Source organism: Enterobacter nematophilus (genome assembly GCF_026344075.1).
Classification (GTDB): Bacteria; Pseudomonadota; Gammaproteobacteria; order Enterobacterales; family Enterobacteriaceae; genus Enterobacter; species Enterobacter nematophilus.
Map to the genome: position 1 here is coordinate 1 of NZ_JAPKNE010000013.1, position 57671 is coordinate 57671.

Here is a 57671-nt window from a genome sequence, read left to right on the forward strand (position 1 = left end):
ACGTTAAGCCTGCCAGTAATGGCAGGCTTAATGGCAAAAAACTTTAGGGGCGTAGCTCAGTTGGTAGAGCACCGGTCTCCAAAACCGGGTGTCGCGAGTTCGAGTCTCTCCGCCCCTGCCATATAGAATCCTTTGCTTCGGCAAAGGATTTTTTTTGCCTGAAACCTGGTGAAACTTCACCATTCTTAAATGCAGCCAGCATCCCTGCTGGCCTCAGCATCAATCCATTATATTGATTTTTAATAGATCTTTTATCTGCGATTGCTTGTCGCTATTTTGCAGCCAAATTGCATACAGCGGCCGCGAAAGGGTGGCGGAATCCACCACGGTATGCAGTCCAGGCCTGGTGTCTGCCCAACGGACTGGTAACCAGGTGCAACCCTTCAACAGGGGAAGTTGCTGACAGGCAATCTCGGCAGAACTGGTTGTTAACTGTGGAACATCATCAGGTGCAATCAATCCCGTCTCATGCTGCTGAAAATCAGGTCCCCATTCCAGCCGCAAATAGTTCAGGTCTGCCTTCATCATTGAGGGTTCAGAAGCATAAAGAGCCAGACCGAACTGCCCTACAATCTGGCTGCTAAATTCGTCCATCTTGGGGGCTTCTGTTGTAATAAGCAGATCCAGCTGACGCTCATGGAGTTGCTTAACCAGCGACTGACGTTGCGCAATTCTGGCTTCAAATTGTAAATGGCCATGGGAGTGATATAGCCGGGTAAGCCACTGACTGAGCATGCATTCCCACAGAGATGCGCTGGCCCCTATCGAGAACTCGTTGTGCCTCGACGTATGCGCAACCTCTTTGCGCGCTGCCTGCCAGGTATTCATCAATGTCTCCGCATACGGAAGCAGTTTTTCACCGGCAGGCGTGAGACGGATGTTGTTGCGATGGCGGGTAAAAAGATTCACACCCAGTTGATTTTCCAGCTGTCGAATACGAAAACTGACTGCTGACTGCGTCAGGTAAAGGGCTTCAGCGGCTCGCCCGAAGTGACGCGTTCTGCTCACTTCAAGGAAAGTTTTTAGCAATTCCGTATCCACATCTTTCTCCGCAAAATAATTTGTCGTTATGATTTAAATGTTTTGTTTTACACTCTGTCAAGCGTAACTAATACTCCGCGCCATAAATAGCTCGGCCAAAGAATTAGGAGCGTGTAGGATGGCGGAAAGCTTTACGACGACTAATCGTTTTTTCGACAATAAACATTATCCGCGCGGGTTCTCTCGTCACGGCGATTTCACCATCAAAGAGGCGCAGCTGCTTGAGCGTCATGGTTATGCCTTTAACGAGCTGGATCTGGGTAAACGTGAGCCTGCAACTGAAGATGAAAAGCAGTTTGTCTCGGTGTGCCGTGGTGAGCGTGAGCCGCAGTCTGAAGCAGAACGTGTATGGATCAAGTACATGGCTCGCATTAAGCGTCCAAAACGTTTCCATACGCTGTCTGGCGGTAAACCGCAGATGGAAGGTGCAGAAGACTACACCGAGTCTGACGACTAATAAAAAAGGGGCTGCGGCCCCTTTTTTATGCCAGTAACTTTTGCAGATGCAAAAGCAAACGATCGATCGCCCGATAGCTCAGCGCCTCCTGCAAGTGTTTCCTCTCAATGTCAGCACAGCCCTCCACGTCCGCAATGGTTCTGGCCACTTTCAATAAACGCTGCCACGCACGTATGGAAAGCCCAAAGCGCGTCAACGTCTCCTCCAGCCACGCCGCATCGTCAACGTCAAGAGAACAAAACTGTCGGATCCCGGCATTATCCAGCCGTGCATTCAGCCTGTTTTGACGGGCATACTGTCGCGCCTGCGCCGCGATAACCCGCTCGCGAACGTGCGCGGAGCTTTCACCCAGTCTATCGGTCTGCCTGAGCAGGCTCGGCGGCGGAAGGGGGATTTCCAGTGATAAATCGAAACGGTCGAGAAACGGGCCAGACAGCTTTCCCAGATAGCGCAGCGTCTGCTCTGGCGTACAGCGGTTATGGTTGCCCTGATAATGCCCCGTCGGGCTGGGATTCATCGCCGCCACGAGCTGAAAACGGGCGGGATAGCTTATTTTGGCTCGCGTGCGTGAGATATGTATCTCACCGGATTCAATGGGCTCCCTCAGTGCATCCAGCACGCGGCGCTCAAATTCAGGCAGCTCATCGAGAAACAGAATGCCATTGTGTGCCAGCGAGATCTCACCCGGCCCCGGAATAGACCCACCGCCGACCATTGCCGTCAGCGAAGCGCTATGATGCGGGGAACGAAAGGGACGTCGACGCCACTGTTTGTGCAATGACGTCGAACCGATCAGGCTGTAGATGGCGGCGCTTTCCAGCGCTTCATGGTTATTAAGCGGCGGGAGCAACCCGCTCAGCCTGCTTGCCAGCATGGTTTTGCCCGTACCCGGCGGGCCAATCAGCAGAAGATTGTGACCACCCGCTGCCGTAATCTCCAGCGCCCGTTTCCCTTGCTCTTGTCCCATGATCTCGCTGAGGTCTTCTGGCGCATCCGCTATAGCCTCGTCACATTCTTCCGGCTCGGACAGTTCATGGCGGCCTTCCAGCCAGGCGCACACTTCCTGAAGATGCCCGGCGATGAGGCATCCTTTTTCTGCAATAAGACTCACTTCTGATGCGTTTTCATTGGCCACAACGATTTTCCGCCCTGCACGTATGGCTTCCAGCGCTCCCGATATCGCACCGGGAACGCCTCTCAGCGCGCCTGTGAGCGCGAGTTCACCCACGAACTCATACGAGCCTAGCCTGGTCGTATTAAGCTGCTCAGAAGCCGCGAGAAGCGCAATTGCGATAGGTAAATCGTATCGACCACCCTCTTTGGGCAGGTCGGCGGGAGCAAGGTTGATGGTGATCTTCTTTGCGGGGAAGGTATAACCGCTGTTTATTATTGCGCTACGAACGCGGTCCCTGGCCTCTTTGACCGTGGTTTCAGGTAACCCGACAAGCGTGAGTCCGGGCAGCCCATTACTCAAATGAACCTCAACGGAAATAAGCGGAGCCTTTACCCCGAGAGCCGCTCGCGTATAAACAACTGACAGTGACATTTGTACTACCTCCTGGTGTGACTATGCCAGTGCCTGTTTTTTCTGTTTAGCGTCTTTTTACGTATTTACGCCGCCTGTTCAGAGATTTTCAGGGCGCAGTGAAACCATTGCATAACCGTGGAAGAATACTCGCAAAATGTAAAAAGGCGCGCTTTCATGGCCAGGTCCGCAATAAAAAAATGAAAAATATTCATCCCCTAATTTCCTCATATAAAACAATGCTTTCAGAAAATATGATTCGCTTGCTAACCAAGCTCGTCATAAATAAATCTTGTGTTTGATTTAAAAACTGTGATAACTCTTTAGGTATTCCTTCGAACAAGATGCAAAAAGAACTGAAAATGACAGCCCTTCTACGAGTGATTAGCCTGGTCGTGATTAGCGTGGTGGTGATTATTATCCCACCGTGCGGGGCTGCACTTGGACGAGGAAAGGCTTAGAAATCAAGCCTTAACGAACTAAGACCCCCGCACCGAAAGGTCCGGGGGTTTTTTTATGACTAAAAAACTTAAACGAGGAGCAGAGCATGACGACTAGCACAAAATTCTGTTTCTTTAGATTTATGACGGGGAACTAACTATGAATGGGGCACAATGGGTAGTACATGCGTTGCGCGCGCAGGGAGTCGAAACCGTATTCGGTTATCCGGGTGGCGCAATTATGCCGATTTACGATGCACTGTATGACGGCGGCGTGGAACACCTCTTGTGCCGACACGAGCAGGGCGCAGCGATGGCAGCCATTGGCTATGCCCGCGCGACAGGTAAAACCGGTGTATGCATGGCGACTTCAGGTCCGGGCGCAACGAACCTGATCACCGGCCTGGCTGACGCGCTGCTCGATTCCGTCCCCATCGTGGCGATCACCGGTCAGGTGGCCTCTCCGTTCATCGGTACTGATGCCTTCCAGGAAGTGGACGTCCTCGGCTTATCGCTGGCCTGCACCAAGCACAGCTTCCTCGTTCAATCTCTCGAAGAGCTGCCGCGCGTCATGGCCGAAGCGTTCGAGGTTGCCAGTTCTGGCCGTCCTGGCCCGGTTCTGGTGGATATCCCGAAAGATATCCAGGTTGCACTTGGCGATCTGGAGCCGCACTTCTCTACCGTTGAAAGCAACGATGCGTTCCCGCATGCAGACGTCGAAGAAGCGCGTCAGATGATGGCGCAGGCGAAGCAGCCGATGCTGTACGTCGGCGGTGGCGTGGGCATGGCGCAGGCCGTTCCTGCCCTGCGCGAATTTATCGCGGTGACGCAGATGCCCGCTACCTGCACGCTGAAAGGTCTGGGCGCAGTCGACGCGGACTACCCGTACTACCTCGGCATGCTGGGAATGCATGGCACTAAGGCGGCAAACCTGGCGGTGCAGGAGTGCGATCTGCTCATCGCCGTGGGGGCTCGTTTTGACGACCGCGTCACCGGCAAGCTGAATACCTTCGCGCCGAATGCCAAAGTGATCCATATGGATATCGACCCGGCGGAGATGAACAAGCTGCGTCAGGCGCACGTTGCGCTGCAGGGCGATCTCAACGCGCTGTTACCGGCACTGCAGCAGCCGCTGGATATCAATGCATGGCGTCAGCACACCGCAGACATGCGCGCCGAGCACGCCTGGCGTTACGACCACCCCGGCGAGGCCATCTACGCGCCGCTGCTGTTGAAGCAGTTGTCCGACCGTAAACCTGCTGACAGCGTGGTGACGACGGATGTGGGTCAGCATCAGATGTGGTCCGCCCAGCATATGACCTACACCCGTCCGGAAAACTTCATCACCTCCAGCGGGTTAGGGACGATGGGCTTCGGTCTGCCGGCAGCCGTTGGCGCGCAGGTTGCCCGTCCGAACGATACCGTTATCTGTATCTCCGGTGACGGCTCCTTCATGATGAACGTCCAGGAGCTCGGCACCGTGAAGCGCAAACAGTTACCGCTGAAGATCGTGTTGCTCGATAACCAGCGTTTAGGGATGGTTCGCCAGTGGCAACAGCTGTTCTTCCAGGAGCGCTACAGCGAAACGACGCTCACCGATAACCCCGATTTCCTTACCCTGGCCAGCGCCTTCGGCATTCCTGGTCAGCACATCACCCGTAAAGACCAGGTTGAAGCGGCACTCGACACCATGCTGTCAAGCGAAGGGCCATACCTGCTTCATGTCTCAATCGACGAGCTTGAGAACGTCTGGCCGTTGGTACCGCCCGGTGCCAGTAACTCACAAATGCTGGAGAAATTATCATGATGCAACATCAGGTCGCCGTGCAGGCTCGCTTCAACCCCGAAACCTTAGAACGCGTTTTGCGCGTGGTCCGTCACCGTGGTTTTCAGATTTGCTCTATGAATATGGAAACGGCCACCGACGCGCAAAACATCAGTATCGAATTAACCGTTGCCAGCCCGCGGCCGGTCGACTTACTGTTTAGTCAGTTATCAAAGCTGGTAGACGTTGCCCATGTTGCCATCTGCCAGAGCACAACCACATCACAACAAATCCGCGCTTGAGCGCGACAGGACGAAAAAATGACGACAAAAAAAGCTGATTACATTTGGTTCAATGGTGAGATGGTTCGCTGGGAGGACGCGAAAGTCCACGTGATGTCCCACGCGCTACACTACGGTACCTCCGTGTTTGAAGGCATCCGTTGCTACGATTCTCACAAAGGGCCAGTGGTGTTCCGCCATCGCGAACACATGCAGCGTCTGCATGACTCAGCCAAAATTTATCGTTTCCCGGTTTCTCAAAGCGTTGATGAGCTGATGGAAGCCTGCCGCGACGTGATCCGTAAGAACAACCTGACCAGCGCCTATATTCGTCCGCTGGTCTTCGTGGGCGATGTCGGCATGGGCGTAAACCCGCCAGCGGGCTATAACACTGATGTGATCATTGCCGCGTTCCCATGGGGTGCCTACCTGGGTGCAGAAGCCCTGGAGCAGGGGATCGACGCAATGGTCTCTTCCTGGAACCGCGTGGCGCCAAACACCATCCCGACCGCTGCGAAAGCGGGCGGTAACTACCTCTCCTCACTGTTGGTCGGTAGCGAAGCGCGCCGCCACGGCTATCAGGAAGGTATCGCGCTCGACGTGAATGGCTACATCTCTGAAGGTGCGGGCGAAAACCTGTTTGAAGTTAAAGACGGCATTCTTTTCACCCCGCCGTTCACCTCGTCGGCGCTGCCGGGCATTACCCGCGACGCGATCATCAAGCTGGCGAAAGATCTGGGTATCGAAGTGCGCGAGCAGGTGCTGTCCCGCGAATCCCTGTATCTGGCCGATGAAGTCTTTATGTCCGGCACGGCGGCTGAAATCACGCCGGTGCGCAGCGTAGACGGGATCCAGGTGGGCGAAGGCCGCTGTGGTCCGGTCACCAAACGCATTCAGCAGGCGTTCTTCGGCCTCTTCACCGGCGAAACAGAAGACAAATACGGCTGGTTGGATCAGGTTAATCACTAAGTATAAATTTGGGACGGCACGCACCGTCCCATTAAATAGTCAGACGGGAGTAAATAAAGCATGCCTAAGTATCGTTCAGCCACCACCACCCACGGCCGTAACATGGCGGGAGCCCGCGCGCTGTGGCGCGCCACCGGAATGACCGACGCCGATTTCGGTAAGCCAATTATCGCCGTGGTGAACTCCTTCACCCAGTTTGTACCGGGCCACGTGCACCTGCGCGATCTCGGTAAGCTGGTTGCCGAGCAAATCGAAGCCTCCGGCGGCGTGGCGAAAGAGTTCAACACCATTGCGGTGGATGACGGTATCGCGATGGGTCACGGGGGCATGCTCTATTCGCTGCCGTCGCGCGAGCTGATCGCCGACTCCGTAGAGTATATGGTTAACGCCCACTGCGCCGATGCGATGGTCTGTATCTCCAACTGCGACAAAATCACCCCGGGGATGCTGATGGCCTCCCTGCGCCTGAACATTCCGGTGATTTTCGTCTCCGGCGGGCCGATGGAAGCGGGAAAAACCAAGCTCTCCGATAAAATCATCAAGCTCGACCTGGTCGATGCGATGATCCAGGGCGCGGATCCAAAAGTCTCGGACGAGCAGAGCGATCAGGTGGAACGCTCCGCGTGTCCGACCTGCGGCTCCTGTTCCGGGATGTTCACCGCCAACTCCATGAACTGCCTGACCGAAGCGCTGGGCCTCTCGCAGCCGGGCAACGGCTCGCTGCTGGCGACCCATGCCGACCGCAAGCAGCTGTTCCTCAATGCTGGTAAACGCATCGTTGAGCTGACCAAACGCTACTACGAGCAGGACGACGCCAGCGCGCTGCCGCGCAGCATCGCCAGCAAAGCCGCGTTCGAGAACGCCATGACGCTGGATATTGCCATGGGCGGTTCCACTAACACCGTTCTGCACCTGCTGGCCGCCGCGCAGGAAGCCGAAATCGACTTCATCATGAGCGATATCGACAAGCTCTCCCGCAAAGTGCCGCAGCTGTGTAAGGTTGCCCCGAGTACCCAGAAGTACCATATGGAGGACGTACACCGCGCGGGTGGCGTCATTGGTATTCTCGGCGAGCTGGATCGTGCCGGGCTGCTGAACCGTGACGTGAAAAACGTGCTCGGCCTGACGCTGCCGGAGTCGCTGGACCAGTACGACGTGATGCTGACCAAAGACGACGCGGTGAAAAAGATGTTCCGCGCCGGCCCTGCCGGTATTCGTACCACCCAGGCGTTCTCGCAGGACTGCCGCTGGGACACCCTGGACGATGACCGCGCCGAAGGCTGCATCCGCTCGCTGGAACACGCCTACAGCAAAGACGGCGGTCTGGCCGTGCTGTACGGTAACTTTGCGGAAAACGGCTGCATCGTGAAAACCGCAGGCGTGGACGACAGCATCCTGAAATTCACCGGTCCGGCGAAAGTGTACGAAAGCCAGGATGAAGCGGTAGACGCCATTCTCGGCGGCAAAGTAGTGGAAGGCGACGTGGTTGTCATTCGCTACGAAGGGCCGAAAGGCGGTCCGGGCATGCAGGAGATGCTCTATCCAACCACCTTCCTGAAATCCATGGGGCTCGGTAAAGCCTGTGCGCTGATCACCGACGGGCGTTTCTCCGGCGGCACCTCCGGCCTCTCTATCGGTCACGTTTCACCGGAAGCGGCAAGCGGCGGCAACATCGCTATCATCGAAGACGGCGACCTGATTGAAATCGATATTCCGAATCGCGGCATTCAGCTCAAGCTGAGCGAGCAGGAGATTGCGGCCCGTCGTGAAGCGCAGGAAGCCCGCGGCGACAAAGCCTGGACCCCGAAAGATCGCCAGCGTGAAGTCTCCTTCGCCCTGCGCGCTTACGCCAGCCTTGCCACCAGTGCAGATAAAGGCGCTGTGCGCGATAAATCTAAACTTGGGGGCTAATGATGGCCGAGTCTCAACCCTTATCCGCCGCCCCCGAGGGGGCGGAATACCTGAGAGCGGTGCTGCGCGCGCCGGTCTATGAAGCCGTGCAGGTTACGCCCCTGCAGAAAATGGAAAAACTCTCTTCGCGCCTCGACAACGTTATTCTGGTGAAGCGCGAAGATCGCCAGCCGGTGCACAGCTTCAAGCTGCGCGGCGCTTACGCGATGATGGCCGGGCTGACCGACGAGCAAAAAGCGCGCGGCGTGATTACTGCGTCGGCGGGCAACCACGCCCAGGGCGTTGCCTTCTCGTCTGCCCGTCTGGGGCTGAAAGCGCTCATCGTGATGCCGGTCGCTACCGCAGACATCAAAGTCGACGCGGTCCGCGGTTTCGGCGGGGAAGTGCTGCTTCACGGTGCCAATTTTGACGAAGCGAAAGCCAAAGCGATCGAGCTGGCGCAGCAGCAGGGCTTCACCTGGGTGCCGCCGTTTGACCACCCGATGGTGATTGCCGGGCAGGGCACGCTGGCGCTTGAGCTGCTGCAGCAGGATGCCCACCTTGACCGCGTCTTCGTTCCGGTGGGAGGTGGCGGGCTAGCGGCGGGCGTGGCGGTGCTTATCAAACAGCTGATGCCGCAGATCAAAGTCATCGCCGTTGAAGCAGAAGACTCTGCCTGCCTGAAGGCGGCGCTGGATACCGGTCATCCGGTAGACCTGCCGCGCGTTGGGCTGTTTGCCGAGGGCGTGGCGGTGAAGCGCATTGGCGACGAAACCTTCCGCCTGTGCCGGGAATATCTCGACGATATCGTCACCGTAGACAGCGATGCGATCTGCGCGGCGATGAAAGATCTCTTCGAAGACGTGCGTGCGGTGGCGGAACCGTCCGGCGCGCTGGCGCTGGCGGGGATGAAAAAATACATCGCCCAGCACAACATTCGCGGCGAGCGTCTGGCGCACGTGCTTTCCGGCGCCAACGTGAATTTCCACGGCCTGCGCTACGTTTCCGAGCGCTGCGAGCTGGGCGAACAGCGTGAAGCGCTGCTGGCGGTGACCATCCCGGAAGAGAAGGGCAGCTTCCTCAAGTTCTGCCAGCTGCTGGGCGGTCGTTCGGTAACGGAGTTCAATTACCGTTTTGCCGATGCCAAAGATGCCTGCATCTTTGTCGGCGTGCGTCTGAGCCGGGGCGTGGAGGAGCGCAAAGAGATCCTCAACCTGCTGCATAACGGCGGCTACAGCGTGGTCGATCTTTCTGACGACGAGATGGCGAAGCTGCACGTGCGTTACATGGTTGGCGGTCGTCCCTCAAAGCCGCTCCAGGAACGTCTGTTCAGCTTCGAGTTCCCGGAATCACCGGGCGCGCTGCTCAAGTTCCTGCACACGCTGGGCACGCACTGGAACATCTCTCTGTTCCACTACCGCAGCCACGGCACCGACTACGGCCGCGTGCTGGCGGCGTTCGAGCTGGGCGAGCACGAGCCGGATTTCGAAACGCGGCTGAACGAGCTGGGCTATGAATGCCATGACGAAACCCAAAACCCGGCGTTCAGGTTCTTTCTGGCGGGCTAGTGGTTCGGCAATATCTGCCAGAACGCATCAATAAGCGGCTCATGCAGCCGCTTTTTTTGTGCGCACACGCCAAGCTCAAACGGCGTCTTCTCGTCGCTGCGCTCCAGAATCATCACGCGATTGCGCACCGGTTCCGGGCTGTTTTCCAGCACCACTTCCGGCAGCAGCGCCACGCCGCAGCCGAGCGCCACCATCGACACCATCGCCTCATGGCCGCTGACGGTAGCGTAAATGGACGGGTTGCTGATTTTCTGACGGCGGAACCACAGCTCGATGCGGCGACGCACCGGCCCCTGATCGGCCATGATAAACGGCACCGTTGACCAGTCCGGTTTTTCCACCGAGACCTGATTACGCACCGGGCAGGGCAGCGCCGGGGCAATCAGTACAACCGCCAGATTCTCCAGCATCGAGAATGCCACCGCGCCCGGCAGGGTTTCGGGCTTTCCGGCAATGGCGAGATCCGCTTCGCCCGTTACGACTTTTTCCATTGCGTCGGCGGCATCGCCGGTGGTGAGCTTAATTTCGACCGACGGATGCGCCGCGCGGAAGCGGTCGAGAATGGGCGGCAGATGGCTATAGGCGGCGGTCACGGAGCAGAAAATATGCAGCTCGCCGGAAAGCGACGGTCCCTGCTGGTCAATGGCGTGCCGCAGCTGCTGGTACTGCAACAAGGTCTGCTGGGCAAAGATGCGCAGCTCTTCTCCCGCTTCCGTGAGGGTGACGGTGCGGTTATCGCGCACGAACAGCGGCTGGCCGAGGTCTTCCTCAAGGCGCTGGATCTGGCGCGAAAGCGTGGAGGGGCTAACGTGCATCGCCCGGGCGCTGCGGCCAAAGTGGCGGCTTTCCGCCAGATGCAGGAACATTTTTAGATCGCGTAAATCCACCGATTCCACTCCCTCATTTTACATTGCAAAAATTGCAATGTGACGTTGTGAATATATCAATTTCCGCAATAAATTTCCTGTTGTAATGTGGGTACATTCTCGCTGAAACGCGAACCGAACAATAAGACACACAACATCACGAGGTATCACCCATGGCTAACTACTTTAATACACTGAACTTGCGCCAGCAGCTGGCGCAGCTGGGCAAATGCCGCTTCATGGCGCGCGATGAATTTGCCGATGGCGCGAGCTACCTTCAGGGTAAAAAAGTGGTCATCGTCGGCTGTGGCGCACAGGGCCTGAACCAGGGCCTGAACATGCGTGACTCCGGGCTGGATATCTCCTACGCCCTGCGTAAAGAAGCGATTGCCGAGAAGCGCGCTTCCTGGCGTAAAGCGACCGAAAACGGCTTCAAAGTGGGTACCTACGAAGAGCTGATCCCGCAGGCGGATCTGGTCGTTAACCTGACGCCAGACAAGCAGCACTCCGACGTAGTGCGTTCCGTACAGCCGCTGATGAAAGACGGCGCCGCGCTGGGTTACTCCCACGGCTTCAACATCGTTGAAGTGGGCGAGCAGATCCGTAAAGACATCACCGTGGTGATGGTGGCGCCGAAGTGCCCGGGTACGGAAGTACGCGAAGAGTACAAGCGTGGTTTCGGCGTGCCGACGCTTATCGCAGTTCACCCGGAAAACGATCCGAAAGGCGAAGGCATGGCGATTGCCAAAGCGTGGGCTGCGGCGACTGGCGGCCACCGCGCGGGCGTTCTGGAATCTTCCTTCGTGGCTGAAGTGAAATCTGATCTGATGGGCGAGCAGACCATTCTGTGTGGCATGCTGCAGGCGGGTTCTCTGCTCTGCTTCGATAAGTTGGTGGAAGAAGGTACTGACCCGGCATACGCAGAAAAACTGATTCAGTTCGGCTGGGAAACCATCACCGAAGCGCTGAAGCAGGGTGGGATTACGCTGATGATGGATCGCCTGTCCAACCCGGCAAAACTGCGTGCTTACGCGCTGTCTGAACAGCTGAAAACCATTATGGCACCGCTGTTCCAGAAACACATGGACGACATCATCTCCGGCGAGTTCTCTTCCGGCATGATGGCGGACTGGGCGAACGACGACAAGAAACTGCTGACCTGGCGTGAAGAGACCGGTAAAACCGCGTTCGAAACCGCGCCGCAGTATGAAGGTAAAATCGGCGAGCAGGAGTACTTCGATAAAGGCGTACTGATGATCGCGATGGTGAAAGCAGGCGTTGAGCTGGCGTTCGAAACCATGGTGGATTCCGGCATCATCGAAGAGTCTGCGTACTACGAATCTCTGCACGAGCTGCCGCTGATCGCGAACACCATCGCCCGTAAGCGTCTGTACGAAATGAACGTGGTTATCTCTGATACCGCTGAGTACGGCAACTACCTGTTCTCTTACGCCTGCGTACCGCTGCTGAAAGAGTTCATGACCACCCTGCAGACGGGCGATCTGGGCAAAGCGATTGCGGAAGGTGCGGTAGACAACGCGCAGCTGCGCGACGTAAACGAAGCGATTCGCAGCCATCAGATCGAGAAAGTGGGCCACAAACTGCGTGGCTACATGACCGATATGAAGCGTATCGCGGTAGCAGGTTAACATCAGGTGCGGGCTGATGCCCTCACCCCGCCCCTCTCCCACCGGGAGAGGGTGCAAACATTAAAGGCCTTCTCTTAGAGAAGGCCTTGCTGTTTATTTCCGATACAAGACCTTGATCACGTGATAACCGAACTGCGTATGCAGTGGGCCAGTCGGCTCCAGCACCGGGCAGGAGAAGACCACTTTATCGAACGCCGGAACCATCTGACCCTGACGAAATTCGCCTAAATCGCCGCCGCGCTTGCCTGACGGACAAATAGAGTGCTTCTTCGCCAGCTTGCCGAAGTCGGCGCCGTTTTTGATCTGCTCCAGAAGATCCAGAGCCAGTTTCTCTTCTTTAACAAGAATATGCAGTGCTGCTGCTGTTTTTGCCATGATCGTGCCTTGAGTGGTATGGATTAGGCTCGCTATACTACCACGCTGTTATTCTCCCCTCCTGACTTTCATTGAGCGATCATTTATGCGTTTAAACCCCGGACAACAACAAGCCGTCGAATTTGTCACCGGACCGTGTCTGGTACTGGCGGGCGCAGGATCCGGTAAAACGCGCGTCATCACCAATAAGATTGCGCACCTGATCCGCGGCTGCGGCTATCAGGCCCGCCACATTGCGGCGGTTACCTTTACCAACAAAGCGGCGCGCGAGATGAAAGAGCGCGTCGGCCAGACGCTGGGGCGCAAAGAGGCGCGCGGGCTGATGATCTCCACCTTCCACACGCTGGGGCTGGATATCATTAAGCGTGAATATGCCGCGCTGGGGATGAAATCCAACTTTTCGCTGTTCGATGACACCGACCAGGTGGCGTTGCTTAAAGAGCTCACCGAGGGGCTGATCGAAGATGATAAGGTGCTGTTGCAGCAGCTGATCTCCACGATCTCGAACTGGAAAAACGATCTGATGACCCCGGCCCAGGCCGCAGCGATCGCCAAAGGCGAACGGGATCGTATCTTCGCCCACTGCTACGGTCTGTACGACGCGCACATGAAAGCGTGCAACGTGCTGGACTTCGACGATCTGATCCTTCTGCCGACGCTGCTTTTACAGCGCAATGAAGAGGTGCGCGAGCGCTGGCAGAACAAAATTCGCTACCTGCTGGTGGATGAATATCAGGATACCAACACCAGCCAGTACGAGCTGGTGAAGCTGCTGGTGGGGCAGCGCGCGCGCTTCACCGTGGTAGGCGACGACGACCAGTCAATTTACTCCTGGCGCGGCGCACGCCCGCAGAACCTGGTGCTTCTGAGCAAAGATTTTCCCGCGCTGCAGGTGATTAAGCTGGAGCAGAACTACCGCTCCTCCGGGCGCATCCTGAAGGCGGCAAACATCCTGATTGCCAATAACCCGCACGTGTTTGAAAAGCGTCTCTTCTCCGAGCTGGGCTACGGTACGGAGCTGAAGGTGCTCAGCGCCAATAATGAAGAGCATGAGGCGGAGCGCGTGACGGGCGAACTGATCGCCCACCACTTCGTCAATAAAACCGAATATAAGGATTACGCGATCCTCTATCGCGGCAATCATCAGTCGCGCGTCTTTGAAAAGATGCTGATGCAGAACCGCATTCCGTACAAAATTTCCGGCGGCACCTCGTTCTTCTCACGTCCAGAAATTAAAGATTTGCTGGCCTATCTGCGCGTGCTCACGAACCCGGATGACGACAGCGCGTTTCTGCGCATTGTGAATACGCCAAAGCGCGAGGTTGGCCCAGCGACGCTGCAAAAGCTGGGGGAATGGGCGATGACCCGCAATAAGAGCCTGTTTACCGCCAGCTTTGATATGGGCCTGAGCCAGACGCTGACGGGGCGCGGGTACGATAATTTAACCCGCTTCACCCACTGGCTGGGTGAGGTGCAGCGCCTGGCTGAGCGCGAGCCCGTGGCGGCGGTACGCGATCTGATCCACGGCATTGACTACGAATCCTGGCTGTACGAAACCTCCGCCAGCCCGAAAGCGGCAGAAATGCGTATGAAGAACGTTAACCAGCTTTTTAGCTGGATGACCGAAATGCTGGAAGGCTCTGAGATAGATGAGCCGATGACGTTAACGCAGGTAGTCACCCGCTTTACCCTGCGCGACATGATGGAGCGCGGCGAGAGCGAAGAAGAGGCCGACCAGGTTCAGCTGATGACGCTGCATGCGTCAAAAGGGCTGGAGTTCCCGTATGTGTATCTTGTCGGTATGGAAGAAGGGTTATTGCCGCACCAGAGCAGCATTGATGAAGATAACGTCGACGAGGAGCGCCGTCTGGCCTACGTGGGGATCACCCGCGCGCAGAAAGAGCTCACGTTCACGCTGTGTAAAGAGCGCCGTCAGTACGGTGAACTGATACGCCCTGAGCCGAGTCGTTTCCTGCTGGAACTGCCGCAGGACGATCTTATCTGGGAACAGGAGCGCAAAGTGATTACCGCGGAAGAGCGGATGCACAAAGGGCAGGCTAACGTGGCGAACATTCGCGCCATGCTGGCAAAAGCCAAAGAGAAAGGATAGCGATGAGCAGGCCGGGTAAGACGAAGCCGCCACCCGGCAGTGTTCAGCGTATTACTTCACCTCAAGTATCCAGTGCACATAGCTCTGCCACTGGCACTCCTGCTCGATCATCTCTGCCCCAAGCGGGTGATTCTCAATCCAGTTTTCCGGCAGCGTCAGCGTCAGCTTCTCGTCTTCGGCTAGCAGATTAATGGCGGGTAACAAATCATCGCGGCGGCGGCTGGCAAACAGAATTGCCAGACGCAGCAGGCGGCACAGATGCTCGGCCACGCGCGGCGGTACGGCATTTTGCTGATGCAAAGAGGAGAGATCGACGGCGTTGGTCTGGTTCAGCAGCAGCGTTGCCAGCAGCTTTTTCTGTGCGGGCGTGTAGCCCGGCAAATCCAGGTTGCGCACCAGATACGCTGCGTGAGCCGGTGCCTGTTTAAAATCAATGCTTAGCCCCACTTCATGCAGCGCGCAGGCGCTCAGCAATAAATCGCGGCTCAGATGATCAAGCTCCCAGGCGTTAGCGACCTGGTCGGCAAAGCGTGATGCCAGCTGCGATACGCGGCCAGCCTGATCGATATCAACCAGAAAACGACGCTGGACGTTGCGCAGAGTGCGGTTGCGGATGTCCTGATCCACCGACAGATGCAGCATCCCGTAGACCAGACCTTCGCGCAGCGCGCCGCCGGCCAGGGTCATACACTGGATATTTAGTTCGGTGAATATGGCGATCAGAATGGCCAGCCCGCTCGGGAAAACCAGGGCACGTTCCAGCGTAAGCCCTTCAATTTCCAGCTCTTCCAGACGTCCGCACTGAATGGCACGCTGTTTAAGCTGCTGAAGTTTGGCAAGCGTGATCCGCTCGTCCATGCCCTGCGCCATCATGATTTCCTGCAGGGCCTGCACGGTACCCGAAGCCCCCACGCAGACTTTCCAGCCGTGATAGCGCAGTTCGTCCATCACCGGGCGTAACACTTCGCGCGCGGCGTTTTCCGCCTCGTCGAAGTTCTCTTTACCCAGATTCCGATCAGTAAAGTAACGCTCAAGCCAGGTTACGCAGCCCATCGACAGGCTGAACAGCGACGTGGCCTGCGCGCCGGTGCCGGTTACCAGTTCGGTACTGGCACCGCCGATATCCACCACCAGACGGCGATCGTCACCCCCGGTGGTGTGGGCAACGCCTTGGTAAATCAGGCGTGCTTCTTCTTCGCCGCTGATAACCTGAACCGGACACCCCAGAATTTCCTGCGCTTTGGCAATAAAATCTACGGCGTTAACCGCCAGTCGGAGCGTCGCTGTGGCGACGACGGTGATTTGGGCATGCGGGATATCCTGCAGACGCTCAGCAAAGAGCCGCAGGCACTGCCAGCCACGTTCCATGGCTTCAGGTGAGAGGTAATTATCGCTGCTCAGGCCCGCCGCGAGGCGGACCTTGCGCTTAATGCGCGTCAGCGTTTGTATGCTTCCCGCCACCTCACGCACAACCAGCATATGAAAACTATTCGAACCGAGATCAATTGCCGCATAGAGCGAGGTGGAGCTGAGCATCATGTTTTAACCTGAACGACGACGGTTACGCGGTGCGCCGCCTGAACGACGCGGACCATTGCCGGAGCGCGGGCGGGTAAGACGCTTAGGCGGCGGCAGTTCGCTTAACAGCGCTTCCGGATTGTATTTACTCTGCGGAATAGAGTGACCGATGTAGGTCTCAATGGCTGGAAGATTCAGCGCATACTCTTCACACGCAAGGCTAATTGAGTGACCGCTTGCGCCCGCACGACCAGTACGACCGATACGGTGCACGTAGTCTTCGCAGTCGTCTGGCAGATCGTAGTTAAAGACGTGCGTCACGGCCGGAATGTGTAAACCACGTGCCGCCACGTCGGTTGCAACCAGAATATCAAGATCGCCACGGGTGAACTCGTCGAGGATACGCAGGCGTTTTTTCTGCGCGACGTCGCCGGTCAACAGGCCAACGCGGTGACCGTCTGCAGCCAGATGGCCCCAGATGTCTTCACAGCGGTGTTTGGTATTCGCGAAGATAATGGCGCGATCGGGCCACTCTTCTTCAATCAGCGTTTGCAGCAGACGCATTTTCTCTTCATTGGAAGGATAGAAGAGCTCTTCTTTAATGCGGTGGCCCGTTTTCTGCTCAGGCTCCACTTCCACATATTCCGCATTGTTCATCTGCTCGAACGCCAGCTCGCGTACGCGATAGGAAAGGGTGGCAGAGAACAGCATGTTCAGACGCTGATTGGCCGGCGGCATGCGGCGGAACAGCCAGCGGATATCTTTAATGAAGCCCAGATCGTACATACGATCAGCTTCATCGAGCACCACAACCTGGATAGCGCCGAGGTTAATGTGATTCTGTTTGGCGTAGTCGATAAGACGGCCAGTGGTACCGATGAGGATATCCACGCCGCTTTCCAGCACTTTCAGCTGCTTATCGTAGCCGTCGCCGCCATAGGCCAGGCCGAGTTTCAGGCCGGTGGCTTGCGCCAGAGGCTCAGCGTCTGCGTGGATCTGTACCGCCAGTTCTCGCGTCGGGGCCATAATTAGCGCGCGCGGCTGGTTAACTTTGCGGTCTGCAATCGCTGGGTGAGAAAGTAAATAATGAAACGTTGACGTTAAAAACGCCATCGTTTTGCCGGTACCGGTTTGCGCCTGCCCTGCAACATCGCGACCGGCCAGCGTCAGCGGCAGGGCGAGAGCCTGAATGGGCGTGCAGTTATGAAACCCTTTTGTTTCAAGGGCTTCGATCACTTTTGGGTGCAGGGCGAAGTCGGAAAACTTCTGTTCTGTTAAATGTGTTTTGCTCATAGTGTGGTAGAATATCAGCTTACTATTGCTTTACGAAAGCGTATCCGGTGAAATAAAGTCAACCTTTAGTTGGTTAATGCGACATCAACACGTCGTTGGTGGAGACAAAACCAACGTACCAGGCTTATTCCTGTGGAGTTATATATGAGCGATAAAATTATTCACCTGACTGACGACAGTTTTGACACGGACGTACTTAAGGCTGACGGGCTGACCCTCGTCGATTTCTGGGCTGAATGGTGTGGTCCTTGCAAAATGATCGCCCCGATTCTGGATGAGATCGCTGACGAATATCAGGGCAAACTGACGGTTGCCAAGCTGAACATCGACCAGAACCCGGGCACCGCACCAAAATACGGTATCCGTGGCATCCCGACCCTTCTGCTGTTCAAAAACGGTGAAGTGGCGGCGACCAAAGTGGGCGCGCTGTCCAAAGGTCAGCTGAAAGAGTTCCTGGACGCTAACCTGGCGTAAGGTTTCTCCGCTGTGCGTCCAGAGCCCCCGGCTAAATGATGTGGAACTCTGGACGCCCGGCTGAAGTCGTGCTAAGTTAGCTATGACTTCGTTTTAAACATATCTGTTGTTTGAATCTTGTTTTACCCGATACTTCCCGTTGTTGACATGAACAATGCGTGAAGTGGCTAAATTCCGGGCTTGTCACTCAATCCGTCTTGTCGTTTCAGTTCTGCGTTCTTTCCCTGTGACCAGACAGCGAACAGACATGAGGTGATGGCCGCTAAACAGGCATGGATGACCCTGCCATACCATTCACAACATTAAGTTCGAGAATCACCCCGAGTTTAAGAACCCACACCATTATGAATCTTACCGAATTAAAGAATACGCCGGTTTCTGAGCTGATCACTCTCGGCGAAAATATGGGGCTGGAAAACCAGGCTCGTATGCGCAAGCAGGACATCATTTTCGCCATCCTGAAGCAGCACGCTAAGAGTGGCGAAGATATCTTTGGCGACGGTGTGCTGGAGATATTGCAAGACGGATTTGGTTTCCTCCGCTCTGCAGACAGCTCCTACCTCGCCGGCCCTGACGACATCTACGTATCCCCCAGCCAAATCCGCCGTTTCAACCTCCGCACTGGTGACACCATTTCAGGTAAGATTCGTCCTCCTAAAGAGGGTGAACGCTACTTTGCGCTGTTGAAAGTTAATGAAGTTAACTTCGATAAACCAGAAAACTCGCGTAACAAGATCCTCTTTGAGAACTTAACGCCGCTGCACGCGAACTCTCGCCTGCGCATGGAGCGTGGTAACGGTTCTACCGAAGACTTAACCGCGCGTGTTCTGGATCTGGCATCGCCAATCGGTCGTGGCCAGCGTGGTCTGATTGTGGCACCGCCGAAAGCGGGTAAAACCATGCTGCTGCAGAACATCGCGCAGAGCATTGCCTACAACCACCCAGACTGCGTGCTGATGGTGCTGCTGATTGACGAACGTCCGGAAGAAGTAACCGAGATGCAGCGTCTGGTTAAAGGTGAAGTGGTTGCTTCTACCTTCGACGAGCCAGCATCTCGCCACGTTCAGGTTGCGGAAATGGTTATCGAGAAGGCGAAACGCCTGGTTGAGCACAAGAAAGACGTGATCATCCTGCTTGACTCCATCACCCGTCTGGCGCGCGCTTACAATACCGTGGTCCCGGCTTCCGGTAAAGTACTGACCGGTGGTGTAGACGCTAACGCCCTGCATCGTCCGAAGCGTTTCTTCGGTGCCGCGCGTAACGTGGAAGAGGGCGGTAGCCTGACCATTATCGCAACGGCGCTGATCGATACCGGTTCTAAAATGGACGAAGTGATTTACGAAGAATTTAAAGGTACAGGTAACATGGAGCTGCACCTTTCTCGTAAGATCGCAGAAAAACGCGTCTTCCCGGCTATCGACTACAACCGTTCCGGTACCCGTAAGGAAGAACTGCTCACCACACAGGAAGAGCTGCAGAAAATGTGGATCCTGCGCAAAATCATCCATCCAATGGGTGAAATTGACGCGATGGAGTTCCTCATTAACAAACTGGCGATGACCAAAACCAACGACGACTTCTTCGACATGATGAAGCGCTCGTAACGCAAATAAAGCCAGCGAACGCCACGTTTTTACGTGGCGTTTTTCTTTTATGGACTATACGCTAGTAGCGCCTACTCCCAATTTTGACCGGTCAGTGCGACAATAAGATAATTCGCACAGTAAAAACATTAATAGCTTGAATAATAAACAAATGGAATTGTAAGAGGTTTGCTTTATAACTTCAGGCGCGGCGCCTTGATGGTTATACTTCCTTGACTAACATTTGTTGAGAACATCCATTGTGAACCTACTTGATACGTTTACTGAACTAACCAGTATTTTCTTGTTTACCACCTGCTTTTTGTTTCTGGCACGTAAGGTGGCGAAATATCTGGGCTTAGTGGATAAACCCAACTTCCGTAAACGTCATCAAGGCATGATCCCTCTGGTCGGTGGCATCTCTGTTTTTGCGGGGATCTGCTTCACTTTTGCCATTGCAGATTACTATATTCCGCATGCCAAGTTGTATCTCTCTTGCGCAGCAGTTCTTGTCGTTATTGGTGCGCTTGACGATAGATACGACATTAGCGTCAAAATCCGCGCTTTCGTTCAGGCTGCTGTCGCTATTGCGATGATGGTGTTTGCTAAGTTGCACTTGAGTAGCCTGGGCTATATTTTCGGGGCCTGGGAGATGGAACTCGGCCCATTCGGTTATTTCCTGACACTTTTTGCCGTGTGGGTGGCGATTAACGCGTTCAACATGGTTGACGGTATTGATGGTTTGCTGGGGGGCCTGTCCTGCGTCTCATTTGCCGCCATTGGTTTCATTTTATGGTTTGATGGGCAATATAGCCTTGCTATGTGGTGTTTCGCCATGATTGCGGCCATCCTGCCTTATATCCTGTTAAATCTCGGCGCATTGGGCCGACGCTATAAAGTCTTCATGGGCGATGCGGGTAGCACGCTTATCGGCTTTACTATCATTTGGATCTTGCTGGAAACTACTCAGGGCGATGTACATCCCATCAGTCCGGTAACAGCTTTATGGATTATCGCCATCCCGTTAATGGATATGGTTGCGATTATGTATCGCCGCCTGCGTAAAGGAATGAGCCCATTCTCTGCTGACCGTCAGCACATTCATCATTTGATCATGCGAGCCGGATTCACTTCCCGGCAGGCATTTGTGCTTATTACGCTTGCGGCTGCTATTCTAGCGGGGATTGGCGTGACGGCGGAATATACGCACTTTGTGCCTGAGTGGGCCATGTTGGTATTGTTCTTGCTAGCATTTTCTCTCTACGGCTACTGCATTAAGCGCGCATGGAAAGTGGCGCGATTCATTAAACGTATTAAGCGCAGGATGCGACGTAACAGTGGCAAAAACACAACATTAACTAAGTAAAACCGGGACTATGATGACTCAACCGTTGGCGGGAGCGAAATCAGTGGTAACAGAGAATGAACTGGACATTCGGGGTTTATTTCGCGTGTTATGGGCAGGCAAACTTTGGATTGCGGGGATCGCGCTGGGGTTTGCACTGTTAGCGCTGGCCTATACGTTCTTTGCAAAACAGGAGTGGAGCGCCACGGCAATCACGGACAGGCCAACGGTTAACATGCTCGGGGGGTACTATTCCCAGCAGCAGTTCCTGCGAAACCTGGATATCAAAGCCAATCTTGCCACACCTGATCAGGCCTCCGTTATGGATGAAGCCTATAAAGAGTTTGTAATGCAGCTGGCCTCGTGGGATACGCGTCGCGACTTCTGGTCCCAGACGGATTACTACAAACAGCGCCGGGTTGATAACACCAAAGCCGACGCCGCGATGCTGGACGATCTGATTAACAATATTCAGTTCATGCCGGGCGATGCGCTGCGTAACGTCAACGACAGTGTCAAGCTGATTGCCGAAACCGCGCCGGATGCAAACAATCTTTTGCGCCAGTACGTTGCGTTTGCCAGCCAGCGTGCCGCAAGCCATCTGAATGAAGAGCTTAAAGGCGCCTGGGCAGCCCGCACTATCCAGATGAAGGCGCAGGTCAAGCGTCAGGAAGAGGTGGCAAACGCCATTTTTGCGCGCCGCGTGCATAATATTCAGCAGGCGCTGAAAATTGCGGAACAGCACAACATTTCCCGCACTGAGACGGATGTCCCGGCTGATGAATTGCCTGATTCTGAAATGTTCCTTCTTGGTCGCCCAATGCTGCAGGCGCGTCTGGAAAACCTGCAGGCCGTTGGGCCTGATTTTGACCTCGACTACGATCAAAACCGCGCGATGCTTAATACGCTTAATGTCGGTCCCTCCCTGGACCCGCGTTTTCAGACCTATCGTTATTTGAGAACGCCTGAAGAACCTGTAAAACGCGACAGTCCACGCCGCGCATTCCTGATGATCATGTGGGGGATTGTGGGCGCACTCGTTGGGGCTGGCGTGGCGTTAACGCGTCGTCGTACAAACTAAGAACGCCGTTTACGATGAAGGCTGAGGCCTTCATCGCCTAATCGAAGAGAATCGATGTGAAAGTACTTACCGTATTTGGCACCAGGCCGGAGGCCATTAAGATGGCGCCTCTGGTTCATGCGCTGGCCAGCGATCCTGATATTGAAGCGAAGGTCTGCGTCACGGCCCAGCACCGTGAGATGCTCGATCAGGTCCTAACCCTCTTTTCCATCGTCCCGGATTATGACCTCAATATTATGAAGCCGGGGCAGGGATTGACGGAAATAACCTGCCGCATTCTGCAGGATCTCAAGCCGATCCTGGAGTCATTCAAGCCCGACGTCGTACTGGTGCACGGCGATACCACAACGACGATGGCAACAAGCCTGGCCGCGTTTTACCAGCGTATTCCCGTCGGCCATGTTGAAGCGGGCCTGCGCACCGGCAATCTTTATTCTCCGTGGCCAGAAGAGGCCAACCGTACGCTTACCGGGCATCTGGCGATGTACCACTTTGCGCCAACCGAGAACTCTCGCCAGAACCTGCTGCGTGAAAATGTCGCCGATAACACCATCTTTGTGACCGGCAATACGGTCATTGATGCGTTGATTTGGGTACGCGATCGCGTGCTGGCAAATAGCGATTTGCAGAAAGAGCTTGCTGCCCGCTATCCGTTCCTGAATAACGGTAAAAAAACCATTCTGGTCACTGGCCACCGTCGCGAAAGCTTTGGACGGGGCTTTGAGCAAATCTGTCACGCGCTGGCTGAAATCGCCGCGCAGAACGACGATGTGCAAATTGTCTATCCGGTACACCTTAACCCTAACGTCAGCGAGCCGGTCAACCGCATCCTGGGCCACGTCGAAAACGTTCTGCTGATTGAACCGCAGGACTACATGCCGTTTGTCTGGCTGATGAACCACGCCTGGCTGATCCTCACCGATTCGGGTGGGATTCAGGAAGAAGCGCCTTCTCTTGGCAAGCCGGTGCTGGTGATGCGTGAAACCACTGAACGTCCGGAAGCGGTTAAAGCCGGAACGGTGCGTCTGGTCGGCACTAACGCACAGCTCATCGTCGAAGAGGTCACGCGCCTTCTGCACGACGATGAAGCGTATCAGGCGATGAGCCGGGCCCATAATCCCTATGGAGACGGGCAGGCTTGTGGCCGTATTTTGCATGCACTTAAACACAATCGGGTATCGCTATGAGTTTTACTACCATCTCTGTCATTGGTCTTGGCTATATTGGCCTGCCCACGGCGGCGGCATTCGCCTCCCGTCAAAAACAGGTTGTCGGTGTGGACATCAACGCACGGGCGGTAGAAACCATTAATCGTGGCGAAATTCATATTGTGGAGCCCGATCTTGACCGCGTGGTGAAAGAGGCGGTTGATGGCGGCTTCCTGCGCGCCAGCACGACGCCAGTGGAAGCGGATGCTTACCTTATCGCCGTCCCAACCCCTTTTAAAGGCGACCACGAGCCTGATATGGCCTACGTCGAGGCCGCGGCAAAATCCATTGCCCCCGTGCTGAAGAAAGGCGCGCTGGTGATCCTGGAGTCAACCTCTCCGGTGGGGGCCACCGAGCAGATGGCGCAGTGGCTTGCAGAAGCGCGTCCTGATTTACGCTTCCCGCAGCAGGCCGGCGAGCAGGCGGATATCAACATCGCCTACTGTCCAGAGCGCGTGCTGCCGGGGCAGGTGATGGTCGAACTGATTAAAAACGACCGCGTCATTGGCGGCATGACGCCGGTCTGTTCTGAACGCGCCAGCGCGCTGTACAAGATTTTCCTGGAAGGCGAATGCGTGGTGACCAACTCCCGCACCGCAGAGATGTGCAAGCTGACGGAAAACAGCTTCCGTGACGTTAACATCGCCTTTGCAAACGAACTGTCGCTTATTTGCGCCGATCAGGGGATTAACGTTTGGGAGTTAATCCGCCTGGCGAATCGCCATCCGCGCGTCAACATTCTCCAGCCTGGCCCGGGCGTGGGCGGCCACTGTATCGCCGTCGACCCGTGGTTTATCGTCGCGCAGAACCCCGCGCAGGCGCGTCTGATTCGCACCGCGCGTGAAGTGAACGACAGCAAACCTCACTGGGTGCTCAACCAGGTTAAAGCGACGGTAGCGGATTGTCTGGCAGAGAGCGGCAAGCGCGCCAGCGAGCTGAAAATTGCCTGCTTCGGTCTGGCATTTAAACCCAACATTGACGATCTGCGCGAAAGCCCGGCGATGGAAATTGCTGAGATGATTGCCGAATGGCACAAGGGCGAAACGCTGGTGGTCGAGCCAAATATTCATGAACTGCCGGCAAAACTTGCGGGGCATTGCACGCTGACGGCGCTCGATGACGCGCTGGCGTCGGCGGACGTGCTGGTGCTGCTGGTGGACCACAAAGAGTTTAAAGCGACGTCCGGCGTTGCAGTGCGTCAGCAGTATGTGGTTGATACGAAAGGCGTCTGGCGTTGAGTGCACTCCACGGCATGCTTGAATCCCTTGAGTGGGAAAGCGCATTTTTTGCCCGCCCCTCGGCGATAGTCCGCTGGCGCGAGAATGCGCCCGCCCTGCAGGAAGCGGACTTCAGCGCCTGGCAGCGCGTGCAGGCTAAGATCCCGGCGGACCGTGCCGACCTGCTTGACGCGCTCCAGCAGCACGGTTTTCAGCTGGTTGAGGGTGAGGTGGACCTTTCCATTGCCCTTACCCGGCACGATGCGTCCGGCGCGGAAATTGCAACGGAACAGGACATTCCTGTGCTGCGCCAGATGGCGGCCCGGGCGTTTGCGCAGAGCCGCTTTCGCACGCCCTGGTATGCACCTGACGACAGCGGACGTTTCTATGCCCAGTGGATAGAGAATGCGGTCAAAGGTACCTTTGACCACGTCTGCCTGATTTTTCGTGCAGCGAACGGTCAGATTCAGGGATTTGTCTCGCTGCGCAAGCTTAACGAGCGCGAGGCGCGTATTGGCTTATTAGCCGGGCGCGGCATGGGTGAGAAACTCATGCAGGCGGCGCTGCACTGGGCGCAGCAGCAGCAGGTTGAGACGCTGCGGGTGGCGACCCAGGTGGGCAACACCGCCGCGCTTAAACGTTATATTGCGAGTGGTGCCAACATCGACGCCACCGCCTACTGGTTATACAGGTGACAAGATGATTCCATTTAACGCACCACCCGTCGTGGGAACCGAACTCGACTATATGCAGTCTGCCATGGGCAGCGGCAAACTCTGCGGTGACGGCGGTTTTACCCGTCGGTGTCAGCAGTGGATGGAGCAGCGTTTTCGCAGCGCTAAAGTGCTGCTGACCCCGTCCTGCACGGCATCGCTGGAAATGGCGGCCCTGTTGCTGGATATCCAGCCCGGTGATGAAGTGATCATGCCGAGCTATACCTTCGTCTCTACCGCGAACGCATTTGTCCTGCGCGGGGCGAAAATCGTCTTTGTGGATATCCGCCCGGATACCATGAACATTGATGAGACGCTGATTGAAGCGGCGATCACCGACAAAACGCGCGCGATTGTGCCGGTTCACTACGCGGGCGTGGCCTGTGAAATGGACACCATCATGGCGATCGCCAAAAAGCACAACCTGTTTGTGGTGGAAGATGCCGCGCAGGGCGTGATGTCCACCTACAAGGGGCGCGCGCTGGGCACCATCGGCCACATCGGCTGCTTCAGCTTCCACGAAACGAAAAACTACACCGCTGGCGGTGAGGGCGGTGCGACGCTGATTAACGATCGTGCCCTGGTTGAGCGTGCGGAGGTGATCCGTGAAAAAGGCACCAACCGCAGTCAGTTCTTCCGCGGTCAGGTTGATAAGTACACCTGGCGCGATATCGGCTCAAGCTATCTGATGGCGGATCTGCAGGCGGCATATCTATGGGCACAGCTGGAAGCGGCAGAGCGGATTAATCTCCAGCGCCTGTCCCTGTGGCAAACCTATTACGATGCGCTTGAGCCGCTGGCAAAAGCTGGGCGTATAGAGCTGCCAACCATTCCGGCCGATTGCGTCCACAATGCCCACATGTTCTACATTAAGCTGCGCGATAACGACGATCGCAGCCAGCTCATCGCCTGGCTAAAAGAAGCCGAAATCATGGCTGTCTTCCACTATATTCCGCTGCACTCCAGCCCGGCGGGCGAAGCGTTTGGCACGTTCGCGGGTGAAGACCGTTACACCACGAAGGAAAGTGAGCGTTTGCTTCGCCTGCCACTGTTCTACAACCTCGCGCCAGTTAACCAGCGTACGGTGATCAATACCCTCCTGAGCTATTTCGGCTGATATGTCTCTGGCAAAAGCATCGGTGTGGACCGCCGCGTCCACGCTTGTAAAAATTGGTGCCGGACTGCTGGTCGTCAAGCTGCTGGCCGTCTCATTCGGTCCTTCAGGCGTTGGGCTGGCGGGCAACTTCCGCCAGCTTGTTACCGTCCTTGGGGTGCTGGCCGGTGCCGGAATCTTCAACGGCGTGACCAAATACGTCGCTCAGTATCATGATGATGCGGCCCAGCTTCGCAGGGTAGTGGGCACCGCGTCGGCGATGGTGACGGGCTTTTCGACCCTGCTGGCGATTGTGTTTCTGCTGGCGGCGGCCCCCATCAGCCAGGGATTGTTCGGGCACAGCCATTATCAGGGACTGGTGCGTCTGGTCGCGCTGGTGCAGATGGGCATTGCCTGGGCTAACCTGCTGCTGGCGCTGATTAAAGGTTTTCGCGATGCTGCCGGGAACGCGCTTGCGCTTATCCTGGGGAGCGTCATCGGCGTAATTGCCTATTACTTCTGCTACCGCCTGGGCGGCTATGAAGGCGCACTGCTGGGGCTGGCGCTGGTCCCGGCGCTGGTTGTTGTGCCTGCGGCGTTCATGCTGATGCGCCGGGGCGTTATCCCTCTGAGCTACCTGAAACCGCAATGGGACAGGGTGCTTGCCAGCCAGCTGGGTAAGTTTACCCTGATGGCGCTCATTACTTCCGTCACGCTGCCGGTGGCTTACGTGATGATGCGAAACCTGCTGGCGGCGCATTACAGCTGGGATGAGGTGGGCATCTGGCAGGGCGTAAGTAGTATTTCCGACGCTTACCTCCAGTTTATAACGGCTTCCTTTAGCGTTTATTTGCTGCCAACCTTATCGCGTCTGACGTCCCGGCAGGATATTACCCGCGAAATTTCCCGCTCCCTGCGTTTCGTATTACCCGCGGTGGCGGCGGCCAGCTTGACCGTCTGGCTATTGCGCGATGTTGCCATCTGGCTGCTTTTCTCGGCAAAGTTTACCGCCATGCGCGATCTCTTTGCCTGGCAACTGGTGGGCGATGTGCTGAAAGTGGGGGCTTACGTTTTCGGCTATCTGGTGATTGCGAAAGCCTCGCTGCGGCTGTATATCCTGGCGGAGGTTAGCCAGTTTGCATTGCTGACAGCATTTTCACACTGGTTGATACCCGCGCACGGTGCGCTGGGGGCGGCTCAGGCCTACATGGCAACCTATATCGTTTATTTCGCTGCCTGCTGCGGCGTATTTTTATTGTGGCGTAAACGCGCATGACTGCACTGATTCACATCCTGGGATCGGATATCCCACACCATAACCAGACCGTTTTGCGGTTCTTCAACGACGAGCTGGCATCGGGCAATCCTGATGCGCGCGAGTTTATGGTTGCAGGTCAGGATAATGGCCTGAGCGCGGGGTTTCCGGCGCTGACAATCACCTTCTGGCCGGATAAAGCTACCCTGGCGAAGGCGGTTATTGCCAAAGCTAAAGCGGATCGTGAGCAACGTTTCTTTTTCCACGGGCAGTTCAATACCGGCCTGTGGCTGGCTTTGCTCAGCGGGGGAATTAAACCCTCCCAGTGCAGCTGGCATATCTGGGGAGCCGATCTCTACGAAGTCTCGCGCGGCTGGAAATTCCGTCTTTTCTATCCGCTGCGTCGCATGGCGCAGGGAAGGGTGGGCCGCGTTTTTGCCACCCGTGGCGATCTGAATTATTTTGCGAAGCAGCACCCGAACGTGCGCGGTGAGCTACTCTATTTCCCAACCCGTATGGATCCGGCGCTGAACACCCTGGCGAATGACGCGGTTCGCGAGGGCAAGCTGACGATCCTGGTGGGGAATTCGGGCGACCGCAGTAACGAACATGTCGCCGCGCTCCGGGCGGTACACCAGCAGTTTGGCGACACGGTGAACGTGGTGGTGCCGATGGGGTATCCGGCCAACAACGACGCCTACATTGATGAGGTTCGCCAGCAGGGGCTTGCGTTATTCAGCGAAGAAAATCTGCACATTCTCAGCGAAAAGCTGGAGTTTGATGACTATCTTGCGCTGCTGCGAAAATGCGATCTGGGCTATTTCATCTTTGCTCGCCAGCAGGGGATTGGTACGCTGTGCCTGCTGATTCAGGCGGGTGTACCGTGCGTGCTTAACCGTGAAAACCCGTTCTGGCAGGACATGGCCGAGCAGCATATTCCGGTGTTGTTCACCTCTGACGCGCTGAATGTCGAAGTGGTACGTGAAGCACAGCGCCAGCTCACGCTGGTGGATAAAAATAGCATCGACTTTTTCAGCCCGAATTACCTCACGCCGTGGCACCGCGCGCTGCGTATCGCTTCAGGAGACAACGCATGAGTCAGTTGCAGTTTAGCGGCTTACTGGTTGTCTGGCTTCTGAGCACGCTATTTATCGCCACGCTCACCTGGTTTGAGTTCCGCCGCGTGCGCTTCAACTTTAACGTATTCTTCTCGTTGCTGTTTCTGCTGACCTTCTTTTTCGGCTTCCCGCTGACCAGCATCCTGGTCTTCCGTTTTGACGTGAGCGTCGCGCCGCCGGAAATTCTGCTTCAGGCGCTGCTGGCGGCGACCTGCTTCTATGCGGTTTACTACGTCACCTATAAAACGCGTCTGTGGCCCGCGCAGGCTGCTGCCCCGCGTCGGGCGCTCTTTACCATGAACCGGGTGGAGACCCATCTGACGTGGGTGATGCTCATGACCATCGCCCTGGTCAGCGTCGGCATCTTCTTCATGCATAACGGCTTCCTGCTGTTTAAGCTCCACTCCTACAGCCAGATTTTTTCGGCTGAAGTCTCAGGCGTGGCGCTTAAGCGATTCTTCTATTTCTTCATCCCGGCGATGCTGGTGATCTTCTTCCTTCGCCAGGACAGCAAGGCGTGGCTGTTCTTCCTGGTCAGTACCGTTGTGTTCGGTATTCTGACCTACATGATCGTGGGCGGTACGCGCGCCAACATTATCATCGCTTTCGCTATTTTCCTGTTCATCGGCATCATCCGCGGCTGGATCTCGCTGTGGATGCTGGTTGCGGCAGGGGTATTTGGCATTGTGGGGATGTTCTGGCTGGCGCTGAAGCGCTACGGGATGAACGTGGCGGGCGACGAGGCGTTTTACACGTTCCTCTACCTGACGCGCGATACCTTCTCGCCCTGGGAAAACCTGGCATTGCTGCTGCAAAACTACGACAAAATTGATTTCCAGGGGCTGGCGCCGATTGTGCGCGATTTCTATGTCTTTATCCCGAGCTGGCTCTGGCCGGACCGCCCTGGCGTAGTACTCAATACCGCGAACTATTTTACCTGGGAAGTGCTGAACAACCATTCGGGCCTGGCGATCTCGCCAACCTTGATTGGTTCCCTGGTGGTGATGGGGGGAGGCTGGTTTATCCTGCCGGGCGCGTTTGTCGTAGGGTTGATTATTAAGTGGTTTGACTGGCTTTACGTGCGCGGTAACGAAGAGACCAACCGCTATAAAGCGGCCATTTTGCACAGTTTCTGCTTTGGTGCCATTTTCAATATGATCGTTCTGGCGCGCGAGGGGCTGGACTCGTTCGTTTCGCGCGTGGTGTTTTTCATGGTCGTTTTTGGCATCTGCCTGTTACTGGCCAAACTGCTGTACTGGCTGTTCGACAGCGCAGGGCTTGTGCACAAGCGCGAGCCACAGGGCAGCACAACGCTGTCGCAAGTCTGAGTAGGGAAAGTAATGACTGATAAAACTTCTGCACCGCGCTATGCGCTTCGTGGTTTGCAGCTGATTGGCTGGCGCGACATGCAGCACGCGCTGGATTTTCTGTTCGCCGACGGGCAGATGAAATCCGGTACGCTGGTCGCTATCAATGCGGAAAAGATGCTGGCGGTGGAAGATAACGCCGAAGTCAAAAGCCTGATCGAGGCGGCCGAATTTAAATACGCGGACGGTATCAGCGTGGTCCGCTCCATTCGTAAAAAGTATCCTGACGCTAATGTTTCCCGCGTGGCGGGTGCCGATCTCTGGGAGCAGCTCATGGCCCGCGCTGGCGCGGAGGGCACGCCGGTGTTCCTGATTGGCGGTAAGCCTGAGGTGCTGGCCGAGACCGAAGAGAAACTGCGTCGTCAATGGAATGTTAATATCGTTGGCAGCCAGAATGGTTACTTCAAGCCTGAAGACCAGCAGGCTTTGTTTGCCCGCGTGCGCGACAGCGGGGCGAAAATCGTCACCGTGGCAATGGGGTCTCCGCGCCAGGAGATCCTGATGCGCGACTGCCGCCTGGTCAGCCCGGATGCGCTTTATATGGGCGTCGGCGGCACCTACGATGTCTTTACCGGCCACGTGAAGCGCGCGCCGAAGATGTGGCAAAATATGGGGCTGGAGTGGCTCTACCGCCTGCTCTCCCAACCCACCCGCATTAAACGACAGATTCGTCTGCTTCGCTACCTCGCCTGGCACTATACCGGTAAGATGTAATCAAAATGTAGCGCGATATGCTGTTCGCGCTGCAACTCGCCTGCAAAACTGCTGATAATTTATGCAATGCATTCATTTTTTTAATGCATCGTTTGCCATTTGGCCGATTTTAAGAAACCATTCGCACCGTATTTTAGTACCCCTAAAAAACAATAACCGGTATTAAGCCGGGAAACAGCAAACACAATCGAGGATCTATGGCAGAGAAACAACCGGAGCTACAGCGTGGGCTGGAAGCTCGTCATATCGAACTGATAGCGCTGGGCGGCACTATCGGCGTGGGCCTGTTTATGGGCTCCGCAAGCACCCTCAAATGGGCAGGGCCTTCCGTATTACTGGCGTATATCATCGCCGGGCTGTTTGTTTTCTTCATCATGCGCTCAATGGGCGAAATGCTCTTTCTGGAGCCGGTGACCGGCTCCTTCGCCGTTTACGCGCACCGTTATATGAGCCCGTTCTTCGGCTACCTGACGGCCTGGTCATACTGGTTTATGTGGATGGCGGTGGGCATCTCTGAAATCACCGCGATAGGGGTTTACGTCCAGTTCTGGTTCCCGGACATGGTCCAGTGGATACCGGCACTGATTGCCGTGGGGCTGGTGGCGCTGGCAAACCTGGCCGCCGTGCGCCTTTACGGTGAAATCGAGTTCTGGTTTGCGATGATCAAAGTGACCACCATCATCGTGATGATTGTCATTGGCCTGGGCGTGATTTTTTATGGCTTTGGCAACGGCGGACACGCCATCGGCTTTGGCAACCTGACTGAACACGGCGGCTTCTTCGCCGGCGGCTGGAAGGGCTTCCTGACGGCGCTGTGTATCGTTGTGGCCTCGTATCAGGGCGTGGAGCTGATCGGGATTACCGCCGGTGAAGCGAAAAACCCGCAGGTTACGCTGCGTAGCGCGGTGGGCAAAGTGCTGTGGCGTATCCTGATTTTCTACGTGGGCGCGATTTTCGTCATCGTCACCATCTTCCCGTGGAACGAAATCGGCACGACGGGGAGTCCGTTCGTATTAACCTTTGCGAAGATTGGGATTACAGCTGCAGCGGGTATCATCAACTTTGTGGTCCTGACGGCAGCGCTGTCGGGCTGTAACAGCGGGATGTACAGCTGTGGCCGTATGCTCTACGCGCTCTCGAAAAATAACCAGCTGCCTGCGGCGATGAGTAAAGTCTCACGTGCTGGCGTGCCGGTAGCGGGCGTGGCGGTCTCCATTGTCATCCTGCTGATTGGCTCCTGCCTGAACTACATCATCCCTAATCCGCAGCGCGTGTTTGTTTACGTCTACAGCGCCAGCGTGCTGCCGGGCATGGTGCCGTGGTTTGTTATCCTCATCAGCCAGCTGCGTTTCCGCCATGCGCATAAAAAAGCGATCGCCAGCCATCCGTTCCGCTCGATTCTGTTCCCGTATGCGAACTATTTGACGATGGCGTTCCTGATTTGCGTATTAATTGGAATGTACTTTAATGAAGATACCCGCATGTCGCTGTTTGTCGGGCTGATCTTCCTGGCGGCTGTGACGGCCGCGTATAAGCTTTTTGGCCTGGGTCGCCGTGCCACCACGCAGAAAGTGGAGGAATAAGCGGCAAAATGTGCAAACCATAACCAAACGCGCATTTTTTTCAAAAAAGCACTAGACAGCGGGGACGGAGGTACGTAATATCCAGCCCCGCAACGGCGCTAAGCGCCCGTAGCTCAGCTGGATAGAGCGCTGCCCTCCGGAGGCAGAGGTCTCAGGTTCGAATCCTGTCGGGCGCGCCATTTTAGTTCCCGGCGCTAGAGCTGCGGTGGTCTGAGAAGTAGTCAGTACCGCGTGAAAGAATACAGTGGTGGCTATAGCTCAGTTGGTAGAGCCCTGGATTGTGATTCCAGTTGTCGTGGGTTCGAATCCCATTAGCCACCCCATTATTGAAAGAGTTGTGAATTGCGAAGGTGGCGGAATTGGTAGACGCGCTAGCTTCAGGTGTTAGTGTCCTTAGGATGTGGGGGTTCGAGTCCCCCCCCTCGCACCACGACTTTTTAGATGAATTGAACTAAAAATTCAAAAAAGCAGTACATCGGCGAGTAGCGCAGCTTGGTAGCGCAACTGGTTTGGGACCAGTGGGTCGGAGGTTCGAATCCTCTCTCGCCGACCAATTTTGAACCCCGCTTCGGCGGGGTTTTTTGTTTTCTGTAAGTTTTTTCCCTGTCGTTATCTCCAGACAGCGCCCTCTATCATTGTCGCGATTCAGAGACATGCAATTTATTGAAAATAAAAGAAATAATTATTTATTGGTTTTACTGTCTCTTCCTGGCGACATATTTCTGCTTTTGCCGAAACGCTGTGAAGCTTCAGATGCTGCTTAACAGCATAATTTCCTTTTATCTTAAAATGTTGCGCCATGTAAAAGTTCTGCGTGTAAATCTGGCACGTTACGTGCAATAATATACGCGTAGATGCTCATTCCATCTCTTATGTTCGCCTTAGTGCCTCATAAACTCAGGAATGACGCAGAGCCATTTACGGTGCTTATCGTCCACTGACAGATGTCGCTTCGGCCTCATCAGACACCATGGACACAACGTTGAGTGAAGCACCAAATATGTTGTCTTACAGACCTGTTTTAACGCCTGCTTTTATAGCAGGCGTTTTTTTATGGGTGTAAAAAAAGGAGGCCGTCTGGCCTCCTGTTGAATTACTGCTGCGTTCCGTTATTTTGCAACGTCAATAACAGCCCATCGCGCCGCATGGCGGCCGCCTCTTCTGGCTTATGCTGTTTGTCCAGCGTATCGGCAAGCCACGCGTAGTCAAACGCGTCCGGACGCTGTTTCAGTGCCGCACGGAAGGCCAGGCTCGCCTCCTGCCATTCGCCGTGCTTCATCAGCGACTGGCCCAGGGTACTCCACAGCAGCGGACGGTCACCGACGGTTTTGATCTGCTGGCGCAGCACTTTTTCGACCTGCTCAGGATTATTGGTTTTCAGGCGCGGAATCACCATCACCAGGCGATCGTCGTACTGGCGCTTCAGGCCGTCGAGAAGGATCTCCTGCGCGGTGTCATGATCGTCACATTCAATAAGATGCTCCGCCATGGCAACCTGTAGCGGGATTTGCTGGCGCGTTTTCCGGCTCTGATTCTTCCACCAGGTTTTCAGGCCATCGCTGCCCAGGTCGGCGCGCGCCTGATCCATCAGGCCAATCCATGCCAGACGCTGAAGCTCATCACGATGCTCATCATCACCCACATCGGCTTTCGCCATGGAAGGAATGATGTCCAGCAGCGAGCCCCACGCGCCGGTACGAATATAGGCCTGCTCCGCAAGGCGCAGGACTTCCGGATGACGCGGTGCGATTTCCAGCAGACGGTCAATGCCGTGGCGCGCCGCGTGGTTCTCATTGCGCGCGAGCTGCAGGCGGACGCGGGTAATTTCCACTGGGATCGGGTCGCCAGAAGCCAGTTCTGACGCGCGTTCCAGATGCTGGTTAGCGCGGGCTTCATCACCGCGCTGCTGCGCCGCTTCGGCGGCCAGAAGATAGTTCACTACCGGCTGTTCCGCGTGATCGGCGTTTTTCGACATCAGCTTTTCAACCTGCTGATAATCGCCTTCGGCCAGCTTTAGCAGTGCCTGTTCCGTTTGCTTACGGGCGCGGCGGCGCTTACGGCCAACGAACCAGCCGCGGGTATGGGCACCGGTGCGGAAAATACGGCGCAGGATCCATTCAACGGCAAGCAGGACCACGACGCCGAGGATCAGAACGATCGCCAGACCCGTTACGCTGGTTTCAATGTTGTAGTTATCGGTCTGGATCAGGACATATCCCTGATGACCCGCAAGCATCGGGCCCAGGACGATCCCGGCGATCAGCAGGATGAAGAGTAAAAGGACTTTTAGCATTATTACTCTCCCTGTGGCGCGCTTTCAGGCGCTGGTGCCGCCGCTGTGCCTGTGCCGGTCTGCTCGGCCGGAACGCCCGGCTGGGCCAGCAGGTTACGCACGCGCGTCTGCATCAGCTTCTCCAGAATCGGCTGGCTGGACAGCTTATCCGGCACGTTCATGGTGATGTTCTGCTGGCTCAGCTTGTCGATATCTTCGAGGAAGGCGGTGGTCGTTGCATCATCGGTGTTGTAGTAGGCGCGTACCCACGTCGAGACGTTATCCAGCGCCTGTTTGTACGTTTCTTCCTGATGGCGCGGCACGGCCTGCGCCGCGACCAGCAGGCGGGAACGGATGTTTTCGCGCAGATAGATATCCTGATTCGGTGCCAGCAGCGGTACGGCGGTTTCATCGCGACGGCGGATGGTAATGAAGCTGTCCATAAAGTTCTGCCAGCTTTTCTGCAGGTTTATGCGCCATTCGCTCAGGGAGCTGGACAGCTCGGTACCGTCAGAGTCCATCGGGGAGTCGTCGTCGTTGTTATCCGCCAGCTGCAGGTTATCTATTTGATTCGAAAGCTGGTTCACCTTGAGGATAATGCCGTCGTAATCCACCTGTGAAACGGCGGAAAGGCTGGCGATATCTTCGGTAATCGCACGGCGCGCGGTAATGAGGCTCGGATCGTTCATGTCGGCCAGGCTCGCATCGGCGCTTTTCAGCAGCGCGGCGGCGGTGGTCACGTCCTGATCGCTCCACAGCTTACGCCCGGCGAGTTTGACGAGGAAATCGGCCTGCGAGAGCAGCCAGGTTTTGGCATCGGTGCCGGAGATCGTGGCGACTTTCTGCTGTACTTCGCCCAGCTGTTTGGTCAGCTCTTCCTGTTTGCTGTTCGCCTCGGCTAGCGCGGCGGCCTGCTGCTTAATCACCGCTTCCAGCTCGGTTTTCTGCGTTTCCTGCGCTTTTTGCAGGGAGGTAAGCTGATTGACCAGCGTGTCGCTGGTGGCCGTCTGGTTAGCACTCTGTTGCTTCACCAGACCATACAGACCGACGCCTGCTGCCAGCGCAATGGCGATGGCAATCGCGCTCAGCGCGAGGCTGGTTTTATTGCTGCCGTTTTTCTTCTCAGCGGTTTTCTCAGTCGTCTCTGGCTGTGGCGTTGTCTCCACAGTCTCCCTGGTCTCTTCAACCACGGCGGAGGATTTTTCGTGTTCCGTCATTATGGCTTCCCATTTGAGAGTTATTGTAATGCGCGCAGCAGCGCATCGTTGTCGGCGTTATCAGCGATCCGAATATCCTGCCAGCCCAGTTCCCGGGCGAGGTTCGCCAGACGCTCACTGACGACCAGAAGCCGACAGCGGAGTAACCAGTTTTCGCGATACCAAAGCGGTATCAGCGACCAAAGCTGTTGTAACATTTCACCGCTGGTGACCACCAGCGTATTAATACCTCGCGCGTGCCAGCGCATCGCCTCTTGTGCGCCATCGTAGTGTTTCGCACAGCGCTGGTAGCACTCAACAAACGTGACGTCAGCCCCGCGTTCGCGCAGCGTTTCGCCCAGCAGTTCGCGGCCACCGTTGCCGCGCAAAATGAGCGCGCGCTTTCCGGCAATAGTCTGTAATTCAGGTAATTGTAGCAAGACTTCGCTGATTTCCCGATCTAACGGATAACGAACATCCGCGCCGCTTACGGTATGCAGCGCCAGTGCCGTTGTGCGGCCAATCGCGAAATAGCGCGGGTCGTCAGGCCAGGCCAGACCCTGCTGTTGCAGCTGCGCGTGGGCAAATTCCACGGCATGCTGCGATAGCGCAAACAGCAGGTCGCCTTCCTGCAGGGTATTCATCTGGTCGGCGAGCGCAGAGAGCTCCCGGCCGGGGGAGAATTCAATCAGCGGAAAACTCCAGGCCACCTGCCCCAGTGCGCGCAGACGGCTCACTAATTGCTCTCCTGCGGGAGAAGGGCGGGTGACAAGAATACTCATGCAGGGGGTTCTCCGTTATAGACCTCGGCCAGAATTTCACGCGCGCCGTTATTCAGCAGCTCTTCCGCCAGCGACACGCCAAGCTGCTCGGCATCCTGCGGCTTGCCGCGACGTTCTCCGCGCACCATCTGTGAACCGTCCGGGGCGCCCACCAGCGCGCGCAGCCACAGTTCACCTTCGGTTAATTCAGCATAGCTGCCAATCGGCACCTGACACCCTCCTTCGAGGCGAGTATTCATCGCCCGCTCGGCTTTTACGCGGGTCGCGGTCTCGTCATGGTTCAGCGGAGCGAGCAGCTCGCGGGTGCGCGCATCGTCCAGACGGCACTCAATGCCGACGGCGCCCTGGCCGACGGCCGGCAGCGACAGCTCTGGCGGCAACGCCACGCGAATGCGTTCCTCCAGCCCCAGGCGTTTCAGGCCCGCAACCGCAAGAATAATGGCATCGTAATCGCCGTTATCCAGCTTGCCCAGACGCGTGCCAACGTTACCGCGCAGCGAGCGGATGATAAGATCAGGACGACGCTCCGCCAGCTGACACTGACGGCGTAAACTGGACGTGCCAACCACGCTACCCGACGGCAGCGCGTCGAGCGAGTCATAGTGATTCGAGACAAACGCGTCACGCGGATCTTCGCGCTCGCAGATGGTCACCAGCCCCAGCCCTTCCGGGAACTCGACGGGCACGTCTTTCATCGAATGTACGGCGATATCGGCGCGGTTCTCAAGCAATGCCAGTTCCAGCTCTTTGACAAACAGGCCCTTGCCGCCCACTTTCGCCAGCGGCGTATCCAGAATCACGTCACCGCGCGTGACCATCGGCACCAGCTCGACGCGCAATCCACTGTGGCAGGCTTCAAGGCGCTGCTTAACATAATGTGCCTGCCAGAGCGCGAGAGGGCTTTGGCGTGTGGCAATTCTCAAAACATTGTCTAACATGCTTGTTACCGTCATTATCAATCACTAACCATCCTAACATTGTTGACTCTGGGATGGCAGTTTTACGGTTGATGAAGCGTGAGAGGGACAAGGCGGCGTATTCGTCAGCAATAGCCGTATTCAGGAATTTACACGTACAGAACGGTGCTACACTTGTATGTAGCGCATCTTTCTTTACGGTCAACCGGCAAGGTGTTAAATTGATCACGTTTTAGACCATTTTTTCGTCGGTACCACCATAATGACAAGGGCGAAAAAAGGGTAACGGTTATCTTTTTGAAATACTGCGGGCTCGCTGTTATTCGTGTTTTGAATAGCTTACGACACCCGGAAACATCAGGCGATACGTCTTGTACCTCTATATTGAGACTCTGAAACAGAGACTGGATGCCATAAATCAACTGCGTGTGGATCGCGCGCTTGCTGCCATGGGTCCTGCTTTCCAGCAGGTATACAGTCTGCTGCCGACATTATTGCACTATCACCACCCGCTAATGCCTGGCTACCTTGATGGTAACGTTCCCCAGGGCATTTGCCTCTTCACGCCTGATGAAACCCAACAGCATTATCTGAACGAGCTGGAACTCTACCGCGGCATGCCGCCGCAGGAATCCCCGAAAGGTGAGCTGCCGATTACCGGCGTTTACTCGATGGGGAGCACCTCATCGGTAGGGCAGAGCTGTTCTTCGGACCTGGATATCTGGGTCTGCCATCAATCCTGGCTCGATAACGAAGAGCGCCAGCTGCTGCAGCGTAAATGCAGCCTGCTGGAAAGCTGGGCGGCCTCGCTCGGCGTGGAAGTGAGCTTCTTCCTGATTGATGAAAACCGTTTCCGCCATAACGAAAGCGGCAGTCTGGGTGGTGAAGACTGTGGCTCGACCCAGCACATCCTGTTGCTGGATGAATTTTACCGTACCGCCGTTCGTCTGGCCGGGAAGCGTATTCTGTGGAATATGGTCCCGTGCGAAGAAGAAGAGCATTACGACGACTACGTCATGTCGCTTTACGCGCAGGGCGTGCTGACGCCAAACGAATGGCTGGATCTGGGCGGCCTCAGCTCCCTGTCCGCCGAAGAGTACTTTGGCGCAAGCCTCTGGCAGCTCTACAAGAGCATTGATTCACCGTACAAAGCGGTGCTGAAAACCCTGCTGCTGGAAGCCTACTCGTGGGAATACCCTACGCCGCGCCTGCTGGCGAAAGATATCAAGCAGCGCCTGCACGATGGCGAGATTGTCTCTTACGGGCTCGACGCCTACTGCATGATGCTGGAGCGGGTTACCGAATACCTAAAAGCCATTGATGATTCCACGCGTCTTGACCTGGTGCGTCGATGTTTCTATCTCAAAGTTTGTGAAAAGCTGAGTCGCGAGCGCGCCTGCGTGGGCTGGCGTCGTGAAGTGGTCAGTCAGCTAGTGAAAGAGTGGGGATGGGACGAAGCGCGTCTGTCCATGCTCGACAACCGCGCCAACTGGAAGATCGATCAGGTGCGTGAAGCGCACAACGAACTGCTCGACGCGATGATGCAAAGCTACCGTAACCTGATCCGCTTTGCGCGCCGCAATAACCTCAGCGTGTCTGCCAGCCCGCAGGATATCGGGGTGTTAACCCGTAAGCTGTACGCCGCGTTTGAAGCGCTGCCGGGCAAAGTGACCCTGGTTAACCCGCAGATTTCGCCTGACCTGTCTGAACCAAACCTGACCTTTATCTACGTGCCGCCGGGCCGCGCAAACCGCACCGGGTGGTATCTTTACAACCGTGCGCCAAGCATGGATTCGATTATCAGCCATCAGCCGCTGGAGTATAACCGCTACCTGAACAAGCTGGTGGCGTGGGCCTGGTTCAACGGCCTGCTGACCTCGCGCACGCGCCTGTTTATCAAGGGCAACGAGGTCGTCGATTTAGCCAAGCTGCAGGAGATGGTGGCGGATGTCTCGCACCACTTCCCGCTGCGTCTGCCTGCGCCGACGCCGAAAGCGCTCTACAGCCCGTGCGAAATCCGTCACCTGGCGATTATCGTCAACCTGGAGTACGACCCGACGGCGGCCTTCCGCAATCAGGTGGTCCATTTTGACTTCCGCAAGCTGGACGTCTTCAGCTTTGGCGAGCAGCAAAACTGCCTGGTGGGCAGCGTAGACCTGCTGTACCGCAACTCGTGGAACGAAGTGCGTACCCTGCACTTCAACGGCGAGCAGGCAATGATCGAAGCGCTGAAAACCATTCTCGGCAAGATGCATCAGGACGCCGCGCCGCCGGACAGCGTCGAAGTGTTCTGCTACAGCCAGCACCTGCGCGGTTTAATTCGTACCCGCGTACAGCAGCTGGTCTCCGAGTGCATCGAACTGCGTCTCTCCAGCACCCGTCAGGAAACCGGGCGCTTTAAAGCGCTGCGCGTCTCCGGGCAGACCTGGGGCCTGTTCTTCGAGCGTTTGAACGTGTCGGTACAAAAGCTGGAAAACGCTATCGAGTTCTACGGCGCGATTTCGCACAACAAGCTGCACGGCCTGTCAGTTCAGGTGGAAACCAACCACGTCAAGCTGCCGCAGGTGGTGGATGGCTTTGCCAGTGAAGGGATTATTCAGTTCTTCTTTGAAGAGTCGGGCGACGATGCCGGGTTCAACATCTACATTCTGGATGAGACCAACCGCGCCGAGGTGTATCACCACTGTGAAGGCAGCAAAGAGGAGCTGGTTCGCGACGTCAGCCGCTTCTACTCTTCCTCGCATGACCGCTTCACCTATGGCTCCAGCTTTATCAACTTCAACCTGCCGCAGTTCTACCAGATTGTGAACGTGGATGGGCGAGCGCAGGTGATCCCGTTCCGTACGCAGGCGATTACCCCTGCGGTGCCTGCGAATCAGGATACCGCACCGCTGTTGCAGCAGTATTTCTCCTGAGCCTTTGTAGGCCCGGTAAGGCGTAGCCGCTACCGGGCACAGAAACTACCTGAAACTCACGTCCTCACCCGCCTGCGCGGTCGCCGCCTGTTCCAGCAGATCCCAGAACGTTTCGCCGCTGCGGTCGCAAACCCACTCGTCACCCTTCAAATCAAAGTGATAGCCGCCCTGTTTGGCCGCCAGCCACACCTGGTGAAGCGGCTCCTGGCGGTTAATAATAATTTTGCTGCCGTTTTCGAAGCTCAGGGTCAGAATGCCGCCGTTGATTTCACAATCGATATCGCTGTCGCCGTCCCAGTCGTCGATACGTTCTTCGATGGTCATCCACAGGGTGTCGGCAAGGCGATGGAATTCACTGTCGTTCATGGTTTTGTTCCTGTTTTTCGTGATGGCGGCAGTATAACGCTAAATAATTCCCGTTGCAGGAAAGCGGCAAACTCTTGCTTTTGTGTCTTCTCCTGCGATGATAGAAACAGATTTGAACTTACGGGCAACTTTATAATGAAAAACGCTTTCCGAACGCTTGCCGTTCTCATCACGCTGTTTAGCCTGACCGGCTGCGGACTGAAGGGACCACTCTACTTCCCGCCTGCGGATAAAACCGCGCCGCCGCCGACAAAACCGGTTAACAGCGGCATTGAGTCTTCCACGCCAAAGACTAACGATCGTGGCGACAACGGCGGTCCGACTCAGGTTAACCTCTGACGACAACGTTCTGTACCCGCGCAATGGAGCAAATGATGCAGTTCTCTAAAATGCATGGCCTTGGCAACGATTTTATGGTCGTCGACGCGGTAACGCAGAATGTGTTTTTCTCCCCGGAACTGATCCGTCGCCTGGCGGATCGGCACGTGGGCGTGGGGTTCGATCAGCTGCTGGTGGTTGAGCCGCCTTACGATCCTGACCTCGATTTCCACTACCGTATTTTTAACGCGGACGGCAGTGAGGTGAACCAGTGCGGCAACGGCGCGCGCTGTTTTGCCCGCTTTGTCCGCCTGAAGGGGCTGACCAACAAGCGCGATATCCGCGTCAGTACCGCTAATGGTCGTATGGTGCTCAGCGTCACTGACGACGAGCTGGTGCGCGTCAATATGGGTGAGCCGAACTTCGAGCCTTCCGCCGTGCCGTTTCGCGCAAACAAAGCGGAAAAGACCTATATTATGCGTGCGGCCGAGCAGACAGTATTGTGCGGTGTCGTCTCGATGGGTAACCCGCACTGCGTGATTCAGGTGGATGACGTGGAAACCGCGGCGGTTGAAACGCTCGGTCCGGTTCTGGAAAGCCACGAGCGGTTCCCGGAGCGCGCGAACATCGGCTTTATGCAGGTGGTGAAGCGTGAACACATCCGCCTGCGGGTTTACGAGCGCGGCGCGGGCGAAACCCAGGCCTGCGGAAGCGGCGCCTGTGCGGCTGTCGCCGTCGGTATCTCTCAGGGGTTACTGGCAGAAGAGGTTCGCGTGGAATTGCCGGGCGGTCGTCTTGATATCGCCTGGAAAGGACCGGGTCATCCACTGTATATGACGGGCCCGGCGACACATGTTTATGACGGGTTTATCCATCTATGAAACAACCAGGGGAAGAACTGCAGGAAACAGTGACGGAACTGGACGACAGCGCTGTTGTTGATTATCTGCTGAACAATCCTGAGTTTTTTATTCGCAATGCACGCGTCGTCGAACAGATGCGCGTGCCGCATCCGGTTCGCGGGACCGTGTCGCTGGTCGAATGGCACATGGCGCGCTCGCGTAACCACATCAACCAGCTTGAAGAGAACATGACGCTGCTGATGGAGCAGGCCAGCACCAACGAAAGCCTGTTCTATCGCCTTCTGCACCTGCAGGCGCGTCTGGCCTCGGCGCACAGCCTCGAAGAGTTTCTCAGCCGCTTCCACCGCTGGGCGCGCGAGCTGGGGCTGGCGGGCGCAACGATTCGTCTGTTCCCTGACCGCTGGCGCATTGGCGCACCGTCAGGGTTTACCCATCTGGCGCTCAGCCGTCAGGCGTTTGAGCCGCTGCGCATTCAGCGCCTGGGCCATGAGCACCACTATCTGGGGCCGCTGAACGGACCTGAGCTGCTGGTGGTGTTACCGGAAGCCAAAGCGATTGGCTCGGTGGCGATGTCGCTGATGGGGCGCGATGGCGACCTGGGAGTCATATTATTTACCAGCCGCGACGTGCACCACTATGAGCAGGGGCAAGCCACGCACCTGCTGCAGGAGATCGCCCTGATGCTGCCCGAGCTGCTGGAGCGCTGGATTGAACGCGTATGACGGACGGACTGCTCGCCACTGACGTCTCGCGCTTTCTGCGCTATCTGGGCGTTGAACGTCAGCTCAGCCCTATCACGCTGCTCAACTATCAGCGTCAGCTTGATGCCATCATCCAGATTGCCGAAGAAATCGGCCTGAAAAGCTGGCAACAATGTGACGCCGCCACGGTACGCGGGTTCGTCGTGCGTAGCCGTAAAAAAAATCTCAGCCCGGCGAGCCTTGCGCTTCGGCTCTCTGCGCTGCGCAGCTTCTTCGACTGGCTGGTCAGCCAGGGCGGCCTGAAAGCCAACCCGGCAAAAGGGATCGCCACGCCGAAAGCCCCGCGCCATCTGCCGAAAAATATCGATGTTGACGACGTAAACCGCCTGCTGGATATCGACCTTAACGATCCGCTGGCCGTGCGCGACCGCGCGATGCTGGAGGTGATGTACGGCGCGGGCCTGCGTCTCTCCGAACTGGTGAACCTCGACTTAAAGCATCTCGATCTGGAATCCGGCGAAGTGTGGGTGATGGGCAAGGGCAGCAAAGAGCGCCGCCTGCCGATTGGCCGCAACGCCGTCTCCTGGATTGAGCACTGGCTGGATCTGCGCGGCCTGTTTGGCGCGGACGAGGATGCGCTGTTTTTATCTAAGCTCGGCAAGCGGATCTCCGCGCGTAACGTGCAGAAGCGCTTTGCGGAGTGGGGCATCAAGCAGGGACTGAACAGCCACGTGCATCCGCACAAGCTGCGCCACTCCTTTGCGACACACATGCTGGAATCGAGCGGCGATCTGCGCGGCGTGCAGGAACTGCTTGGCCATGCGAATCTGTCGACCACTCAAATCTACACCCACTTAGACTTCCAACACCTTGCCTCGGTGTATGACGCGGCGCATCCACGCGCCAAACGGGGGAAATAATGCGTTTTTACCGCCCACTCGGTCAGATCTCAGCCCTGACGTTTGACCTTGATGACACCCTTTATGACAACCGCGAGGTGATCCTGCGTACCGAGCAGGAGTCGCTGGCGTTTGTACAGAACTATCATCCGGCGCTGAAAGCGATGCAGAACAAGGATTTCCAGAAGCTGCGCCAGTCCCTGCGGGAGACCGAGCCGGACATTTACCACGACGTGACCGAATGGCGTCGCCGGGCGGTTGAGCAGGCGATGCTCAACGCTGGCCTGAGCGCGCGGGATGCGGCCATCGGTGCCGAAGCGTCCATGGAAAACTTCGCCAAATGGCGCAGCCGGATCGACGTTCCGCAGGAGACCCACGACACGCTGGCGAAGCTTGCCGAAAAGTGGCCGCTGGTGGCCATCACCAACGGTAACGCCCAGCCGGAGCTGTTTGGCCTGGGCGATTACTTCGAGTTCGTGCTGCGCGCGGGCCCGCACGGGCGCTCGAAGCCGTTCAGTGATATGTATCACCTGGCAGCGGAAAAACTGAATTTGCCGCTCGGTAACATTCTTCACGTGGGCGACGACCTGACCACCGACGTGGCGGGTGCCATCCGCTGCGGCATGCAGGCCTGCTGGATCAAGCCAGAAAATGCGGAGCTGATGACCGCCACAGACAGCCGTCTTCTGCCGCACGTGGAAATTTCACGGTTGGCATCCCTCACGACGCTGATATAATCATCAATTGTTCTGTATAAATTAACAGGGTTTTGGCGAGTGGAAACATTTGCCTGCCCGACATGACGTGACGGTGCCAATGGACGTTTCTTACCTGCTCGACAGCCTCAATGACAAACAGCGTGACGCGGTTGCCGCCTCGCGCACCAACCTGCTGGTTCTGGCTGGGGCGGGCAGTGGTAAGACGCGCGTGCTGGTTCACCGTATCGCCTGGCTGCAGAGCGTGGAAAACTGCTCACCGTACTCCATCATGGCGGTCACGTTTACCAACAAGGCGGCGGCGGAGATGCGCCACCGTATCGCCCAGCTGATGGGCACCAGCCAGGGCGGCATGTGGGTTGGCACCTTCCACGGCCTGGCGCACCGCCTGCTGCGCGCGCACCATATGGACGCCAACCTGCCGCAGGATTTCCAGATCCTCGACAGCGAAGACCAGCTCCGCCTGCTGAAGCGCCTGATCAAGGCGATGAACCTTGACGAGAAGCAGTGGCCGCCGCGTCAGGCGATGTGGTACATCAACGGCCAGAAAGACGAAGGTTTGCGCCCGCACCACATTCAGAGCTTCGGCAACCCGGTCGAGCAGACCTGGCAGAACGTCTATAAGGCCTATCAGGAAGCGTGCGATCGCGCAGGCCTGGTGGATTTCGCCGAGCTGCTGCTGCGCGCCCACGAGCTGTGGCTCAACAAGCCGCACATCCTGCAGCACTACCGCGAACGCTTTACCAACATCCTGGTGGACGAATTCCAGGATACCAACAACATCCAGTACGCTTGGATCCGCCTGCTGGCGGGGGATACCGGCAAGGTGATGATCGTGGGCGATGACGACCAGTCGATCTACGGCTGGCGCGGAGCGCAGGTGGAGAACATCCAGCGCTTCCTCAACGATTTTCCCGGCGCGGAAACCATCCGTCTGGAGCAGAACTACCGCTCAACCAGCAACATCCTGAGCGCGGCCAACGCCCTGATCGAGAACAACAACGGGCGTCTGGGCAAAAAGCTGTGGACCGACGGCGTCGACGGCGAACCGATCTCGATTTACTGCGCCTTCAACGAGCTCGACGAAGCCCGTTTCGTGGTGAACCGCATCAAAACCTGGCAGGACAACGGCGGCGCGCTGGAGCAGTGCGCCATTCTCTACCGCAGCAACGCCCAGTCGCGCGTGCTGGAAGAGGCGCTGCTGCAGGTGAGCATGCCGTACCGCATTTACGGCGGCATGCGATTCTTCGAACGTCAGGAAATCAAAGATGCGCTCTCTTACCTGCGCCTGATCGCCAACCGCAACGACGATGCGGCGTTTGAGCGCGTGGTGAACACGCCGACCCGCGGCATTGGCGACCGTACGCTGGACGTGGTGCGTCAGGCCTCGCGCGATCGCCAGCTGACGCTGTGGCAGGCGTGCCGCGAGCTGCTGCAGGAAAAAGCCCTCGCCGGACGCGCCGCCAGCGCGCTCCAGCGCTTCCTGGAATTAATTGACGCCCTGGCGCAGGAAACCGCCGACATGCCGCTGCACGTGCAGACCGACCGGGTGATTAAAGACTCCGGCCTGCGCACCATGTACGAGCAGGAGAAAGGCGAGAAGGGCCAGACCCGTATTGAGAACTTAGAGGAACTGGTCACGGCAACGCGCCAGTTCAGCTACAACGAAGAAGACGAAGACCTGATGCCGCTGCAGGCGTTCCTCTCCCACGCCGCGCTGGAGGCGGGTGAAGGGCAGGCGGACACCTGGCAGGACGCTGTTCAGCTGATGACCCTGCACTCCGCCAAAGGTCTGGAGTTCCCGCAGGTGTTTATCGTTGGCATGGAAGAGGGCATGTTCCCAAGCCAGATGTCGCTGGATGAAGGCGGACGCCTGGAAGAAGAGCGTCGTCTGGCCTACGTGGGCGTGACGCGAGCGATGCAGAAGCTGACGCTAACCTACGCGGAAACCCGCCGTCTGTACGGCAAAGAGGTCTACCACCGTCCGTCGCGCTTTATCGGCGAACTGCCGGAAGAGTGCGTGGAAGAGGTACGTCTGCGCGCCAGCATCAGCCGTCCGGTTAGCCATCCGCGCATGGGCTCGCCGATCTCTGAAACCGACACCGGCTACAAGCTGGGCCAGCGCGTGCGCCATTCGAAGTTTGGTGAAGGCACCATTGTGAATCTGGAAGGCAGCGGCGAGCACAGCCGCCTGCAGGTCGCGTTCCAGGGGCAGGGGATTAAATGGCTGGTGGCCGCCTATGCCAGGCTGGAAACAGTGTAACTTTCAGAAAAATATCATTATTTTGTAATAATCTGCTAGCCTTATACGTTGAAGGTCAATTAATGCCCTTCAGCGTTCCGTTGCGTGTTGACGTCGCAGTTACTGCTGGCGTAACATGCGCGCACGATTACGCTAAGAGGACATTCGCCTTGGACACACCCAGTAGATACTGGCTCAATTCCCTGTCATTCAGGAACAACTCCTAAGGCTATCTCCTCTTGCTGATGGCCTTAGTGGTTGTCAGCGACTGCATTATTCCCGTCGCGCTGAGTCAGGCTGTTTAATGGTCTGAAACCCAATTTGTTTCTGTGTGCCCACCGAACTGTCCGATATTTTTTGCATTGGGAGTCCCGGTCATGTTGAGCGCATTTCAACTCGAAAATAACCGACTGACTCGGCTTGAAGCCGAAGAGTCACAGCCCCTCATTGATGCCGTATGGGTGGATCTGGTCGAGCCGGACGACGATGAGCGCCTTCGCGTACAATCTGAGCTGGGGCAAAGCCTGGCAACCCGCCCGGAACTGGAAGACATCGAAGCCTCCGCGCGTTTCTTTGAAGACGAAGACGGCCTGCACATTCACTCCTTCTTCTTCTTTGAAGATGCGGAAGATCACGCGGGTAACTCCACCGTGGCGTTTACCATTCGCGACGGTCGTCTGTTCACCCTGCGCGAGCGCGAGCTGCCGGCGTTTCGCCTCTACCGCATGCGCGCCCGCAGCCAGGCGATGGTGGACGGCAACGCATACGAGCTGCTGCTCGATCTGTTCGAAACCAAAATTGAACAGCTGGCGGACGAAATTGAAAACATCTACAGCGACCTGGAAAAGCTGAGCCGCGTGATCATGGAAGGCCATCAGGGCGATGAGTACGACGAAGCGCTCTCGACGCTGGCAGAGCTGGAGGATATCGGCTGGAAGGTGCGTCTGTGTCTGATGGATACCCAGCGCGCGCTGAACTTCCTGGTGCGCAAGGCGCGTCTGCCGGGCGGTCAGCTGGAGCAGGCGCGTGAGATCTTACGCGATATCGAATCCCTGCTGCCGCACAACGAATCCCTGTTCCAGAAGGTGAACTTCCTGATGCAGGCGGCGATGGGCTTTATTAACATCGAGCAGAACCGCATCATCAAGATCTTCTCGGTGGTGTCCGTGGTGTTCCTGCCGCCGACGCTGGTGGCATCGAGTTACGGGATGAACTTTGAGTTTATGCCGGAGCTGAAGTGGAGCTTTGGCTACCCGGGGGCGATTATCTTTATGATCCTCGCCGGGCTGGCGCCGTATCTGTACTTTAAGCGTCGGAACTGGCTGTAAAATCTGGCGGGTGGCGCTGCGCTCACCCGCCCGACAAAACACCTACATTCCTCTTCGGGTTCTGCGCTGGGTATAAATCGCATCGGCGACGAAAATCGCCAGCGCCACCCAGATAAAGGCGAAGGTTACCATCTTATCCGCACCCGGCACTTCGCCGTAAAACACCACCGCCAGCAGGAACATCAGCGTTGGGCCAATGTACTGGAAGAAGCCCAGCGTGGAGAGGCGCAGGCGCGTTGCCGCACCGGTGAAGCACAGCAGCGGAATGGTGGTCACTACGCCCGCCGCCATCAGCATCAGGTTCAGCGACCACGGGTTGCTGCCCATATGGCTGGTGGCGCTGTCGGCAATACCGAACAGATAGACCGCCGCCACCGGCAGCAGCCACAGGGTTTCAAACAGCATCCCGGTTTGCGCTTCCACCGCAATTTTCTTACGTACCAGGCCGTAAAAAGCAAAGCTGAACGCCAGACCGAGGGCGATAACCGGCAGCGAGCCAAAAGTCCACAGCTGCACCAACACGCCGCAGAAGGCCAGAATCACCGCCACCCACTGCATCCGGCGGAAGCGTTCGCCGAGGAAAATCATCCCCAGCACGATATTCACCAGCGGGTTAATGAAGTACCCCAGGCTCGCTTCGAGCATGTGGTGGTTATTCACCGCCCAGATAAACAGCAGCCAGTTGCCGCCGATCAGCACCGCGGAAAGCGCCAGCAGGAAGACCTTTTTCGGGGTTTTCAGCAGCGTTTTAACGCCGGACCACTGACGGCTGAGGCTCATCAGCGCGATCATGAAGAAGAACGACCAGATGACGCGGTGAGTGAGGATCTCGTCGGCCGGTACATAGGCGATAAATTTGAAATATGCCGGGGCGATACCCCAAATAAAATAAGCGGCAAGGGCGAGTAAAACGCCCTGCCGCGTCTGTTTAGCATCCATCGGGAAAATCCGTTACAAAAAAGTGAATCAATTTTACCCGAATTTGCCGCCTCAACCCACCATATAAGTGGCGGTTGCGCTGGCGATATAAACCTGCTCCTCGTTATGCAGCTCAACGCGGGCAACGGCAACTTTATTCCCGGCACGCAGCAGGCTGCTGGTGCAGGTAAAGCGGTTTCCGCGCCCCGGGCGAAGGTAGTCGACGCGTAAATCAATGGTGCCCATGCGCGCCAGACGCTGGCGGAGTTCATCTTCGTTGATGGTGTCATGGCGCGTCAGCGTACTGCCCACGCAGACCAGGCCTGCCGCCACGTCCAGCGCGGAGGCAATCACCCCGCCGTGCAGAATACTTTGCGCCCAGTTACCCACCATCATCGGCTGGTTGTTGAAACTCAGCTGGGCAAACTCTTTCTCGTAACGCTCCAGCTCAAGACCCAGCGCACGGTTAAACGGCATATGGTAAACAAAAATCTCGCCCACGAGTTTTAACACTTCTTCGGCGGTAAGCATGGCTGACATGAGGCATCACATCCTTATTGTTAATGAAATGTTGATTTTATGCTTCAACAATAAGGAATTCCACTTTCAGAAACGAGGATGCAGCAGTTATCGCAGAAGTCTGTAGAATGTTCGCCTCATAACTATTCAGGTAATTTTACTCTTTGCAGGAGAACACCACCGATGCGGACGTATCTGGCCTGGTTACTGGCGGCGGTTGCGCTGCCCCTCACAGCATATGCGCAGGAAGCGACGATTAAAGAAGTCCATGATAAACCTGCCGTTAAGGGCAGCATCATCGCCAATATGCTGCAGGAGCATGACAACCCGTTCACGCTCTACCCGTATGATACCAACTACGTGATCTACACCCAGACCAGCGATCTCAACAAAGAAGCGATAAGCTCCTATAACTGGTCTGATAATGCGCGTAAGGATGAGGTGAAGTACCAGCTCAGCCTCGCCTTCCCGTTCTGGCGTGGCATTCTGGGACCGAACTCGGTGTTCGGCGCGTCTTATACGCAGAAATCCTGGTGGCAGCTCTCCAACAGCGGCGAATCTTCACCGTTCCGTGAAACCAACTATGAGCCGCAGCTGTTCCTCGGCTTCGCAACGGACTACGAATTTGCTGGCTGGACGCTACGCGACGTTGAAGTCGGCTTTAACCACGACTCCAATGGACGCTCCGACCCAACCTCGCGCAGCTGGAACCGTGCCTATACGCGCCTGATGGCGCAGAACGGTAACTGGATGGTGGAAGTGAAGCCCTGGTACGTGGTCGGCAGCACGGATGATAACCCGGATATCACCAAGTATATGGGCTACTACCAGCTCAAAGTCGGCTACCAGTTAGGCGAAGCCGTGCTGAGCGCGAAAGGCCAGTACAACTGGAACACCGGATATGGCGGCGCTGAGCTCGGTCTGAGCTACCCGGTGACGAAGCACGTGCGTCTCTATACCCAGGTATACAGCGGCTACGGCGAGTCGCTGATCGACTACAACTTCAACCAGACTCGCGTTGGCGTAGGCGTAATGCTGAACGATATTCTCTAAGCCGCTCGAATGTTTTTGCGTTAAACGTTGAAGTTTCTCTCTCAGGCGCTGAAAATAGCGCCTGTTTTATTTTTCGCAAATGGGGTTAACGTGGCGCAGGCGGAAGTATTGAATCAGGAGTCGCTGGCTAAGCAGGTTTTGCATGAAACCTTTGGCTACCAGCAGTTCCGCCCCGGCCAGGAAACCATCATTGAAACCGTGCTGGAAGGCCGCGACTGTCTGGTGGTGATGCCGACCGGCGGCGGGAAATCCCTCTGCTATCAGGTGCCCGCGCTGGTGCTGAACGGCCTGACGGTCGTGGTATCGCCTCTCATTTCTCTGATGAAAGACCAGGTGGACCAGCTGCTCGCCAACGGCGTGGCGGCGGCCTGCCTGAACTCGACGCAAACCCGCGAGCAGCAGCAAGAGGTGATGGCCGGGTGCCGCACCGGCCAGATACGCCTGCTGTATATCGCGCCAGAGCGCCTGATGCTGGATAATTTCCTCGATCACCTCGCGCACTGGAACCCGGTCCTGCTGGCGGTGGATGAAGCGCACTGTATCTCCCAGTGGGGACACGATTTCCGCCCGGAATACGCCGCCCTCGGCCAGCTGCGTCAGCGCTTCCCCGAACTGCCGTTTATGGCGCTTACCGCCACGGCGGACGACACCACGCGTCTGGACATTGTCCGCCTGCTGGGGCTGAACGACCCGTATATTCAGGTCAGCAGCTTCGACCGCCCCAACATCCGCTACATGCTGATGGAAAAATTCAAGCCGCTGGACCAGCTCCTGCGCTACGTCCAGGAGCAGCGCGGCAAGTCCGGCATTATCTACTGCAACAGCCGTGCGAAGGTGGAAGACACCGCCGCGCGTCTGCAAAACCGCGGCTTTAGCGCCGCCGCGTATCACGCCGGGTTAGAGAACCACATCCGCGCCGACGTGCAGGAGAAATTCCAGCGCGATGACCTGCAAATCGTCGTCGCGACGGTGGCGTTCGGGATGGGCATCAACAAGCCGAACGTGCGCTTTGTGGTGCACTTCGACATTCCGCGCAATATCGAATCCTACTATCAGGAAACCGGCCGCGCCGGGCGTGACGGCCTGCCGGCGGAGGCGATGCTGTTTTACGATCCGGCGGATATGGCGTGGCTGCGCCGCTGTCTGGAAGAGAAACCGCAGGGACAGCTGCAGGACATCGAACGCCACAAGCTCAACGCGATGGGCGCCTTCGCGGAAGCGCAAACCTGCCGCCGTCTGGTGCTGCTCAACTACTTTGGTGAAGGGCGACAGGAGCCGTGCGGCAACTGCGATATCTGCCTCGATCCGCCAAAGCAGTACGATGGCCTGATGGACGCGCGCAAAGCGCTCTCGACCATTTACCGCGTGAACCAGCGCTTCGGGATGGGCTACGTGGTGGAAGTGCTGCGCGGTGCCAATAACCAGCGTATCCGCGACATGGGTCACGACAAGCTGCCGGTTTACGGCATCGGTAAAGACCAGAGCCACGAGCACTGGGTCAGCATTATTCGCCAACTGATCCACCTCGGCTTTGCTACGCAGAACATTGCCCAGCACTCTGCGCTACAGCTGACCGAAGCGGCGCGTCCGGTGCTGCGCGGTGACGTTGAGCTCAGGCTCGCCGTGCCGCGCGTGGTCGCCCTCAAGCCGCGCGTGATGCAGAAATCCTACGGCGGCAACTACGACCGCAAGCTGTTCGCCAAACTGCGCAAGCTGCGTAAGGCCATTGCCGACGAAGAAAACATTCCGCCGTACGTGGTGTTCAACGACGCGACGCTGATTGAGATGGCGGAACAGATGCCGCTCAGCGCCAGCGAAATGCTCAGCGTCAACGGCGTCGGCACGCGCAAGCTTGAGCGCTTCGGAAAAGAGTTTATGGCGCTCATCCGTTCCCACGTTGATGGTGATGATGAGGAGTAGTCAGCCGGGCGAAAAAGTGCCAGGATGATGACTCACTAAATTATTTCCCCGCGAGCTAATTATGTTAATGCTATTTCTCACCGTGGCGTTAGTGCACATCGTTGCGCTGATGAGCCCGGGACCTGACTTTTTCTTCGTGTCACAAACGGCCGTCAGCCGCTCCCGCAAAGAAGCGATGATGGGCGTGCTCGGTATTACCATGGGCGTTATGGTCTGGGCGGCGGTCGCGCTGCTCGGTCTGAACCTGATCCTGGCGAAGATGGCCTGGCTGCATAACATCATTATGGTCGGCGGCGGGCTGTACCTGTGCTGGATGGGCTACCAGATGCTGCGTGGGGCGCTGAAGAAAGAAGAGCAAAAGCCGGAAGAGCCCAAGGTGGAGTTGGCAACGGGCGGACGCAGCTTTGTAAAAGGGCTGCTGACCAACCTGGCGAACCCGAAAGCGATTATCTATTTCGGCTCTGTGTTCTCGCTGTTTGTGGGTGACAGCGTTGGCGCGGGCGCGCGCTGGGGCATCTTCCTGCTGATCGTCGTTGAAACCTTTGCCTGGTTTACCATCGTGGCCAGCCTGTTTGCCTTACCGGCGATGCGCCGCGGCTATCAGCGCATCGCGAAGTGGATCGACGGCTTCGCCGGCGCGCTGTTCGCCGGGTTCGGCATTCATCTCATCATTTCTCGCTAAGCATGACGCGCTGACGCAAGCAGCGCGCCAACCAGCATAAACAGCGAGCCAAAGACTTTGTTCAGGGCCTTCATCTGCTTAGGCCCTTTAATCCATGCCGCTATCCGCTGTGCCAGCGTCGCGTAACCAATCATCACGATGATATCGACAACGATCGTGGTTGCGCCCAGCACCACGTACTGCATCACCTGGGGCTGATGCGGCACGATAAACTGCGGGAACAGCGCGGCGAGGAACACGATGCTTTTCGGGTTGGTCAGGTTCACGAACACCGCGCGCTTAAACAGGTGGCCGCGCGTTTGCGTCCGGGAGAGGGTATTCAGGTCAATTGAGCCTGCCGCGCGCCACTGCTGGATACCGAGCCAAATCAGATATGCCGCACCGGCCCATTTCAGCACCTCAAATGCCAGCACCGAGCGGGAGAACAGCGTCCCCAGACCAATCCCCACCAGCACAATGTGAATGCCGAGCCCGGTTTGCAAACCGGCAATCGACGCCGCCGCACCGCGGTAGCCGTGGTTGATGGAGGTAGTCATCGTGTTAATGGCGCCAGAGCCGGGCGAAAGGCTGAGGATGATGGATGTCAGCAGGTAGGCGAACCACCACTCGAAGGTCATTTGAAACTCCCGAACCGTCTATTTTTATGCCACAATACGCTATTGTTGAGTCATTTTGTGACCAGTGACGAAAAAAAACGATATTCCCTGGATTACGTGAGTGGAAACCCAATGTTTCAGCAGAAAAAGGACTGGGAAACACGAGAAAACGCATTTGCTGCTTTCTCTATGGGGCCGCTGACCGATTTCTGGCGGCAACGTGAGGAAGACGAGTTTACGGGCGTCGGGGGCATCCCGGTGCGCTTCGTTCGCTTCCGCAATGAAAAAAATGACCGGGTGATTGTGGTCTGCCCCGGGCGTATCGAAAGCTACGTTAAATATGCCGAACTGGCCTACGATCTGGTCAACATGGGTTTTGACGTGCTGATCATCGACCACCGTGGGCAGGGGCTGTCCGGGCGCATGCTGCAGGATACGCACCGTGGGCACGTGGATAACTTCAGCGATTACGTCGACGATTTTGCCGCGTTCTGGCAGCAGGAAGTTCAGCCCGGCCCCTGGCGCAAGCGGTATATCCTTGCGCACTCCATGGGCGGTGCCATTTCGACGCTGTTTTTGCAGCGGTACGAGCACCAGTGCGACGCCATTGCGCTCACCGCGCCAATGTACGGGATTGTCATTCGTTTTCCCGACTGGATGGTGCGCCATCTTCTCGACTGGGCTGAGGGCCATCAGCGCATTCGTGAAGGCTATGCCATCGGAACCGGACGCTGGCGCGCATTGCCGTTCGCCATCAACGTCTTAACCCACAGTCGGCAGCGCTATCGCCGCAACCTGCGCTTTTATGCCGATGAACCGCGCCTGCGCGTCGGCGGCCCGACCTGGCACTGGGTGCGTGAGGGTATTCTGGCCGGTGAGCAGGTGCTGGCGGGCGTAGGCGATGATGACACGCCGACGCTTCTGATTCAGGCGGAAGAAGAGCGTGTGGTGGCTAACCGCATGCATGACCGCTATTGTGAACTGCGCGCTGCCGCCGGTCACCCTTGTGAAGGGGGTAAACCGCTGGTCATCAACGGCGCGTACCATGAGATCCTTTTTGAAAAGGACGCTATGCGCTCAGTCGCGCTCAACGCCATCGTCGAGTTTTTCGACCGGCATAACTGATTTTCTATTGAGGTTAAATTTTCCTATGTACCAGGTTGTTGCATCTGATTTAGATGGCACGCTGCTTTCTCCCGACCACACCCTGTCGCCTTACGCGAAAGAGACCTTAAAGCTTCTGACCGCCCGTGGCGTGAACTTTGTGTTCGCCACCGGCCGCCACCACGTGGACGTGGGGCAGATCCGCGATAATCTGGAGATCAAGTCGTACATGATCACCTCCAACGGTGCGCGCGTGCATGATACCGACGGCAACCTGATCTTCACCCATAACCTGGATCGCGATATTGCCGCCGATCTCTTCGGCGTGGTGCATAACAACCCGGCTATCGTCACTAACGTATACCGCGACGACGAATGGTTCATGAACCGCCACCGCCCGGATGAAATGCGTTTCTTCAGGGAAGCGGTATTCAACTACTCCCTGTATGAGCCGGGCCTGCTGGATCCAGAGGGGATCAGCAAGGTGTTCTTCACCTGCGACAGCCACGAAGAGCTGCTGCCGCTGGAGCAGGCGATCAACGCCCGCTGGGGCGATCGCGTCAACGTGAGCTTCTCCACCCTGACCTGCCTGGAAGTGATGGCGGGCGGCGTCTCTAAAGGTCACGCGCTGGAAGCGGTTGCGAAACGTTTGGGCTTTGAGCTGAAAGACTGCATCGCCTTCGGCGACGGCATGAACGACGCGGAAATGCTTTCTATGGCGGGCAAAGGCTGCATCATGCAGAACGCGCACCAGCGCCTGAAGGATCTGCACCCGGAGCTGGAAGTCATCGGCACCAACGCAGACAACGCGGTACCGAAATACCTGCGCAAGCTGTTCCTTGAATAATCTTCATTCGGTTATTTATTGCTCAGTTGTCAACTGAAGAGTTCGCTACAATGCCTGTCCTTCTTTCTGAGAGACAAGCATTGTGGCGCTACTCATTATCACCACTATCCTGTGGGCCTTCTCCTTTAGCCTGATTGGTGAATACCTTGCCGGTTCGGTCGACAGCTACTTCTCGGTGCTGATGCGCGTGGGGCTGGCGGCGCTGGTGTTCCTGCCGTTCCTGCGCACGCGCGGACAATCGCTGAAAACCATTCTGCTTTACATGCTGGTGGGCGCAATGCAGCTTGGCATCATGTATCTGTTCAGCTTCCGGGCTTACGTCTACCTGTCCGTCTCCGAATTCCTGCTCTTTACCGTGCTGACGCCGCTCTATATCACGCTGATTTACGACCTGCTCAGCAGGCGCCGCCTGCGCTGGGGATATCTGCTGAGCGCCGCGCTGGCGGTGATTGGCGCGGCGATTATTCGCTATGACAAAGTTAGCGATCACTTCTGGACCGGGCTGATGTTCGTCCAGCTTGCTAACATCAGCTTTGCCATCGGTATGGTGGGCTACAAGCGCCTGATGGAAACCCGCCCGATGCCGCAGCACAACGCGTTTGCGTGGTTCTATATGGGCGCGGCGACAGTCGCGGTGGCGGCGTGGTTTATGCTCGGCAACCCGCAAAAGCTGCCGACCACCACCGTGCAGTGGAGCGTTCTGGTCTGGCTGGGCGTGGTGGCATCGGGGCTGGGGTACTTTATGTGGAACTACGGCGCTACGCAGGTTGACGCCGGTACGCTGGGGATCATGAACAACGTGCACGTGCCGGCGGGGCTGCTGGTGAACCTCGCTATCTGGCAGGAACAGCCGCACTGGCCGAGCTTCCTTATTGGGGGAGCGGTGATCCTGGCTTCGCTGTGGGTCCATCGCCGCTGGGTCGCTCCGCGCTCCGCACAAACGGAAGATGGTCGCACGCGTGGTTCCGCGCTGAGCGAATAAACGCCTCCGTAACCGGCTGACGCTGCTCGCCGTCGCGCACGGCGGCGTACAGCCGGCTCCACAGTCCTTCCCCCAGGGTTTTGGTGACCACCAAACCCTGGCGTTCAAAACTCTCCACCACCCAGTGCGGCAGCGCCGCGATACCCATGCTGGCCGCCACCATCTGAATCAACAGCAGGGTGTTGTCCACGCTTTTCAGCTGTGGGCTAATGCCTGCAGGCTGCAGGAAGTGGCGCCAGATATCCAGACGACTGCGCTGAACCGGGTAAATCAGTAATGTTTCCGTTGCCAGATCCTCTGGCGTGATGCGCGTTTTGGCCGCCAGCGGATGGTCCGGCGCCAGCACCAGGCGCACTTCATAATCGAACATCGGCGAATAGTGCAGGCCGCTGCGCGGCAGGATGTCGGACGTCATCACCAGATCCAGCTCGCCCTGCTGGAGCGAGGGCTGCGGGTCGAACGTCACGCCGGATTTAAAGTCCATCTCCACCTGCGGCCACTTCTGGCGAAAGTTCTCAAGCGCGGGGGTCAGCCACTGGATACAGCTGTGGCACTCAATGGCGATCCGCAGTTTGGTCTGCTGCGGCTCGTTACACGCCTGCAGCGCGCTGGCGATCTGCGGCAGTACCTGATTCGCCAGTTGAAGAAGAATTTCACCCTGCGGCGTAAAGCGCAGAGGCTGGCTCTTACGCACAAAAAGACGAAATCCGAGGCGTTGTTCCAGATCGCTGAACTGGTGAGAAAGGGCGGACTGGGTCTGGTGCAGCGTGGCCGCAGCCGCCGCGAGCGAACCGCAGTTCCGCAACGCTTGTAGCGTTTTCAGGTGTTTAATCTCGATCATGAAAGTCCTTCACTCCGCCATGAACATTTTGCGCTTGAGGAATATACAGTACCTGCCAATTATAGATGTGTAAACATCTGGACGTCTAAATAACGAATTTCACAAGGGGCATACCATGACAATCCGCAATCACACTCTCGGTTTTCCTCGCGTTGGCCTGCGCCGCGAGCTGAAAAAAGCGCAAGAAAGCTACTGG

General features: G+C 56.8%; 53 protein-coding genes and 5 tRNA genes (1 of these 58 running past the window's edge). 43 read left to right on the forward strand and 15 right to left on the reverse strand.

What is annotated here, in order from left to right; genetic code table 11:
* Positions 1–45: 45 nt before the first annotated feature.
* A tRNA-Trp gene (locus tag OSH03_RS20945) sits at positions 46–121 on the forward strand.
* A 98-nt stretch (positions 122–219) separates the two neighbouring features.
* Here OSH03_RS20945 and hdfR read toward each other — a convergent pair.
* Positions 220–1041: an HTH-type transcriptional regulator HdfR gene (gene hdfR, locus OSH03_RS20950; protein ID WP_061096739.1), complete on the reverse strand. Its 822-nt coding sequence runs from the start codon at positions 1039–1041 to the stop codon at positions 220–222.
* 118 nt (positions 1042–1159) lie between these two features.
* Here hdfR and OSH03_RS20955 point away from each other — a divergent pair, with 118 nt between their 5' ends.
* Positions 1160–1498 (forward strand): MaoP family protein, encoded by a 339-nt coding sequence (locus tag OSH03_RS20955; protein WP_008501577.1) that lies wholly within the window; start codon positions 1160–1162, stop codon positions 1496–1498.
* Between the two features lie 25 nt (positions 1499–1523).
* Here the strand turns inward: OSH03_RS20955 and OSH03_RS20960 are convergent, their stop codons facing one another.
* Positions 1524–3044 (reverse strand): YifB family Mg chelatase-like AAA ATPase, encoded by a 1521-nt coding sequence (locus OSH03_RS20960; protein WP_266180009.1) that lies wholly within the window; start codon positions 3042–3044, stop codon positions 1524–1526.
* 341 nt (positions 3045–3385) lie between these two features.
* On the opposite strand from OSH03_RS20960, the gene ilvL reads away from it, so the two are divergent.
* The 6 genes from ilvL (at position 3386) to ilvA (ending at position 9936) form a co-directional block, all read left to right on the forward strand.
* Positions 3386–3484, forward strand: coding sequence for an ilv operon leader peptide (gene ilvL / locus OSH03_RS20965; RefSeq protein WP_001311244.1), 99 nt, complete (start codon positions 3386–3388; stop codon positions 3482–3484).
* Positions 3485–3623: 139 nt separating this feature from the next.
* Positions 3624–5270 carry an acetolactate synthase 2 catalytic subunit gene (ilvG, locus tag OSH03_RS20970; protein WP_266180010.1) on the forward strand — a complete coding sequence of 549 codons (1647 nt, stop codon included), beginning with the start codon at positions 3624–3626 and terminating at the stop codon, positions 5268–5270.
* A complete protein-coding gene (gene ilvM / locus OSH03_RS20975; RefSeq protein ID WP_003860184.1) occupies positions 5267–5530 on the forward strand; it encodes an acetolactate synthase 2 small subunit in 264 nt (87 codons plus the stop codon). The genes ilvG and ilvM overlap by 4 nt, the downstream gene beginning before the upstream one ends.
* Before the next feature lie 18 nt (positions 5531–5548).
* Entirely contained in the window at positions 5549–6478 is a 930-nt protein-coding gene (ilvE, locus tag OSH03_RS20980; protein WP_023326297.1) for a branched-chain-amino-acid transaminase, read from the forward strand.
* 60 nt (positions 6479–6538) lie between these two features.
* Positions 6539–8389: a dihydroxy-acid dehydratase gene (gene ilvD, locus OSH03_RS20985; RefSeq protein ID WP_266180011.1), complete on the forward strand. Its 1851-nt coding sequence runs from the start codon at positions 6539–6541 to the stop codon at positions 8387–8389.
* 2 nt (positions 8390–8391) lie between these two features.
* Positions 8392–9936 carry a threonine ammonia-lyase, biosynthetic gene (gene ilvA / locus OSH03_RS20990; protein WP_266180037.1) on the forward strand — a complete coding sequence of 515 codons (1545 nt, stop codon included), beginning with the start codon at positions 8392–8394 and terminating at the stop codon, positions 9934–9936.
* Here the strand turns inward: ilvA and ilvY are convergent.
* Entirely contained in the window at positions 9933–10823 is an 891-nt protein-coding gene (gene ilvY / locus OSH03_RS20995; protein WP_061099607.1) for an HTH-type transcriptional activator IlvY, read from the reverse strand. The two genes, ilvA and ilvY, sit on opposite strands and share 4 nt — an antisense overlap.
* 152 nt (positions 10824–10975) lie before the next feature.
* Between ilvY and ilvC the strand changes: the two genes are divergently transcribed.
* Positions 10976–12451 (forward strand): ketol-acid reductoisomerase, encoded by a 1476-nt coding sequence (gene ilvC / locus OSH03_RS21000; RefSeq protein ID WP_021242831.1) that lies wholly within the window; start codon positions 10976–10978, stop codon positions 12449–12451.
* A 93-nt stretch (positions 12452–12544) separates the two neighbouring features.
* Here the strand turns inward: ilvC and ppiC are convergent, their stop codons facing one another.
* Positions 12545–12826, reverse strand: a complete 282-nt coding sequence (ppiC, locus tag OSH03_RS21005; RefSeq protein ID WP_008501570.1) for a peptidylprolyl isomerase PpiC — start codon at positions 12824–12826, stop codon at positions 12545–12547.
* Between the two features lie 85 nt (positions 12827–12911).
* Here ppiC and rep point away from each other — a divergent pair, with 85 nt between their 5' ends.
* Positions 12912–14936 carry a DNA helicase Rep gene (gene rep, locus OSH03_RS21010; protein ID WP_266180012.1) on the forward strand — a complete coding sequence of 675 codons (2025 nt, stop codon included), beginning with the start codon at positions 12912–12914 and terminating at the stop codon, positions 14934–14936.
* A gap of 51 nt (positions 14937–14987) precedes the next feature.
* Here rep and gppA read toward each other — a convergent pair whose 3' ends face one another.
* Entirely contained in the window at positions 14988–16472 is a 1485-nt protein-coding gene (gene gppA, locus OSH03_RS21015) for a guanosine-5'-triphosphate,3'-diphosphate diphosphatase (protein ID WP_266180038.1), read from the reverse strand.
* Positions 16473–16478: 6 nt separating this feature from the next.
* Entirely contained in the window at positions 16479–17747 is a 1269-nt protein-coding gene (rhlB, locus tag OSH03_RS21020) for an ATP-dependent RNA helicase RhlB (RefSeq protein ID WP_032644815.1), read from the reverse strand.
* A gap of 144 nt (positions 17748–17891) precedes the next feature.
* Here rhlB and trxA point away from each other — a divergent pair, with 144 nt between their 5' ends.
* The 17 genes from trxA (at position 17892) to OSH03_RS21105 (ending at position 33051) form a co-directional block, all read left to right on the forward strand.
* The gene (trxA, locus tag OSH03_RS21025) at positions 17892–18221 is read left to right on the forward strand and encodes a thioredoxin TrxA (RefSeq protein WP_004386384.1); all 330 of its coding nucleotides are present in this window, start codon (positions 17892–17894) and stop codon (positions 18219–18221) included.
* A 344-nt stretch (positions 18222–18565) separates the two neighbouring features.
* Positions 18566–19825: a transcription termination factor Rho gene (gene rho, locus OSH03_RS21030; RefSeq protein WP_008501566.1), complete on the forward strand. Its 1260-nt coding sequence runs from the start codon at positions 18566–18568 to the stop codon at positions 19823–19825.
* A gap of 241 nt (positions 19826–20066) precedes the next feature.
* On the forward strand, positions 20067–21170 hold the full coding sequence (wecA, locus tag OSH03_RS21035; RefSeq protein ID WP_151413020.1) for a UDP-N-acetylglucosamine--undecaprenyl-phosphate N-acetylglucosaminephosphotransferase: 1104 nt from the start codon (positions 20067–20069) through the stop codon (positions 21168–21170).
* 13 nt (positions 21171–21183) lie between these two features.
* Positions 21184–22230 (forward strand): ECA polysaccharide chain length modulation protein, encoded by a 1047-nt coding sequence (gene wzzE / locus OSH03_RS21040; protein WP_266180013.1) that lies wholly within the window; start codon positions 21184–21186, stop codon positions 22228–22230.
* A gap of 56 nt (positions 22231–22286) precedes the next feature.
* Positions 22287–23417: a non-hydrolyzing UDP-N-acetylglucosamine 2-epimerase gene (wecB, locus tag OSH03_RS21045; protein WP_266180014.1), complete on the forward strand. Its 1131-nt coding sequence runs from the start codon at positions 22287–22289 to the stop codon at positions 23415–23417.
* The gene (gene wecC, locus OSH03_RS21050) at positions 23414–24676 is read left to right on the forward strand and encodes a UDP-N-acetyl-D-mannosamine dehydrogenase (RefSeq protein WP_151413022.1); all 1263 of its coding nucleotides are present in this window, start codon (positions 23414–23416) and stop codon (positions 24674–24676) included. The genes wecB and wecC overlap by 4 nt, the downstream gene beginning before the upstream one ends.
* Entirely contained in the window at positions 24673–25350 is a 678-nt protein-coding gene (rffC, locus tag OSH03_RS21055; protein WP_151413023.1) for a dTDP-4-amino-4,6-dideoxy-D-galactose acyltransferase, read from the forward strand. Before wecC ends, rffC begins: the two co-directional genes overlap by 4 nt.
* Positions 25351–25354: 4 nt before the next feature.
* Positions 25355–26485, forward strand: a complete 1131-nt coding sequence (gene rffA, locus OSH03_RS21060) for a dTDP-4-amino-4,6-dideoxygalactose transaminase (RefSeq protein ID WP_266180015.1) — start codon at positions 25355–25357, stop codon at positions 26483–26485.
* 1 nt (position 26486) lies between these two features.
* Positions 26487–27737 carry a lipid III flippase WzxE gene (wzxE, locus tag OSH03_RS21065; RefSeq protein ID WP_266180016.1) on the forward strand — a complete coding sequence of 417 codons (1251 nt, stop codon included), beginning with the start codon at positions 26487–26489 and terminating at the stop codon, positions 27735–27737.
* A complete protein-coding gene (locus OSH03_RS21070; RefSeq protein WP_266180017.1) occupies positions 27734–28813 on the forward strand; it encodes a TDP-N-acetylfucosamine:lipid II N-acetylfucosaminyltransferase in 1080 nt (359 codons plus the stop codon). Before wzxE ends, OSH03_RS21070 begins: the two co-directional genes overlap by 4 nt.
* Positions 28810–30162, forward strand: coding sequence for an ECA oligosaccharide polymerase (wzyE, locus tag OSH03_RS21075; RefSeq protein ID WP_266180018.1), 1353 nt, complete (start codon positions 28810–28812; stop codon positions 30160–30162). The genes OSH03_RS21070 and wzyE overlap by 4 nt, the downstream gene beginning before the upstream one ends.
* A gap of 12 nt (positions 30163–30174) precedes the next feature.
* Positions 30175–30915 carry a lipopolysaccharide N-acetylmannosaminouronosyltransferase gene (wecG, locus tag OSH03_RS21080; RefSeq protein WP_266180019.1) on the forward strand — a complete coding sequence of 247 codons (741 nt, stop codon included), beginning with the start codon at positions 30175–30177 and terminating at the stop codon, positions 30913–30915.
* 197 nt (positions 30916–31112) lie between these two features.
* Entirely contained in the window at positions 31113–32498 is a 1386-nt protein-coding gene (thrP, locus tag OSH03_RS21085; RefSeq protein ID WP_041911824.1) for a bifunctional threonine/serine APC transporter ThrP, read from the forward strand.
* 102 nt (positions 32499–32600) lie between these two features.
* A tRNA-Arg gene (locus OSH03_RS21090) sits at positions 32601–32677 on the forward strand.
* Between the two features lie 68 nt (positions 32678–32745).
* Positions 32746–32821, forward strand: a tRNA-His gene (locus tag OSH03_RS21095).
* Between the two features lie 21 nt (positions 32822–32842).
* Positions 32843–32928: transfer RNA gene (locus OSH03_RS21100), tRNA-Leu, on the forward strand.
* 46 nt (positions 32929–32974) lie between these two features.
* Positions 32975–33051: transfer RNA gene (locus tag OSH03_RS21105), tRNA-Pro, on the forward strand.
* 540 nt (positions 33052–33591) lie between these two features.
* Here the strand turns inward: OSH03_RS21105 and hemY are convergent.
* Genes hemY through hemC form a run of 4 tightly spaced genes read right to left on the reverse strand, consistent with a single transcriptional unit; the run spans position 33592 to position 37686 of the window.
* On the reverse strand, positions 33592–34791 hold the full coding sequence (gene hemY, locus OSH03_RS21110) for a protoheme IX biogenesis protein HemY (protein ID WP_266180020.1): 1200 nt from the start codon (positions 34789–34791) through the stop codon (positions 33592–33594).
* Between the two features lie 2 nt (positions 34792–34793).
* Positions 34794–35987 carry a uroporphyrinogen-III C-methyltransferase gene (gene hemX / locus OSH03_RS21115; RefSeq protein WP_266180021.1) on the reverse strand — a complete coding sequence of 398 codons (1194 nt, stop codon included), beginning with the start codon at positions 35985–35987 and terminating at the stop codon, positions 34794–34796.
* A 20-nt stretch (positions 35988–36007) separates the two neighbouring features.
* Positions 36008–36748 carry a uroporphyrinogen-III synthase gene (gene hemD, locus OSH03_RS21120; RefSeq protein ID WP_266180022.1) on the reverse strand — a complete coding sequence of 247 codons (741 nt, stop codon included), beginning with the start codon at positions 36746–36748 and terminating at the stop codon, positions 36008–36010.
* On the reverse strand, positions 36745–37686 hold the full coding sequence (hemC, locus tag OSH03_RS21125) for a hydroxymethylbilane synthase (RefSeq protein ID WP_266180023.1): 942 nt from the start codon (positions 37684–37686) through the stop codon (positions 36745–36747). Before hemC ends, hemD begins: the two co-directional genes overlap by 4 nt.
* A 350-nt stretch (positions 37687–38036) precedes the next feature.
* Here hemC and cyaA point away from each other — a divergent pair, with 350 nt between their 5' ends.
* A complete protein-coding gene (cyaA, locus tag OSH03_RS21130) occupies positions 38037–40580 on the forward strand; it encodes a class I adenylate cyclase (protein ID WP_265195593.1) in 2544 nt (847 codons plus the stop codon).
* A gap of 45 nt (positions 40581–40625) precedes the next feature.
* Here the strand turns inward: cyaA and cyaY are convergent, their stop codons facing one another.
* Complete coding sequence (cyaY, locus tag OSH03_RS21135) at positions 40626–40946, reverse strand: iron donor protein CyaY (protein WP_003860816.1); 321 nt, start codon at positions 40944–40946, stop codon at positions 40626–40628.
* Positions 40947–41081: 135 nt separating this feature from the next.
* Between cyaY and lptM the strand changes: the two genes are divergently transcribed.
* The 8 genes from lptM to corA all read left to right on the forward strand — a co-directional run bounded on the left by lptM (position 41082) and on the right by corA (position 48013).
* Positions 41082–41285: an LPS translocon maturation chaperone LptM gene (gene lptM / locus OSH03_RS21140; protein WP_041911830.1), complete on the forward strand. Its 204-nt coding sequence runs from the start codon at positions 41082–41084 to the stop codon at positions 41283–41285.
* Positions 41286–41320: 35 nt separating this feature from the next.
* A complete protein-coding gene (dapF, locus tag OSH03_RS21145) occupies positions 41321–42145 on the forward strand; it encodes a diaminopimelate epimerase (protein ID WP_061096761.1) in 825 nt (274 codons plus the stop codon).
* A complete protein-coding gene (locus tag OSH03_RS21150) occupies positions 42142–42849 on the forward strand; it encodes a DUF484 domain-containing protein (RefSeq protein WP_061096762.1) in 708 nt (235 codons plus the stop codon). Before dapF ends, OSH03_RS21150 begins: the two co-directional genes overlap by 4 nt.
* The gene (xerC, locus tag OSH03_RS21155; protein WP_252003204.1) at positions 42846–43748 is read left to right on the forward strand and encodes a tyrosine recombinase XerC; all 903 of its coding nucleotides are present in this window, start codon (positions 42846–42848) and stop codon (positions 43746–43748) included. Before OSH03_RS21150 ends, xerC begins: the two co-directional genes overlap by 4 nt.
* Complete coding sequence (yigB, locus tag OSH03_RS21160; RefSeq protein WP_266180024.1) at positions 43748–44464, forward strand: 5-amino-6-(5-phospho-D-ribitylamino)uracil phosphatase YigB; 717 nt, start codon at positions 43748–43750, stop codon at positions 44462–44464. Before xerC ends, yigB begins: the two co-directional genes overlap by 1 nt.
* Positions 44465–44543: 79 nt before the next feature.
* Positions 44544–46706 (forward strand): DNA helicase II, encoded by a 2163-nt coding sequence (gene uvrD, locus OSH03_RS21165; RefSeq protein ID WP_061096765.1) that lies wholly within the window; start codon positions 44544–44546, stop codon positions 46704–46706.
* 62 nt (positions 46707–46768) lie between these two features.
* Positions 46769–46912, forward strand: coding sequence for a YsgD/CorL family protein (gene ysgD, locus OSH03_RS22230; protein ID WP_414146796.1), 144 nt, complete (start codon positions 46769–46771; stop codon positions 46910–46912).
* A 150-nt stretch (positions 46913–47062) separates the two neighbouring features.
* The gene (gene corA / locus OSH03_RS21170; RefSeq protein WP_008501540.1) at positions 47063–48013 is read left to right on the forward strand and encodes a magnesium/cobalt transporter CorA; all 951 of its coding nucleotides are present in this window, start codon (positions 47063–47065) and stop codon (positions 48011–48013) included.
* Positions 48014–48055: 42 nt separating this feature from the next.
* On the opposite strand, the gene rarD is transcribed toward corA, so the two are convergent.
* Together rarD and yigI are read right to left on the reverse strand one after the other, a co-directional pair.
* Positions 48056–48952 carry an EamA family transporter RarD gene (gene rarD, locus OSH03_RS21175; RefSeq protein ID WP_266180025.1) on the reverse strand — a complete coding sequence of 299 codons (897 nt, stop codon included), beginning with the start codon at positions 48950–48952 and terminating at the stop codon, positions 48056–48058.
* A gap of 51 nt (positions 48953–49003) precedes the next feature.
* Positions 49004–49471, reverse strand: a complete 468-nt coding sequence (gene yigI, locus OSH03_RS21180; RefSeq protein ID WP_028014789.1) for an acyl-CoA thioesterase YigI — start codon at positions 49469–49471, stop codon at positions 49004–49006.
* 162 nt (positions 49472–49633) lie between these two features.
* On the opposite strand from yigI, the gene pldA reads away from it, so the two are divergent.
* The 3 genes from pldA (at position 49634) to rhtC (ending at position 53105) form a co-directional block, all read left to right on the forward strand.
* Positions 49634–50503: a phospholipase A gene (gene pldA, locus OSH03_RS21185; RefSeq protein WP_266180026.1), complete on the forward strand. Its 870-nt coding sequence runs from the start codon at positions 49634–49636 to the stop codon at positions 50501–50503.
* A gap of 90 nt (positions 50504–50593) precedes the next feature.
* Positions 50594–52423: an ATP-dependent DNA helicase RecQ gene (gene recQ, locus OSH03_RS21190; RefSeq protein WP_253543421.1), complete on the forward strand. Its 1830-nt coding sequence runs from the start codon at positions 50594–50596 to the stop codon at positions 52421–52423.
* 61 nt (positions 52424–52484) lie between these two features.
* Positions 52485–53105 carry a threonine export protein RhtC gene (rhtC, locus tag OSH03_RS21195; RefSeq protein WP_266180027.1) on the forward strand — a complete coding sequence of 207 codons (621 nt, stop codon included), beginning with the start codon at positions 52485–52487 and terminating at the stop codon, positions 53103–53105.
* Here rhtC and rhtB read toward each other — a convergent pair.
* The gene (rhtB, locus tag OSH03_RS21200; RefSeq protein ID WP_151413037.1) at positions 53102–53722 is read right to left on the reverse strand and encodes a homoserine/homoserine lactone efflux protein; all 621 of its coding nucleotides are present in this window, start codon (positions 53720–53722) and stop codon (positions 53102–53104) included. The two genes, rhtC and rhtB, sit on opposite strands and share 4 nt — an antisense overlap.
* A gap of 111 nt (positions 53723–53833) precedes the next feature.
* On the opposite strand from rhtB, the gene pldB reads away from it, so the two are divergent.
* The 3 genes from pldB (at position 53834) to OSH03_RS21215 (ending at position 56634) form a co-directional block, all read left to right on the forward strand.
* Positions 53834–54826 (forward strand): lysophospholipase L2, encoded by a 993-nt coding sequence (gene pldB / locus OSH03_RS21205; protein ID WP_266180028.1) that lies wholly within the window; start codon positions 53834–53836, stop codon positions 54824–54826.
* Positions 54827–54851: 25 nt separating this feature from the next.
* On the forward strand, positions 54852–55652 hold the full coding sequence (gene yigL, locus OSH03_RS21210) for a sugar/pyridoxal phosphate phosphatase YigL (protein WP_151413038.1): 801 nt from the start codon (positions 54852–54854) through the stop codon (positions 55650–55652).
* Between the two features lie 82 nt (positions 55653–55734).
* Entirely contained in the window at positions 55735–56634 is a 900-nt protein-coding gene (locus OSH03_RS21215) for a carboxylate/amino acid/amine transporter (RefSeq protein WP_061096771.1), read from the forward strand.
* Here OSH03_RS21215 and metR read toward each other — a convergent pair.
* Positions 56522–57475 carry an HTH-type transcriptional regulator MetR gene (gene metR / locus OSH03_RS21220; RefSeq protein ID WP_116343712.1) on the reverse strand — a complete coding sequence of 318 codons (954 nt, stop codon included), beginning with the start codon at positions 57473–57475 and terminating at the stop codon, positions 56522–56524. The two genes, OSH03_RS21215 and metR, sit on opposite strands and share 113 nt — an antisense overlap.
* A gap of 115 nt (positions 57476–57590) precedes the next feature.
* On the opposite strand from metR, the gene metE reads away from it, so the two are divergent.
* Positions 57591–57671, forward strand: partial view of a 5-methyltetrahydropteroyltriglutamate--homocysteine S-methyltransferase gene (gene metE / locus OSH03_RS21225; RefSeq protein ID WP_266180029.1) — the start only. Its footprint extends 2181 nt past the window's final position; 81 of the gene's 2262 nt are visible here — the first part of the coding sequence; the start codon lies at positions 57591–57593; the stop codon falls past the right edge of the window.

Excerpts from the sequence above, each read along its gene's own strand:
- OSH03_RS20955 (WP_008501577.1), top strand. The coding sequence starts at position 1,160 with ATGGCGGAAAGCTTTACGACGACTAATCGTTTTTTCGACAATAAACAT.
- OSH03_RS20960 (WP_266180009.1), bottom strand. The coding sequence starts at position 3,044 with ATGTCACTGTCAGTTGTTTATACGCGAGCGGCTCTCGGGGTAAAGGCT.
- ilvL (WP_001311244.1), top strand. The coding sequence starts at position 3,386 with ATGACAGCCCTTCTACGAGTGATTAGCCTGGTCGTGATTAGCGTGGTG.
- ilvG (WP_266180010.1), top strand. The coding sequence starts at position 3,624 with ATGAATGGGGCACAATGGGTAGTACATGCGTTGCGCGCGCAGGGAGTC.
- ilvM (WP_003860184.1), top strand. The coding sequence starts at position 5,267 with ATGATGCAACATCAGGTCGCCGTGCAGGCTCGCTTCAACCCCGAAACC.
- ilvE (WP_023326297.1), top strand. The coding sequence starts at position 5,549 with ATGACGACAAAAAAAGCTGATTACATTTGGTTCAATGGTGAGATGGTT.
- ilvD (WP_266180011.1), top strand. The coding sequence starts at position 6,539 with ATGCCTAAGTATCGTTCAGCCACCACCACCCACGGCCGTAACATGGCG.
- ilvA (WP_266180037.1), top strand. The coding sequence starts at position 8,392 with ATGGCCGAGTCTCAACCCTTATCCGCCGCCCCCGAGGGGGCGGAATAC.
- ilvC (WP_021242831.1), top strand. The coding sequence starts at position 10,976 with ATGGCTAACTACTTTAATACACTGAACTTGCGCCAGCAGCTGGCGCAG.
- ppiC (WP_008501570.1), bottom strand. The coding sequence starts at position 12,826 with ATGGCAAAAACAGCAGCAGCACTGCATATTCTTGTTAAAGAAGAGAAA.
- rep (WP_266180012.1), top strand. The coding sequence starts at position 12,912 with ATGCGTTTAAACCCCGGACAACAACAAGCCGTCGAATTTGTCACCGGA.
- gppA (WP_266180038.1), bottom strand. The coding sequence starts at position 16,472 with ATGCTCAGCTCCACCTCGCTCTATGCGGCAATTGATCTCGGTTCGAAT.
- rhlB (WP_032644815.1), bottom strand. The coding sequence starts at position 17,747 with ATGAGCAAAACACATTTAACAGAACAGAAGTTTTCCGACTTCGCCCTG.
- trxA (WP_004386384.1), top strand. The coding sequence starts at position 17,892 with ATGAGCGATAAAATTATTCACCTGACTGACGACAGTTTTGACACGGAC.
- rho (WP_008501566.1), top strand. The coding sequence starts at position 18,566 with ATGAATCTTACCGAATTAAAGAATACGCCGGTTTCTGAGCTGATCACT.
- wzzE (WP_266180013.1), top strand. The coding sequence starts at position 21,184 with ATGACTCAACCGTTGGCGGGAGCGAAATCAGTGGTAACAGAGAATGAA.
- wecC (WP_151413022.1), top strand. The coding sequence starts at position 23,414 with ATGAGTTTTACTACCATCTCTGTCATTGGTCTTGGCTATATTGGCCTG.
- rffA (WP_266180015.1), top strand. The coding sequence starts at position 25,355 with ATGATTCCATTTAACGCACCACCCGTCGTGGGAACCGAACTCGACTAT.
- wzxE (WP_266180016.1), top strand. The coding sequence starts at position 26,487 with ATGTCTCTGGCAAAAGCATCGGTGTGGACCGCCGCGTCCACGCTTGTA.
- OSH03_RS21070 (WP_266180017.1), top strand. The coding sequence starts at position 27,734 with ATGACTGCACTGATTCACATCCTGGGATCGGATATCCCACACCATAAC.
- wzyE (WP_266180018.1), top strand. The coding sequence starts at position 28,810 with ATGAGTCAGTTGCAGTTTAGCGGCTTACTGGTTGTCTGGCTTCTGAGC.
- wecG (WP_266180019.1), top strand. The coding sequence starts at position 30,175 with ATGACTGATAAAACTTCTGCACCGCGCTATGCGCTTCGTGGTTTGCAG.
- thrP (WP_041911824.1), top strand. The coding sequence starts at position 31,113 with ATGGCAGAGAAACAACCGGAGCTACAGCGTGGGCTGGAAGCTCGTCAT.
- hemY (WP_266180020.1), bottom strand. The coding sequence starts at position 34,791 with ATGCTAAAAGTCCTTTTACTCTTCATCCTGCTGATCGCCGGGATCGTC.
- hemX (WP_266180021.1), bottom strand. The coding sequence starts at position 35,987 with ATGACGGAACACGAAAAATCCTCCGCCGTGGTTGAAGAGACCAGGGAG.
- hemD (WP_266180022.1), bottom strand. The coding sequence starts at position 36,748 with ATGAGTATTCTTGTCACCCGCCCTTCTCCCGCAGGAGAGCAATTAGTG.
- hemC (WP_266180023.1), bottom strand. The coding sequence starts at position 37,686 with ATGTTAGACAATGTTTTGAGAATTGCCACACGCCAAAGCCCTCTCGCG.
- cyaY (WP_003860816.1), bottom strand. The coding sequence starts at position 40,946 with ATGAACGACAGTGAATTCCATCGCCTTGCCGACACCCTGTGGATGACC.
- lptM (WP_041911830.1), top strand. The coding sequence starts at position 41,082 with ATGAAAAACGCTTTCCGAACGCTTGCCGTTCTCATCACGCTGTTTAGC.
- dapF (WP_061096761.1), top strand. The coding sequence starts at position 41,321 with ATGCAGTTCTCTAAAATGCATGGCCTTGGCAACGATTTTATGGTCGTC.
- OSH03_RS21150 (WP_061096762.1), top strand. The coding sequence starts at position 42,142 with ATGAAACAACCAGGGGAAGAACTGCAGGAAACAGTGACGGAACTGGAC.
- xerC (WP_252003204.1), top strand. The coding sequence starts at position 42,846 with ATGACGGACGGACTGCTCGCCACTGACGTCTCGCGCTTTCTGCGCTAT.
- yigB (WP_266180024.1), top strand. The coding sequence starts at position 43,748 with ATGCGTTTTTACCGCCCACTCGGTCAGATCTCAGCCCTGACGTTTGAC.
- uvrD (WP_061096765.1), top strand. The coding sequence starts at position 44,544 with ATGGACGTTTCTTACCTGCTCGACAGCCTCAATGACAAACAGCGTGAC.
- ysgD (WP_414146796.1), top strand. The coding sequence starts at position 46,769 with ATGCCCTTCAGCGTTCCGTTGCGTGTTGACGTCGCAGTTACTGCTGGC.
- corA (WP_008501540.1), top strand. The coding sequence starts at position 47,063 with ATGTTGAGCGCATTTCAACTCGAAAATAACCGACTGACTCGGCTTGAA.
- rarD (WP_266180025.1), bottom strand. The coding sequence starts at position 48,952 with ATGGATGCTAAACAGACGCGGCAGGGCGTTTTACTCGCCCTTGCCGCT.
- yigI (WP_028014789.1), bottom strand. The coding sequence starts at position 49,471 with ATGTCAGCCATGCTTACCGCCGAAGAAGTGTTAAAACTCGTGGGCGAG.
- pldA (WP_266180026.1), top strand. The coding sequence starts at position 49,634 with ATGCGGACGTATCTGGCCTGGTTACTGGCGGCGGTTGCGCTGCCCCTC.
- rhtC (WP_266180027.1), top strand. The coding sequence starts at position 52,485 with ATGTTAATGCTATTTCTCACCGTGGCGTTAGTGCACATCGTTGCGCTG.
- rhtB (WP_151413037.1), bottom strand. The coding sequence starts at position 53,722 with ATGACCTTCGAGTGGTGGTTCGCCTACCTGCTGACATCCATCATCCTC.
- pldB (WP_266180028.1), top strand. The coding sequence starts at position 53,834 with ATGTTTCAGCAGAAAAAGGACTGGGAAACACGAGAAAACGCATTTGCT.
- yigL (WP_151413038.1), top strand. The coding sequence starts at position 54,852 with ATGTACCAGGTTGTTGCATCTGATTTAGATGGCACGCTGCTTTCTCCC.
- metR (WP_116343712.1), bottom strand. The coding sequence starts at position 57,475 with ATGATCGAGATTAAACACCTGAAAACGCTACAAGCGTTGCGGAACTGC.